The sequence below is a fragment of the Exiguobacterium sp. s125 genome, from assembly GCF_018618605.1.
GTDB lineage: Bacteria > Bacillota > Bacilli > Exiguobacteriales > Exiguobacteriaceae > Exiguobacterium_A > Exiguobacterium_A oxidotolerans.
Window position 1 is genome coordinate 55382 of record NZ_JACSMI010000007.1, and the last position, 57107, is coordinate 112488.

The window sequence follows — 57107 nt, forward strand, 5'->3', positions numbered from 1 at the left end:
TCGATTTTACTAGTTCGTGGGTGACTTTCTCACCGGATGCAGGTACGAATCCGAGGCGCCGATAAAAACCATCTGCGGCATCAGAGAAGAGTACGAGCCGGTCGTAACTTAAGAAAGCTTCCCGAATCATTTTCTCGAGTAAGCTCGTTCCGACTCCTTTGGACCGTGCTTCAGGTAAAACGTAGACGTGGCGAATCCGGCCGGTCGAAGCTTCGTGCGGTTGTTTCGTATAACCACCACAGGCGATGGGTTGCCCCATCGGCGAAAGAACGATGAATAGCGCCTCACCGGTCTCTTGAAAGGTTTCATCGCGACGATTTCGTAACATGTACTCAATAAATTGAAATCCTTCCTGCGAGCTTTTCGCAAGTAAAGGCAACCAATTATAGCTGTCAAAATCGTTTACTCGTTCAACTGTCATCTCCATCGTCAATTCCTCCTTCTTCTCCCTCCATTATTCCTTTTTTAGTGAGGACAGAAACACAAAAATGAAGCAAATTAATCTTTTTTCGAATAGAGACTGGATTTTTAAAAGCCATTTTGCGTATAATGAGAAGTAATGGATTGAACGCAAATGAAAGGAAGTGGCCGTCACAATGAGCCTCAGCCGTTTGAGTAAAGAAAAAATTACTGAACTTTCACTGATTGAATTCGTCAATGAAATGCTTCAAGAAGCTGGCGAACAGCCAATCACTTTCGATGACATCACGAAAGAAATTGAAAAGTATCATTCGTTTACAGGTGAAGAAGACAAGTTCGAGAAACTTGCTCAACTCTATACAGACATGAATATCGACGGAAACTTCGTTAACGTCGGAGCAAACCGTTGGTCACTCCGTGCTTGGTATCCGTTTGATAAATCAGACGAGGATCTCGTCATCGAAGCACGTCAACGTGGTGAACTCGACGAGTTCGAAGAAGAGTTCAACTATGACGCAGAAGAAGATGAATTCGAGACGATCGAAGATGACCTCGATACATTCGCGAAGACAGCGGACTATGATTCAGCTGACGACACGGAAGACGATTCTTTCAAGAAAGTTGCAGCAATCGACGATCTTGAAGATGATTTAGAAGAAGACGATCTCGAAGACTTCGAGGACGACGAAGAAGAAGTATAAACAACCGTACAGCTGCGATTTCGAGTAAGAAATCGTAGTTTTTTCATTGACGGCTGACTAAGGACGAAAGATTTTTATTTGTTAAAAATCTGCTTGACGAAGTTTTCGGAATGACGTAAGTTAGTCATGGGCTTCTTTAAGCAACGTGCTTAATTTCAGCAAAAGTGTCTCCTGCAAATGGGGGCACTTTTGCTTTTTTTATTTTATTAGACCTCTGCTAGATTTTTGGACTTGAGAAGGGAGCATTTTATTCATGACAAAGTATATTTTCGTAACCGGTGGGGTAGTATCTTCGCTTGGAAAAGGAATCACGGCTGCTTCACTCGCACGGTTGCTCAAAAACCGTGGTCTGAACGTCACGATTCAAAAATTTGACCCATACATCAACATCGATCCAGGTACGATGAGCCCATATCAACACGGTGAAGTATTCGTAACGGATGATGGCGCTGAGACCGATCTTGATTTAGGTCACTACGAGCGTTTCATCGACATCAACTTGAGCCAAAACGCAAACGTGACATCCGGTCGCATCTATTCGACAGTTCTCAAAAAAGAGCGTCGCGGTGATTACAACGGTGGAACGGTTCAGGTCATTCCGCACATCACGAATGAAATCAAGGATCGTGTCTTCCGTGCCGGTAAAGAGACAGGCGCAGATGTCGTCATCACGGAGATTGGTGGAACAGTAGGGGATATCGAGTCGCTTCCGTTCATCGAGGCCATTCGCCAAGTCAAGAACGATATCGGAAAAGAAAACGTCATGTATGTTCACTGTACGCTCGTCCCGTATCTTGCAGCAGCAGGTGAATTGAAAACGAAACCGACACAACACAGTGTCAAAGAACTCCGCAGCTACGGAATTCAGCCGGATATTATCGTGCTTCGTTCAGAGCATGCGGTCCCGCAAGAAATGAAAGATAAAATCGCACTCTTCTGTGATACACGTCCGGAAGCCGTCATCGAAGCACAAGATGCATCGACATTATACGAAGTACCGCTCAACTTGCAACGTCAAGGCATGGATCAACTCGTTTGCGATTACTTCAAGTTCGATACACCGTCAGCTGACATGACAGCGTGGAAGCAACTCGTCCATACGGTGACGCATCTTGAGAAGAAAACGAAGATTGCACTCGTCGGAAAATACGTTGAGCTCCGTGACGCGTACATCTCAGTTGCTGAATCGCTCAAACACGCCGGTTTCGCCTTCAATAGTGACATCGACATCGACTGGATCAATGCAGAAGACGTGACGCGTGAAAACGTCGCCGAATTACTTGGTTCAGCAGATGGAATTCTCGTTCCAGGCGGATTCGGAGAACGCGGCATCGAAGGAAAAATCGAAGCGACGCGTTTCGCACGTGAAAACAACGTTCCGTTCTTCGGTATTTGTCTCGGCATGCAGCTTGCAACAGTCGAATTCGCACGTAACGTCTTGAACCTCGAAGGGGCACACTCGGCTGAAATCGACCCGTCGACACCATATCCGATCATCGACTTGCTCCCTGAACAAAAGGACATCGAAGATCTCGGTGGAACGCTTCGTCTCGGTCTGTACCCGTGTAAGCTTGAAGAAGGTTCAAAAGCACGTGCGGCGTATTCGAGCGAGCTTGTCTACGAACGTCACCGTCACCGTTACGAGTTCGGGAACGAGTTCCGTGAGCAGTTCGAAGCGAACGGCATGATTTTCTCGGGTACGAGTCCGGACGGCCGTCTCGTTGAAATCATCGAGATTCCAGAACATAAATGGTTCGTCGCGTGTCAGTTCCACCCGGAATTGATTTCACGTCCAGAACGTCCGCAAGCACTCTTCCATGACTTCATCCGAGCGTCACTTGGAGAATAAGAAGTAGGACGAGCAAATCAACCCCCTGTCTCCAAGCGGAAACAGGGGGTTTTGGCGTGTAGACAAACTCTTATGAAGCGTCAAGAGTCTGCATGAGCTTGCTGTCATGACAAGCTTTCCTGTCTCGACTCGTCTTCAAAACGTCTGCATCACTTGTCTTTCCCTACGATATTGCCTAAAAAGCGTTTTTTTTCGTTTTTGCCGCTGCTAGCGCGAAATCGCATCTTTCCCTGTAGGAGTCACAGGCTACGAATCTATGATTGTGAAGGGGACATATCTCTAAAATTTCAATGATTCCGTAGTTTAAGGACGCTTTTTAAATTTATCTGCTATAATGATAGCGAATTCATTCCTACAAATTTAAGTGGAAGGTGTAGATAGCGATGACCGCCAAGTATAAGCAAGTTGCAGAACAAATCGAGACGGATATCGTAAATCACGTCTATCAACATACAAACAAGTTGCTCACAGAAGACGAATACGCGACAAAATATGGAATCAGCCGTAATACTGTCCGAAAAGCGATTGAGATTCTTGTGAATAAAGGATATGTCTATCAAGTACAAGGGAGTGGGGTGTTCGTTCGGGATCATTACAACAGCGATTATGTGAATCTCGAAAAACTCCAAGGATTGACTAGTGACTTTAGTGGACGGAAAGTCGAGACGCGTGTCCTTGCGTTTGAGCAGACGACAGCAAACGAAGAAGTTGCAGAACGAATGAAGTGTCCGGTCGGAACCCCCGTTTATTACGTCAAGCGTCTTCGTCTGGTCGACGATCATCCTTTTTCAGTCGAGGATTCCTATTTTCGTAAAAGTTTAGTCATTTACCTTGATGAAAACATCATTCAGAAATCAATTTATAACTATTTACGTAATGATCAAAAACTCGCGATTGGCTTTGCTGATCGCGTCATCTATGCTGATTTTTTGAAATTAGATGACGCAGTATTACTCGAGCTGAAAGAAGATGATCCAGCCTTGCTCGTCGACAACACTGTGTATTTAACGAATGGTCAAATCTTTGACGTATCACGTGCTACACATCATTTTCGACATGTCAAAATGCTTAAAGTCTCCAATATTAAATCATGAACGTAGGCGAGAGAGTCATCTCGCTTACGTTTTTTTGTTCACATTTTATTCAATAAGAAAGGGTTTACATAAAATTTAACGCGTGCTATTATCAACTTGTAGAATTTGTACCTATGAATTTTAGTTATCCATACAAAAAGGAGAGATACAATGGTTTCTGAAACGATTGACATTACACCGGAAGATATATTTGGTCTCATCGCCCTCTCGGGAGACGCGAAAGCCAGTTACCACCAGGCAATGCTCCTCATGCAAGAAGGGAAAGTCGCGGAAGCGAATGAAGCGGTCAAGACAGGGGATGCAACATTAAAAGAAGCGCACGGCATCCAAACGAAATTCGTCACGCTTGAAGCGCAAGGGAAAACAGCTACAGTAGGTGTCTTGATGGTACATGCTCAAGATCATTTGATGAATACGATTCTTGTAAAAGAAATGCTCGGATACATGATGAATATGCAAAACGAAATCAACCAACTGAAGGGAATGGATCAAAAATGATGAAAATCGGACTTTTCTGTGCAGCAGGTATGTCAACAAGTATGTTAGTGGAAAAAATGAAAGCGGTTGCTACTGAACGTGGTCTTGAAACGGAAATCGCAGCGTACCCGGAATCGGAAATGGAAACGTATGTGGATACAATCGATGTTGCGCTCCTTGGACCACAAGTCAAATATTTACTTGCGAAAGGTAAACAAATCTGTGAACCAAAAGGTGTTCCGATTGATGTCATCAATACGGTTGACTACGGCATGATGAACGGAACAAAAGTACTGGACCATGCGATCAAACTCGCAAATAAATAAACGGGGTGACGACTTTGAAAATGCCTAAAAATTTCTTGTTTGGTGCTGCTTCTGCCTCTTATCAAGTCGAAGGTGCATGGAACGAGGACGGGAAGGGTGTCTCGAACTGGGATGTCTTCTCGAAAATTCCAGGAAAGACATTTGAAAATACAAACGGTGATGTCGCGATTGATCACTATCACCGTTACAAAGAAGATATCGGACTGATGGCTGAAATGGGACTCGAGTCATATCGTTTCTCCATCTCTTGGCCACGCATCTTCCCGAATGGCACGGGGGAAGTGAATGAAAAGGGATTAGAGTTTTACAACAACGTCATCGACGAGTGCTTAAAACACAACATTGTACCATTCGTGACGCTATACCACTGGGATCTTCCGCAAGTACTTGAAGAACGAGGCGGCTGGCGGAGTCAGGAGACGGTCGCTGCGTTCGTCCGTTTTGCCGAGACTTGTTTTGAGGCTTTTGGGGATCGCGTCCGCAACTGGATCACCTTTAACGAGACGGTCATCTTTTGTTCGCTCGGCTACTTGTCAGGTGCACACCCACCAGGAATCGAAGGAGATGCAAAGGCGTATTTCCAAACGACGCATAACGTCTTCGTCGCACATGCGCGCACGATCGAAAGCTTTAAGCAGGCGGGTTATGAAGGTGAGATTGGCATCACACATGTGTTTAATCCAGCGTTCAGCATCGATAATGAGGCGGATAATAAGTTTGCTGAGATGCATGCGAATGAATTTTCGACACACTGGTTCTATGATCCAATTTTAAAAGGAACATATCCGGAATATGTCGTCAAACAATTGGACCAACAAAATCTTCTTCCTGACTGGACGGAAGAGGAGCTCGACTTGCTCAAACGGACAGCTCCGATGAATGATTTCATTGGTCTTAATTATTATTGCCCGCAACGTGTCATGAAAAATGATACAGCACTCGTCATGGCAGGCGGACGTGAAAATTCGACAGGTCGCCCTGGGAATCCGTCGTTCGATGGTGTTTACAAGACGGTCTTGATGGATGATAAAGTGTATACGAAGTGGGGCTGGGAAATTGCACCGGATGCTTTCCTCGAAGGAATGCGGATGCTAAAAGCCCGTTATGGCGATATCAAAATCTACATCACAGAGAACGGACTTGGTGACGTCGATCCAATCGTCGGCGAAGAAATCAAAGATACACCACGAATCGAATACATTGAAGGTCATTTACGTGCGGTGAAGCATGCCGTTCAAGAAGGGATCAACGTCTCGGGTTACTATGCGTGGTCGGTCATTGATCTTCTGAGCTGGCTGAACGGCTATAAAAAACAGTACGGCTTCATCTATGTCGATCATGTAAATGGTCTTGCTCGTAAAAAGAAACAGTCGTTCCATTGGTATCAAGAAATCATCGCCACGCGCGCTGCAGACCTATAAGGAGGTTTCCGAATGAGCCGTCTAGAAACCGCATTCGAAAAAGTCACACCAGCTTTTGCTCGTTTTGCGAATGCAAAACCTGTTCTCGCTATTAAAGATGGATTTATTTTGACAATGCCGATGACTATCATCGGATCACTTTTCCTACTGATTTTGGCACTTCCGATTCCGGGGTGGGCAAATTTCATGTCAGGGTTATTTGGGGCAGATTGGACGTTACCGCTGACGCAGGTCGTTGGAGCGACATTCGACATCCTCGCTTTGATTGGTGTATTCGGGATTGCCTATTCCTACGTCAAAAATGAAAAGATTGAGGGGGTGCCGGCTGGTATCCTTGCAATTATCTCGTTTTTAATCATTACTCAAGCTTCAGTCCTTTCGGAATCAGGAGAAGTCGTAAACGGGGTCGTGCCAAAAGTTTGGACAGGCGGACAAGGGGTCATGGCAGCGATTCTTGTTGGATTAGTTGTCGGGTTCGTTTATTCGCAGTTCATCAAGCGTGGAATCAGTATCAAAATGCCGGATGGCGTCCCACCAGGTGTGGCCAATTCGTTTTCAGCGCTCGTACCGGGATTAGCTGTCATCACACTGTCAGTTGTGACGTTTGCGGTATTCCAGGCGTTCGCTGATCGGACGTTCACGGAAGTCATTTATGACGTGCTTCAAGCACCGATTCAAAACTTAACAGATACGCTTGCCGGAGCAGTGCTCATCATGGTCTTGATGTCTGTTATGTGGTGGTGCGGCATTCATGGTGCGGCAATCATCATGGGGATTATGGGACCATTGTTGACAGCAAATGCATTGCAGAACCAAGCGCTCATCGACTCGGGGAAAGAACTTGTCGTCGGAGAGAATGCAAAGATCGTTACGATTCAGTTTCTTGATGTATTTACGAAACTTGGAGGTACTGGAATTACGATTGGTTTCATCATCGCCACGCTTATGGTTGCGCGTTCAGCTCACTTGAAGCAGCTCGGTAAATTGTCACTTGCACCGAGTCTGTTTAACATCAATGAGCCAGTCATCTTTGGGATGCCGATCGTCTTCAATCCGGTCATGTTTATCCCGTTCGTCATTGTTCCGGCGATTGCATCATTCATGGTCTATTTCACGATTTTGTGGGGATGGGTCGAACCGTTTAATGCCTTGCAAGTTCCGTGGACGACTCCGCCAATCATCTCAGGGTTCTTGATAGGAGGATGGCGGGCAGCACTCTTACAGATTGCGACGATCGCTATGTCCGTTGCGATTTACTTGCCTTTCGTTCGAATGCAGGATCAAATCTCATATGGAGAAGAAGTCAAAGCACAGGAAGATCAAGCTTCGGCATAAAACCGTGCTCATAGAAAAACCGATCGATTCCTCTTTTGAAACAATAGGGGAGTCGGTCGGTTTTAATTGTTTTGTATGGAACCATGTATTTTGTGCGCCACCCATCGAAAGAGGACGACATGAAAGAGTGATACTCGGTTAAATTTTTGCAAAGATCGTATCTAGGATTCAGCAGTCATTATTATAGAAGAAAAGCGTCAAGCCCACTCTTCCGTCATCTCTTGCAGTTGCGTCAAGATATGTGTCAGCAAAAAGGCTCCGAGGGCAAGACTTGGCAACCCGTGACGCGAGCCGTCTTCAGCCGGGAGCAACCCTTTATTGAATTTTAAGGCGAGTGGTGCGATGGAGCGCTCGAGCGTCTCTGTTACATCTCCAAGCGTGACAATTGCATACGGTGTATGCCACGAGTCATAGCGGGCGAGTGATGCTTGGAAGTCGGGGCGTTCCGTATCCGGTGTAAATATGAGAATCCGGTCGACGGCATGGAGTGTTTTATGATTTTTAATCTGTGAGACACGTTTCATTTGGTCCGGACCTTCGGACAACATCGGATAAAGACCTTCGAATTCGCCGTAAGCATCAACATAAACGGTACCCTCTCCGACGAGCGCTTGAGCCAGCAAACGGACGACATCGAACAATTCGTCCTCTTGTTTGACGAGACTTTGAAGCTTTCCGTTGAATTGAGTCGCTAAAATTTTCATCATGGGTGAACATCCTCTCTAAATTTCTATCACAGACAGTATATAGCAAGTTTTACTTTAATGTAGAATGGAAATAACTAGAGGGGGAGTGTGAAAGATGAAAGGGAGACTACTCATCGCGGAAGATGAGCCGGGCATACGGAATTTATTGGCACAGTTATTCAAGGCGCAAGGGTACATCACGGATTTAGCGGTCGATGGAATCGAGACGATTGAACGATTACGCGAAGCGGATTACGATCTGCTGCTGATGGACGTCAACATGCCTGGCAAAACAGGGATTGAAGTGTTGCGTCATCAAGACCAAATCGGACGTCCGATCCGGACGATTTTAATGACGGCGCTCAGTGAAAAAGAAGCGATGGAAGAAGCGAAACGACTCGGTGTCGTCGCCTTCTTCGGAAAGCCGTTTGATATCTTTGAACTGAAAAAAGAAGTGACTGTGCAGATTTCGAGCGATGTAAGCGGTTAATCCTTCACGTCGTCGTCACAAACCTGAAAACAGAGCGAAATGCTGTACGTTCAAGCGAATCAGTATGTTATAATCAGTCTGAAATTACACGATTCCGTGTAAGCAGCGATCAAAACAGAGGAGGATGTCATTATGCCATTAGTATCTATGACAGACATGTTAAACAAAGCGCTCGAAGGTAAGTATGCAGTAGGTCAATTCAACATCAACAACCTCGAGTGGACACAAGCGATTCTCGGTGCGGCTCAAGAAGAGCAGTCACCAGTTATCCTTGGTGTATCTGAAGGTGCAGCACGTCACATGGGCGGATTCTACACGGTTGTTAAAATGGTAGAAGGTCTCGTTCACGACATGAAAGTAACAGTTCCTGTTGCGATTCACCTCGACCACGGTTCAAGCATTGAAAAATGTAAAGAAGCGATCGACGCTGGATTTACATCTGTAATGATCGATGATTCACACAGCCCAATCGACACAAACATCGAAACAACTAAAGCAGTTGTTGAGTATGCACATGCTAAAGGTGTTTCTGTTGAAGCAGAAGTTGGAACTGTCGGTGGACAAGAAGACGACGTCATCGGTGACGTTATGTACGCGAAACTTGACGAGTGCGTTCGCATCGTTAAAGAAACAGGAATCGACACGCTCGCTCCAGCACTCGGTTCTGTACACGGTCCTTACAAAGGTGAACCAAACCTTGGTTTCGCTGAAATGGAAGAAATCCGTAACGCAACAGACCTTCCACTCGTTCTTCACGGTGGTACAGGAATCCCGACACACGATATCGAAAAAGCGATTTCGCTCGGTACTTCTAAAATCAACGTCAACACAGAGAACCAAATCTCATTCGCGAAAGTCGTTCGTGAAGTATTGGCTGAGAAACCAGAAGCATATGACCCACGCGTATTCATCGCACCAGGTCGCGAAGCAATCAAACAAACAGTCATCGGTAAGATGCGTGAGTTTGGTTCAAGCAACAAAGCATAATTTTTATCCTTTAAAATGCGGTAGACTCCGGTCTATCGCATTTTTTTTCATCTAGAAAGCAAACTGTTTTTGGAAAACGTTAGGACTTCGAGCGAAAAAAATTTATAATGGAACAGTAAGCGATTTCAAGGGAATACTTTAAGGGATGAAAGGGGAAGGATTAAAATGAGATTTTTTATCGACACAGCGAACGTAGAGGATATTAAAAAAGCACATAAAATGGGGATTTTAGATGGGGTTACAACAAATCCATCACTCGTCGCAAAAGAAGGCGTCGACTTCCATACACGTCTCCGTGAGATTTGTGAAATCGTCGGGGATGTATCCGTCAGTGCGGAAGTCATCGCACTCGATGCAGAAGGAATGATTCGTGAAGGGAAGGAACTCGCACAAATCGCACCGAACATTACGGTAAAGGTTCCGATGACACCTGCTGGTCTTGAAGCAGTTGCAGCATTGTCAAAAGAAAAAATTACGACGAACGTGACATTGATTTTCAATCCGAACCAGGCACTTCTCGCAGCACGTGCTGGAGCGACATACGTTTCGCCGTTCCTCGGGCGTCTCGATGACATCGGGCAAGATGGAATGGGACTCGTCGAAACGATTGCGCAAATCTTCGTTGTCCATGATATTCCGACACAAATCATTGCAGCATCGATTCGTAATCCGATTCATGTCACGAATGCAGCACTTGCAGGTGCAGATATCGCGACGATTCCGTTCAACGTCATTGAGTCGTTGACACACCACCCATTGACGACTCAAGGAATCGAGAAGTTTCTCGCGGACTGGGAAAAAGCCCAGCAATAATAGATGGTGAAGAAAGGTTGATGGATAGTGGACATTTTGCATATCGTAGGGCAACAACGCCTTGAAGGAACGGTCTTGATCAGCGGTTCGAAACAAAGTGCGATTCCATGCCTCGCGGCCGCACTCTTGACGGATCAGCAAGTCGTACTTGAGGGTGTGCCGGACATTGGCGACGTTACGACGATGATCCAAATCATGGAGACGCTTGGAGCCGTCGTGACACGTCAAGGCGATATGGTGACGATTGACCCGAGTCAAGTCGAACCAATGCCTTTGACGGGAGCGGAGACACGGAAATTACGTGGATCAATCTACCTCATGAGCATTCTTGCAGCGCGATTTAAACAGGGGGTCGTCGGTTTACCCGGTGGCTATGCCATCGGTCCTCGACCGATTGATTTACACATTAAAGCACTCGAGCGTCTCGGTGTTTCGATGCGAAACGAACAAGGTGTTTACTACATGCGTGTCGAAGAGTTGAAGGGTAACCGCATCTATCTTGATTTACCTTCCTTCGGTGCGACAATCAGTGCGTTACTCGTCGCCGTCATGGCTGAAGGAACGACAGTGATTGAAAATGCCGCCTATGATCCGGAAGTAATCGATGTCAGTACGATGCTTACGAACATGGGAGCGAGTGTCAAAGGTGCAGGGACCGATGAAATTCGCATCAAAGGGATTAAATCGCTTCAAGGCTGTCGTCATACACTGATTCCTGACCGGATGGAGGCGGGAACGTTTCTGACGATGGGCGCCGTCCTTGGACGCGTCACGGTCGACAACGTCATTCCGTTACATCTTGAAAGCATCATTCAAAAGCTCGAACGGTTCGGTGCGAAGGTTGAAGTCGCAGACGATGCAGTCACGGCTTCAATCGGGGAAATGAAACCGGTCGATATCAGGGTTTTCCATTACGGTGGGTTTCCGAGTGACATGCAACCAATCATCTCAGCGGCGCTTTTGCAAGCGAAGGGTGCGAGCATCGTTGTTGATAAGCTGTACCCCCAACGTTTCCGTCACGTCCAAGAAATGCGTCGCCTGAGTGCACGGATTACGCATGAAGATGCTGCTTCCATCATCATCCGCGGTGGTGAAACGTTGTTTGGGGCAGAACTCGAGGCGAAAGATCCGCGTGGCGCGGCAGCACTCGTTCTAAGTGGAATGCTCGCTTCAGGCGAAACGTTGTTGCATCATGCTGAACTCATCGATCAAAGTTATGAACGGTTCGATGAAAAGTTAAAAGGGCTCGGGGCCCTCGTATGGCGCGAAACGGTCTGACCGATTTTTAGCAAAAGAGAGGGGACATACACATGGAAAGAAGTCTATCAATGGAACTTGTACGCGTAACAGAGGCGGCGGCACTTGCCTCTGCCCGCTGGATGGGGAAAGGTTTGAAGAATGAGGCAGATGACGCGGCGACGAGCGCAATGCGTGATGTCTTCGATACGATCCCGATGAAGGGAACGGTCGTCATTGGCGAAGGTGAGATGGATGAAGCACCGATGCTCTACATTGGAGAAAAGCTTGGAAATGGATATGGCCCACGACTCGATGTTGCCGTCGACCCGCTTGAAGGAACGAACATCGTCGCAAAAGGAACATGGGGTGCGCTTGCCGTACTCGCTGTTGCAGATGCCGGCGATTTGCTCCATGCACCGGACATGTATATGGATAAAATTGCTGTCGGTCCGGAAGCGGCAGGTCACGTCAGCTTAGATGCGACGATTGAAGAAAACATCGCCGCTGTCGCGAAAGCTAAAAATAAAGACATCGAAGACGTCGTCGTCTCGATTCTTGATCGTGAACGTCATGAAGAAGTCATTCAACGGATTCGGGCAACGGGAGCACGGATTCGCTTGATTGGTGACGGCGATGTCGCAGCGGCAATCAATACCGCATTCCCGCATACAGGGATTGATTTACTGCTCGGTTCAGGCGGAGCGCCTGAAGGTGTGCTTGCAGCCGTTGCACTTAAGTGTCTAGGCGGTGAACTCCAAGGCCGTCTGCTTCCGGCAGACGAGGCGGAAGTCGCACGCTGTAAAAAGATGGGGATTGAAGATCCGTCAAGAATCCTCATGATGGACGATCTTGTTTCAGGAGATGACTGTATCTTTGCTGCAACGGGCGTAACGGACAGTGAGCTGATGAAAGGTGTTCAGTTCTCCGGACAAGGTGGACAAACGCACTCTGTCGTCATGCGCGCAAAATCAGGAACCGTTCGTTTCGTCGAAGGACATCACTCGTTCAAAAAGAAACCGAAGCTCGTCATCAAGTAATGCATGAAACTGAGCAAAACAAAGAAAGACCTTTCCGATTTTTTCGGAAAGGTCTTTTTCTTTTGTGAACCAACTATTCTTTCAACGGTGCTTGGACGGAAGCGCTCATCTTTGTGAGTGTTTGACGTGGTAAGAGCCGCGTCAGGAAAACATAGAAGGCATTGCTTGCACCAGGAATCACCAGCGTCTTGCCTTGCATGTATCCATCGAAGGATAGCTTAGCGACGGTTGGCGCATCCATGATGCCGGGGCGTTTAAACAAACGGGAAGCAGACAGGCCGGCCGTCGCTTCGAAATCGGTATGGGTCGCACCGGGACAAACCGCCGTGACTTGAATGCCGTAAGGCGCGAGTTCCTCTGCTAAAGCTTCGGAAAAACTTAAGACGTAGGCTTTTGTTGCATAATAGACGGCTAGGAACGGACCGGCTTGAAATGCTGCCGTCGAAGCGATCTGTACGATCCGACCTTGTATACCTTGGTCCCGCATCCGCTGTGCATAAGCTTTTGTCAGATGAGTCAGGGCCCGGATGTTGACATCAATCATGTTCAGTTCACGTGAAAGTTCGGTTTCGAGAAACTCACCAAATAATCCGAAACCGGCATTGTTGATTAAGAGATCGACCGAATCATCTTTTGTCGCCCGAAGGAGGGCTTCGATGTGGAGGGGCTGTCCGATGTCGTAAGGATAGACCTCAGCCGTTCCTCCTTCTTGTTCGACGAGATACTTCGTCTCGAACAGTTTTTCGGCATTGCGCCCGACGAGCAGCAGATGATCTCCTTGCATGCCATGTAACCGTGCGAGCTCGCGACCGATGCCTGCTGAGGCTCCTGTAATCAATACGTACATAGGATCACGCTCCTGTTTCGTGGATTGAATTGATAGAAAAAGGGTATTAACTAGACGATAGCGCAGAACAAACAAAAAAGCGATTGAGCCGATGCTCAACCGCTTGGTCGATCGTGTTTGGATTAAAGGTAAGAACCGGCTCCGACGAGACGTGAACCCCAGTATCCTGATTTGAAGCTTGAGTATTTAACGCCACCCGTTTCCGAGTTGACCATGCTTGTCTTGCTTGTCGCGATACCAACGTGTTGGATGCCGCTACCGTGTGAGAAGAAGACGAGATCTCCCGGTTGAACGCTTGAGACGCTGACTTTCTTAGATGAAGAGTATTGTGAAGAAGACGAGCGTGGAAGTGTTTTTCCAGCTGCTTTCTTATAAACGTAGCTTGTGAAACCAGAGCAATCAAAACCGCGTGTTGTTGTACCGCCCCAGACGTAAGGCGTACCTTTATGTTTTGCTGCTTCGCTTAAGATCTTTGTACGTGTTGAAGAAGAAGTCGTTGTTTTCTTAGCTGTTGAAGTTGATGTTTTTTTCTTGTATGTTTTTGTATACTTCGTGTACACGTAACGTGTTTTCCCACCGTAATAAATCTTCGTCCAGCTACCTGACTTTCCTTTATAACGGAATGTTTGACCTGCGTTAACTTTACCGACGATTGAAGATTTTGTAGAGGCACCTGAACGAACGCGTAATCCGTTATCCATGATTTTGACTTTAGTAATTGTAGCAGCTTCAACTTTACCTGTTCCCACTGACGCAAAACCTGAAACCACTAATGCGGCTGTCGCGACCGATGCTAGAAAACGTTTCATATGTGAATTCCTCCATTTTAATTAAAATTTATGTGACCGAGTTATATAATGAAATCATTGAGTGTTTGTTTAGGCAGTCATCCTTACGACTTTGTAAGTTTTTCTCTGCAGGAATATCTTAGCATGCGGTCGTGTGAAAACGTTTTTTCAGTTCCGCTACAAAATACCGCTTTTCTGTAATATAACTGCAATAATATCGTGGAATATTACAAAGAAGAAATTTCCATTCGCTAAATCACGACGAAAGTGGTAGATATGTGATACCTTTAATTCACAAAAGATTTTTTTGCTTTATCATTAAATACGTTACAGAACTTTGCTGTTGAATTTATAAAGAATAGGTGAATGCATATGCCAACTGAAAAAACCGATAAACCAGAACGTTCCTATACACTTGCCCAACTCGGTAATCTGACATTGAAGGATCTATATGAAATTGCGAAAGCAAAAAATGTTCCGCAATACCGGGAAGCGCGAAAGCGTGAGTTAATGTTCAAGATTTTAAAAGCACAAGCAGAATCAACCGGTCTCTACTTCCTCGAAGGGGTGCTTGAAGTCATCCCCGGCAATCCACAGATGCAAAACGATGGTGGTTTCGGCTTCCTTCGTCCCATCAACTACTCACAATCCTCTGAAGATATTTACATCGCCGCTTCACAAATTCGTCGTTTTAATCTTCGCAATGGAGATGTCGTCACGGGAAAAGTCCGGCCACCGAAGGAAAATGAACGTTTCCAAGGTTTATTGAGCGTTGAAGCAGTGAATGGAGAAGCGCCGGACACGGCACGAAACCGTTTATTCTTCCCTGCGCTGACACCGATCTACCCCGATCGTTTAATGCGTCTTGAAACAGAACCGCGTCATCTGTCGGTTCGTGTCATGGACATGATTGCGCCGGTCGGATTCGGGCAACGCGGATTGATTGTCGCACCACCGAAGGCGGGGAAGACGTCCTTGTTAAAAGAGATTGCGAATTCGATTCAAGTCAACCATCCGGATGTTGAGTTAATCATTCTTTTGATTGATGAACGACCGGAGGAAGTGACGGATATCGAACGTTCCGTACCGGGAGCAGACGTCGTCAGTTCGACGTTTGATGAGACACCGGATAACCACGTCCGGATTTCAGAACTCGTCCTTGAGCGGGCGATGCGTCTCGTCGAGCATAAAAAAGATGTCGTCATCTTGATGGACTCGATCACACGTCTGACGCGTGCCTATAACCTGACCGTCCCGCAAAGCGGACGGACCTTATCAGGGGGGATTGACCCGGCTGCCTTCCATAAACCGAAACGTTTCTTCGGAGCAGCACGGAACATCGAACATGGCGGCAGTTTGACGATTCTCGCGACAGCACTCGTTGAGACCGGTTCACGGATGGACGATGTCATCTATGAAGAATTTAAAGGGACCGGCAACATGGAGCTTCATCTTGACCGGAAACTATCAGAGCGTCGCATCTTCCCGGCGATCGATATCCGGAAATCCGGCACACGGAAAGAAGAGTTGCTCCTACCGAAAGATCAACTCGATGCGTTGTGGACGATTCGTCGGACGATGAATGAATCAAACGAGTTCGTCGACAGTTTCTTGCGCAAGATTAAGGATACGAAAAATAATGAAGAATTCTTCGTTGAACTGTTGAAGGAAAAGAAGAAGCCGATTCGCCGGGCAGCAGCTAAACCACGGACGATCAAAACAGATACACCGACTTGAAAATAGGTATTGCGAGACGATGAAAAATCGTTTAGTATAGGAAGGTAACTTACTCTGGCTCAGCAAATGAACCAGGGCGGAAGGAGAGAAATCAACCATGAAACAAGGAATTCACCCAAACTACAACAAAGTTGTATTTATGGATTCAACTACTGAGTACAAATTCTTAACTGGTTCTACTCGTTCTTCGAACGAAACAATCACTTGGGAAGATGGAAACGAGTACCCACTCATCCGCGTGGATGTGTCTTCGGACTCGCACCCATTCTACACTGGTCGTCAAAAGTTCAACGCTGCAGACGGTCGTGTCGATCGCTTCAACAAAAAATACGGCCGCAAGTAATTGCGACCTATCCATTAAAAAACAGCCTGTCTCCATCACTGGAGCAGGCTGTTTTTGTATAGACTGAACTGGGCGCGATAGGTCAGGTAAGTCTTCAACACGAACGATGAGCCGATTGCGCCGGCAATGCCGGTGATATACGGGAGCAAGTCAGGATTTGTCGCGAATTGTTCGAAGAGACGACTGAAGGAAAAATGTCGGCCGAGGAAAAAACCTGCGCCGAGAAAGACACTAATCCAAATCAAAGCCCCGGTATACGCATAGACGGCGAAAACCCGAAACGGCATCTTCGAAACACCGGCAAAAAAAGCGGACAGTTGGCGAAGGCCAGGTATGTAGTAACCGATAATCAAGACCGACTTGCCGTAACGAAGAAAGCCGGCTTCTGCCGTGACAATGTGTTTTTCAGAAATGCGAAACTTCGGTCCGATTCGATGAAGCAACGGCATTCCGAGTTTCAGACCAAGCAGGTAGCTGATCGTCATCCCGATACAGCTTCCGGCGTAAGCGGCGAGAATCGTTCCGATTAAGGGTAAATTGCCTTGATGCATCCAAAAACCGGACATGATCAGTAACGTTTCATCCGGAACAGGAAGCCCGATGATCCCCCCGGCTAGAAGGATCGCAAGTCCGAATGAACCATATTGATGAAGCACTTCATGTAATATGTGATGGATCGGGAACACCTTCCTTCATAAATTCTTCTTCTATAGTGTACAGGAAATGAGGACTGGTTAAAACGACAAGGTGGGGAATCATGGGAATGAACGGATGGATTTTTGATTTCGAGAAGTCAACTCTTTTCCTTATATTCGATTCGGGCTATACTCGTTAAAGTGACTAATTTTAGAGGACGGTGTCTGCAATGATGCATGTAATAAATCAGTATGGTTGGATTGAAGTGATTTGCGGAAGTATGTTCTCTGGTAAGTCGGAAGAATTGATTCGACGCGTTCGCCGGGCTCAGTACGGGAAGTTGCCGGTCCAAGTGTTTAAACCGGCAATCGACGACCGTTATCATGAAGAACATGTCGTCTCGCACGTCGGCAACTCTGTCATCGCGGTACCGATGGCGACGAGCCGTGACGTGTACGCGGCAGTCGCACAAGAGACACAAGTGGTCGCGATTGACGAAGTTCAGTTCTTTGATGATGAAATCGTCGATGTCATCGAGGCCCTCGCGCAGGACGGAAAACGTGTCATCTGTGCCGGACTCGATCAAGACTTCCGGGCGGAACCATTCGGTAAGATGCCGGAACTTCTCGCACGGGCAGAGTTCGTCACGAAACTGCAGGCGATCTGCCTGTCGTGCGGTGACCCGGCATCGCGGACGCAACGTTTAATCGACGGTCGACCTGCCAACTACAATGATCCAATCATTTTAGTCGGCGCGTCAGAGTCGTATGAGCCGCGTTGCCGCCACTGCCATGAAGTGCCGGGGAAATCGCAAGCCCTGCAACAATGGAAGAAACAGCAACAGAACTGATGAAGTAAACGAAGGACTGATTCATCAGTCAGGACCACATCAATCAAATGGCCGATACTCCCATCGTTTCAAGGGAGCATCGGCCATTTTTTTTGCGCATTCATATTGTTCTGGACGGCTTAGTCGATGCTTGAAACACGCATCGAAACAGTCTTCATCCCTTGCTTTTGCGCAGGAAAGACATCAACCGGTGTGGGTCAAACGACTATATTGGTGTACAAAGTGTGTTGCCTCGCGGACAATCGTTTCTTGATCATAATCGAGGGTCGCGACATGATAGGAGTCAAGCAGGCAATAGCTCCGTTTGTCCGTCGAACCGATGACTTGATAAAGGTAATCCGAACTTTCAGGCGGGACGACATGGTCTTCGGCAGAATATAAAATAAGTGTTGGAATCTCGATGGCTGGTAAGAGTGGACGTGTCTGGTCAATCAAGGTCAAAAGTTCCGATGCGCAGACGACAGGGACCTGGTCATAGATGATTTCAAACGCTTCACGTTTAATGTCTGGGGTACTTTCTTTTAAGTAGCGTGGACAGTCTTCAAAAGATAATGCTTCATAGGCAGGAATCGCTAACGCTGCATTGATCGTAATCAATCCGTCAGCAGGTAATCCTTCCGCGACGAGTGCAAGGGCAAGTGTCGCACCCATCGATTGTCCGGCGATGAAAATGGACGAACAATGATTGGTTAAGACGTCGAACCCTTGGCGGAGGCTTTGTTTCCAATCTTCAGCAGTCGACGCTTCGAAATCACGGATGCTCGTCCCGTGTCCGTCGAGACGCGGGGCATACACGGTAAACCCTTGGGCGGCAAACTGCTCTCCGACAGTACGGACGCTTTGAGGGGTTGCGTTAAAACCGTGAGACAGTAAAATACCGATTGGACCTCGTTCAACCAAAAAAGCTTCTGCGCCAAACAGGACGGGTGATGATGAATTCATAAAGGGTTCCTCCTTCTATTAAAAAACTCGTAGTGCTTTAGGCGCACTACGAGATTCTCGTAGGTATCATCCAAAGCATCGGCTTTGCTGGTCGGAGCACCTTGCATGTTGCAGGTTGCCGTGGGTTCGTAGAGCCAGATCTCTCGCCCACTCTTGATATATCGTATAGGAATTGTCGGAATAATCATTGTGAAGAGGATAGCATTGATTGAAATACGTTGTCAAGACGTCAAAAAGAAGTCGAAATTGATAAACTGGGTAATTTGGTTTAATTTTGAAAATATGGTTGACTTGAGAAAGGAATCCCCGTAGTGTAAGCATTAGATTCACGACATAAGAACGACTTGAAACATCACACATATGAACTTCATACCGTAGCACTTATCGAGAGAGGTGGAGGGACTGGCCCTACGAAACCTCGGCAACAGACTTCTTACGTCGTACTGTGCCAATTCCGTCAGACGTTTGTCTGAAAGATGAGCGGAGCGGATTCTGCCTTAGTGCAGATGGAAGGATCCTTTTCTTTTAAGAGAAGGGTCCTTTTTTTGATGTTTTCCTAAAAAAAGAGAATGAAATACAATTCATTTTGTATTTTAGAATGACCTGTGCTAGTCTTGAGCTGTATAACTCAATAACCAGTTCTTCGGGGTAGGGTGAAAATCCCAACCGGCGGTGATGCGATTGATAAATCGATGAGCCCGCGACCTGCAGTGTACGCACTGTGGCTGACTTGGTGAGACTCCAGGGCCGACGGTAAAGTCCGGATGGGAGAAGGACGAAACAATGCGCTTGCTGCCATTTTCTGAAAAAATGTTTTCAGGGAAAGGTCTGTTTCTGTATGTGTAAAAACAGAAACGCGAGACGCTTATTTCGTCAATCCTTCAATCACGACGCCCCTTTTACAGGAGGCGTCTTTTTTATTGAAAGGAGCGGAAAAAATGGAAACATTCATGAGTTATGCGATGCAACTAGCACACATGTTAAACGGTCAAACGAGCCCGAATCCGAGTGTCGGCTGCGTCATCGTCAAACAGGGGCGGATTGTTGGTTTTGGGGCCCACCGTTATGCGGGAGGACCCCATGCCGAAGTCGAAGCGCTCCTCATGGCAGGTGAAGCAGCACGCGGAGCCGATCTCTACGTGACACTCGAACCGTGCAATCATCACGGCAAAACACCGCCGTGTACGGAAGCAATCCTCGAAGCAGGAATCAATCGTGTTTTTATCGCGACAGAGGACCGCCACGCGCTCGTCGCAGGAAGCGGTATCACACGTCTCCGTCAGGCGGGGATTGACGTCGAAGTCGGTCTACTAAAAGACGAGGCAGTGGCACTGTATGAACCATTTTGGACGGCGATTGAACGAAAACGTCCGCATGTCACAGTGAAAGTCGCCCAAACGATGAACGGGACGATTGCGACGGGTGAACAACGCTTTATCACTTCGGAAGCGGCACGTGCTGACGGACGGCAGTTACGCGGGATACACGACGCGATTCTCGTCGGAAGCGACACGGTGATCATCGATGACCCGGCACTGACGTTGCGCAGTTCGACCGGCATCGAACCGGTCCGTGTCATTGTCGATCGCCGCGGGCGCCTGACTGAAACATTCCAAGTCTTAAACGATGGCTTGAATCCGACGTACTGGCTGACGGAACAGCCACGAACAAGCGAACGGGCGAACGTGACGGTTTTCGTCGGGACGTATGCGACACCGGACCAAATCCTCGAACTTTTATATGAACAAGGTATTCGCAGTCTGTTGATTGAAGGTGGTCCCACGATTCAATCCGCATTTTTAGAAGCGGATCTCGTGGATACGATCGAACTCTATCAGGCACCGTCCCTCTTCAGTGGGACCAAGTCTCTGACGACGGAACAGGACATCGAAGACCGTTTTGATTTAGTGAAAATGAACCAAATCGGACAAGACGTCCATCTCCAGTATGTACGAAAGGAGAGGATGACATGTTTACCGGATTGATTGAAGAACTCGGCACAATAAAACGGAAAGTCCCCCGTCCGAACGGGCTGGCGCTCGAAATTGAAGCGACAGCAGTGCTTGACGGAACAAAGATTGGCGACAGCATTGCCGTTGATGGGATTTGTTTGACGGTGACGGCGATGACGAAGAGCGGATTCACGGCCGATGCCGTCCATGAGACGATCCGAGCGACGTCGCTGCAGACGTTACGGGTCGGAGCAGCCGTTCAACTCGAACGCGCGATGCCGGCGAATGGACGGTTCGGCGGTCACTTCGTCAGCGGTCATATCGACGGAACGGCTCGGTTTCTCAGCCGGCGACCGGACGGTGAAGCGATGGAATACCGTTTTGAGGCAGGCGACTGGAGCAAGTACTGTATTCCGAAAGGATCGATTGCGATTAATGGGACGAGCCTGACGCTGCAACATGTCGGAAACGACGCGGTGACGATTTCATTGATTCCCCATTCACGCCAAGTCACGACGTTCGATCGCTTGCAGACGGGTGCCCTCGTCAATATCGAATGTGACTTGATGGCGAAACATCTCTATCACTTTACGCAGAAGGATGCGAAAACGGACTGGTCGGCATTTTTAGGAGGCGAAGTATGATGAACGGATTTGATTCGATTGAAGAAGCAGTGGATGACTTAAAACGCGGACGACCGATCATCGTCTGTGACGATGAAAACCGTGAGAACGAAGGGGATCTCGTGTTACTTGCGGAACATGCGACACCCGAGATGATTAACTTCATGATCACTTACGGCAAAGGACTCGTCTGTGTCCCGGTCAGTCCGGATATCGCAACACGACTCGAACTCCGGCCGATGACAGATGTCAACACGGATCCGCACGGAACGGCTTTTACGATCAGCATTGATCATGAAGATGCGAAAACCGGCATCAGTGCAGCGGAACGGGCAATGACGATTCAGCGGATGTTGACGGATGGTCCAAAGCAGTTCAAGCGTCCCGGACACATCTTTCCGTTGATCGCAAACGAAGGCGGCGTCCGCGTCCGGCGTGGTCATACGGAAGCAGGGATTGATTTGGCACGGCTCGCGGGAAGCGCCGAAGCGGCCGTCATCTGTGAAATCATTTTAGACGACGGGACGATGGCACGGGTTGATGATTTAGTGACGTATAAAGCAGAACATGATTTAAAAATGATTACGATCGATGCTCTCGTCCGCTATCTCGAGCGCTCTGTCCGCCGTGAAGCGGAAGTCTTGTTACCGACGACGCACGGGGCGTTTCGGATGCTTGGTTATACGACACCTGACGCCAAGGAACATGTCACGGTGCTATCAGGTGAAGCAGAAGACGGGATGCTCGTCCGCGTTCATTCCGAATGTCTGACGGGTGACGTCTTCGGATCAAAACGGTGTGACTGCGGTCCGCAACTCGACGCGGCGCTCGACCGGATTGAACAAGAAGGTGGTGCTGTCCTCTACTTGCGGCAAGAAGGGCGGGGGATTGGTCTGATGGCGAAGCTGAAAGCCTATGAGCTCCAAGAACAAGGACTCGATACGGTCGAGGCGAACCATGCGCTCGGATTCGCAGCCGACTTACGCGACTACGCCGTCGCAGCAGCGATGCTTCAGGACCTCGGTGTCACGAAAATCCGTTTGATGACGAATAACCCGGATAAACAGCAAGCGCTCGAAACATACGGCATCACTGTGCTTGAGCGGGTTCCGCATGAAGTACCGGCAAGTTTAGAAAACCACCAGTATCTCAAAACCAAACAGACGAAGCTCGGGCATCTGCTCGATCTCGAAGGAGGAAAATAAGATGGTATACGAAGGATTTTTAACGGGCGAAGGACTCCGGGTTGCGATCGTCGCAGCACGTTTCAATGAATTGATCACTTCTAAATTAGTCGGAGGAGCAAACGATGCCTTCCGTCGTCACGGTGTCGAAGCGGATAGCGTCGATACGGCGTGGGTGCCGGGCGCATTCGAGATTCCGCTCGTCGCGGAGAAACTGGCGAAAAGCGGTAAGTATGATGCCATCATCACACTCGGTGCCGTCATCCGCGGTGCGACGTCGCATTACGATTATGTCTGCAATGAAGTCGCGAAAGGTGTTGCCGGTGCGTCGCGTGAGACGGGTGTTCCGATCATCTTCGGTGTATTGACGACGGACTCGATTGAACAAGCGGTCGAACGGGCCGGCACGAAAGCAGGGAACAAAGGGTATGAGTCGGCGGTCTCTGCCATCGAGATGGCGAACTTGTTACGCAGCTTTCAGTAATGTTTCTCTATCGGATGTAAAACGGGGACAGACGTAAAAGTCAATCCGCCACCTGTTAAATCGTTCAAAAGGAATCACTCGTTTCACGCGACTCCTGCAGGAAAGCGCGTGAAATGAGCGATTCCTTTTTGAGGTCGCGCCCCTCTTACATGCGATAGAAATTTTTTTGGTTTTTATCAATAATTCATGGTCACGGATACACGGGATGGTATAACCACCGTATAATAATAAAAGTACGGAAAACTTAGAGGTTTGGAAGAAAGGGGGGCGAATGAACATGAAGCGGATTCATTACGTGTACGGCGTTCTTTTATTTAGTTTGAGCTATTATAGTTGGATCTGGTTTTATGCCGATCGACCGGAACTGGCATCGTGGGGGAATAACATTTTTTCTATCATAGGCTGTATAGCTGCAACATTATTCTTACTGCACACATATCGAACGAATGGTCGGGACCAAGGCCGGTTTTTTCTCTATCTTGCTTTCGGAACAGGAAGTTATCTGATCGCGGAACTGATTTGGATGTCTTATGAAAATATCCAACAGGTTGCCGTTCCTTTTCCCGGTCTGCCGGACCCTTTTTATATGTTGCAATCGTTCTTTTTCTTTATGGCATTTCTTCATTTGATTCGAAAATACGTGACGAAACACCAATTGATTCGATTCGTGTTTGATATTTTAATCGTCATGACTGTCGCTGTGACATACAGCTGGTTTTTCTTGGTTCGTCCTTCTTTAGCAGATGGGCAAGCGTCGACAGCGGAAAACTTCGTCGCGTTCGCGTATCCGATGAATGATGTCGTGTTGCTGTTTTGTGTCATCAGCATCTACTTCTTAATCGAAAAACGACAAACTGTCACACGACCGACCTGTTTTTCCTTTTTATTAATCGGAATATTAATTCAGATTATCGCCGATACCATTTTTTTATATATGACGACCATCCATGGGTATGAGAACACCGCAGCGATTGATCCGTTATTCATTTTAAGTTTATTGTTAGTCGCGATTTCCGGTCACGCGGGAGAAGTGACGATGGAACATATCCGAGTCGAGCAGGAAGAAAGGCAATCCTTGCATCTCGGGCGGTTATTTTTACCGTATTTCCTCGTACTTCTATTGTTCTCAACAATGCTGTTTTATGCGCAACGGGGAGATGCCTTAAATGGATTGATGATTGGTTGCGGGGTGACGATTCTCTTAATTTTAGTCCGGCAAATTTTAATGATTTTAAGTAACCATCAATTAATTCAAGAAATCCACCATAAGGCGGACGAGTTGGAAGAGAGTAAGGAACGTTATGAATCACTCTTTACGTATCATCCGGATGCCGTTTATTCTCTTGATTTGAAAGGACAAATTGAAAGTGCGAACCCATCATTCGAAAAACTGACGGAACATTGTGAGAGCGAGTTGATTGGTCGGTCGTACGATCAATTGCTTGGACAAGGCACTTCTGCCATGGCGGATCAAGATAAGATGAGCGCTGAACAATTCGAGACGGTGTTTCGAAAGGAAGGTGGCAACAATGTCCTGCTCAGCGTGACGACAATTCCGATTCGTGTCCGAAAACGACTTGTTGGTTTGTTCGGCATCGGTCGTGACATAACAGACATGCGGAAAAATGAATTGAAAATCCATCAGCTTGCGTACTATGACCATTTGACGAAAGCGGTCAATCGAAAGTACTTCGAAGAGATGTTACATCATTTAGTCGAGCAAGAACAAAGTCAAGAAACGATCATTCTTTGCTTCATCGACTTAAACGATTTTAAACTCGTGAATGACTCGTTTGGACATCACATCGGCGATCAATTGCTGATTCAAGTCGCAGAACGCTTACGCCGCGCGACAGAAATCGAAGACGTCGTCGCCCGACAAGGGGGCGATGAATTCACGGTCATTCTCCGTCATATCGTGTCGGAAGAAGGGGCGAGAACCCGGACCGGGCGCCTTCTTAACCAGTTGAGCGTACCGTACAATATTGAAGGACTTGAAGTCGTCTCGAGCCCGAGCATCGGAGTAGTTCGCCATCAAAGAACGGAACCGAAACATGTCGTGACGTTATTAAAACAAGCGGATTTAGCGATGTATCAGGCAAAGGCGAAAGGTGGAAAAAAGGTCGTCTTCTTTGATGATATTGCGGAAGCGGCGTCATACCGGCTACGACTTGAGTCGGAGCTCCCCCATGCGATTGAGACGAATCAACTCGTCCTGTACTATCAACCTCAAGTCGACACCATCACGTATCAGATGGTCGGTGTCGAGGGGTTGGTCCGTTGGAATCATCCGAAGCTCGGAATGATTTCACCGAACGATTTCATTCCCCTCGCGGAAGAAGCGGGGATGATCATTCGTCTTGGCGAATGGGTTTTACGTGAAGGCTTTTTGCAGGCGAAGCGCTGGGAACAGGCAGACATCGCCTTGAAGGTAGGCTTGAATGTATCGATGCAACAGTTCCATCACCCAACGTTCGTCCTGACGTTGATGCAACTTTTAGCAGAAACAGACGTCGACCCGAGACGAATCGATTTAGAAATCACGGAGGTATCGGCAGTCGAAGACATCGAGGATACGGTCAAGACGATGCATCGTTTGAAAGAGCTGGGGTTCACGATTTCGATTGATGATTTCGGGACAGGCTATTCCTCATTATCCCGTCTCGTCGATTTCCCGATTGATACGTTAAAGATTCCGCGTGAATTTGTTAAAAAAATCAATATCGAGACGAGTGGGTATGCGATGATTTCCTCCATCATTCATTTAGCAAAATCGCTGGATGTAGCAGTCATCGCGGAAGGGGTCGAGACGCTCGAACAAGTCAACGTCTTGAATCGCTTGAAGTGTACACGGATGCAAGGTTATTATTTCGGTCGTCCGATGCGGCCTGAAGCCATTGAGCTGTTGCTCTATCCGGATCAGCGCTAAGCGTAACCGAATCAGTTTGAAACTTTTTCCAAAATCGACTCGTAGACACAGGTAAACGAGGAGGGAACGCACATGAAGAAGGGAAGATGGTTTTTTTCGCTGGCAATGGTTTCTTCGGTCGGTCTTGCCGGATGCAGTCAAGACGACCTGTCGAATAGTGAACTGTTAAAAAAGGCGACGGCAGCACAGGAGGATATTCAGTCGTTTCATATGGAGAGCGACATCTTTTCAGAAGTCGGCGGTCTGCCTGTCAGTCAGCAAGTCGCAGCAGATGTCATTCAAAAACCTTATACGATGCATCAAACGATTAAGATGAAGAATGTCGAAGATGGCTCGGATGTACAAATGGAGAGCTATATGCTCGACGACAAGATGTATATCGCACAGGACGGGCAATGGTTTGTCCAAGACATCTCGGAGATGAATGACATCATGGAATCATCCGTCTCGACCGATCAAAACCTGAAACTGTTGAAGAAGTATAAAGACAATTGGACAGCCGAAAGAAAAGGTGAACTCTATCAAATTGATGTGGACTTGACGGGGGACGACTTGAAAAACTTCATGAAAGACGCGCTCGAACAATCGGGACAGATGGCGCAGATGAAAGAGATGATGGATCAAGTGGATTATAAAAAGATGGAATATACGATGACATATGACGCAAAGACGTATTATCCGAAGTCGCTCGATATGACGATGGAGTTTGAAATCACAGAAGGCACGACCTTTAAGATGACGAATGAATCCACGTTTTCGAAATTCAATGCCATCGAGTCGATTGAGCTGCCGGAAGAGGCAAAAGAGGCCCAATCGATTACTGATATGAACCAATGACGAACAGCCGATTTTCCCCGACGTTACACGCCGGAGGAGGTCGGCGTTTTTTTCATGTGTGGAACATCTCTGAAAGGGGAACTTAGGAAATAGGGTTGACAGTATTCTGTCAATTCTGAAAAAATGGGAAAGTCTACATACGAATTGCAGAGGGGGGAAAAGCATGGGAACGTCATTCACTGAGTGGGTAAGTTCGGTGTCAAATTTGGTTTGGGGAGCACCGTTACTGATCCTATTAGTCGGAACAGGCATTTACTTAACGATTCGTTTAGGATTCATTCAAATTACAAAACTTCCTTATGCGTTAAAGCTCGCGTTTACGAAACAAGAGGACTCGAAACAATCGGAAGGGGACATCAGTCATTTTCAGGCATTAATGACCGCACTGGCAGCAACGGTCGGTACGGGGAATATCGTCGGTGTCGCAACAGCCGTCGTCCTTGGGGGACCAGGTGCGATCGTCTGGATGTGGTTATCCGGATTATTCGGCATGGCGACCAAATATGCGGAGGCGATTCTCGCCGTCAAATACCGTGTCGTCGATGAAAAGGGGCAGATGGCCGGAGGGCCGATGTACTATCTTGAACGGGGGCTCAAGCAAAAGTGGCTCGGGATTTTATTTGCCGCTTTCGCTTCGATTGCCGCTTTCGGGATTGGTAACGGGGTTCAAACGAACTCGGTCGCGCTCGCGATGAAGTCAACGTTCGATGTACCGCTCTACGTGACCGGAATCGTCTTAATGGTCGCAACAGGTGGCGTCATTTTGGGTGGTGTCAAATCGATTGGGAAAGTCGTCAGCTTTTTCGTGCCATTCATGATTTTCTTTTATGTCGGAAGTGGTTTATTGATCCTGATCATGAACTACGACTTGATTCCAGCGGCATTTTCAACAATTTTCAGCAGCACGTTCTCGAATGAAGCGATTACGGGTGGTGCAATCGGGGCGGCGATTCGTTACGGTGTCGCCCGAGGCGTCTTCTCGAATGAGGCGGGTCTCGGTTCAGCGCCAATCGCGGCGGCGGCTGCGAAAACCGATTTCCCGGGACGACAAGCACTCGTCTCGATGACACAAGTCTTCCTTGATACGATTCTCGTCTGTTCGATGACAGGATTGACGCTCGTCATGGGTGGAAAAATCGGGACGGGATTAGAAGGAGTCGAATTGACGACTGCAAGTTTTGAAGTGTTCCTCGGTCCGACCGGAAAGTATATCGTCACGATTGGACTTGTCTTGTTTGCCTTTTCAACAGTCCTCGGCTGGTCGTATTACGGTGAAAAATCGATTTATTATCTCTTTGGTCAAAAATCAATCGTGCCGTACCGCGTCGTATTTGTTCTCGTCGCCGGACTGGGCGCGATGACGACGAACTTGAACATGGTTTGGGCCATCTCGGACGTCTTCAACGGTTTGATGGCAATACCGAACTTGATTGGTCTGCTTGGTCTGTCCGGCGTCGTCATTGCCGAGACGAGGTTGTTCCGCGAACAGCTGAAAAAAGAACAGGCAAATCGAAACGCCTCCTGAATCCAAAAGCGATCATTTCTTTTGGAGGTGAATCCGACGCAGGAGTCAGATCACAATCCATCAAACGGCCGACGCTTCCGACTTTTTACGGAAGCATCGGCCGTTTCTATGCAAATTCTTATCGTTCACAAGGGAAAGGGAGGCGGATTTCCGGGTCATGCACTGGAAATCCACCTCCCTTTATTCATTTCAAGTCGTTAAGTGGTCCGGTAGAACATGACCGACTCATATGGACGTAATGTGACGTTGCGCCCGTCTTGTGCGACATCAGGATAGTTCTGAATCAAGACGTCGGCGTCCGACATCGTCTCTGGTAACGTGAACGTCGTTTCTGAACTGTAGAAGTTCGAGAGGACGAGCAGCTGTTCGTCCTCTGTCGTTCGTTCGTACGCCCAAATCGACAAGTCGTCCGGTGTGAGAAGACGATACATTCCGTTCGTCAACACGTCATATTGTTTTCGTAATTGAATCAACTTTTTATAGTGGTGGAACACCGAATCAGGATTAGCGACGGCAGCTTTGACATTGATGTCAGTATAGTTCGGAGCGACGTCGATCCACGGCGTTGCTTCTGAAAAACCGGCGTGAAGCGTCGAGTCCCATTGCATCGGTGTTCGGGCATTGTCGCGTGATTTTTGGCGGATTGCCGCAAGAATCTGTTCAGATGCTTCGCCCTGAGCAATTTTTTCTTCATAGAGATTCAATGTTTCGACGTCACGATAATCTGTAAGATCCGTGAAATCCGGATTCGTCATCCCGATTTCTTCACCTTGATAAATATACGGTGTGCCTTGTAGACCGTGTAACGTCGTCGCGAGCATCTTCGCGCTTTCGACGCGGTAGACGGTATCATCACCGAAACGGCTGACGACACGGGGCTGGTCGTGGTTGCACCAAAAGATGGCATTCCACGCTTTTCCCTGCATCCCGACTTGCCAGTCCGACAGGATCCGTTTTAACTCAAGAAAATCGAATGGCGCGACTGTCCATTTTTGACCGTCCGGATAGTCGACTTTTAAATGGTGGAAGTTAAAGGTCATCTTCAACTCTTCCTCGCTGACATTTGAATACTGCCGGCAATGATTGAGTGTCGTCGAGGACATCTCACCGACCGTCATCAAGTCATGACCGTCAAACACACGTTGATTCATTTCCTGGAGGTACTCATGGACACGAGGTCCATCCGTATAAAAGGTTCTGCCGTCTCCAGTCGGGTCATTTGGGAACGATTGATCCTTCGAGATGAGATTGATGACATCCAGGCGGAATCCACGGACCCCTTTGTCGCGCCAAAACTGCATCATCTGATAGATGTCTTCGCGAAGACGCGGGTTTTCCCAGTTGAGATCGGCTTGGGTTTGATCGAACAAATGAAGATAATATTTGCCGGCGACTTCATCAAATGACCAGGCCGGACCACCGAACTTCGACTGCCAGTTGGTCGGTTCATCCCGCCAAATGAAATAATCATGATACGGACTGTCGGGATTCCGTCCTTGCTGGAACCAGTCGTGCTCCGTTGAACAGTGATTGACGACGATATCCATCATCACCGCTAAATCACGTTTTGTTGCTTCCGCAAGCAGGTCATCGAAGTCTTGCATCGTCCCGTAAGAAGGGTCAATCGCATAATAGTCGCTGACATCATACCCATTGTCATTTTGTGGTGAGGCATAGACGGGTGTCAGCCATAAATAATCGATGCCGAGTGACGCGAGATAGTCGAGTTTTTCCGTGACGCCACGGAGGGTGCCCGTCGCTTTTCCTTCCGGGCTGTAAAAACTTTTCGGATAGATTTGATAAACAGCGGATTTCCGCCAGTCGGTCGTTGTGAGCGTCATACAAGTCACACCTTTCTAAAAACAGTTACGCAGCATCTTTGAGTGCCGCTTTTCGTGCGCGTTTCGTCGAGACGTAATGGAACAGGAACGTACAGACAACCGGGATAACAATCGCAATCACCATACCGATGATGAACGACAAAATCGATCCGGGAACGATTGAGATGAAGGCAGGTAAACCACCGACACCGATTGCAGGAGCTAAGACACCGCTGACGGCGATGAAGGAAGAAGCGATGGCTGATCCGACGAGTGCTGCATAAAATGGATATTTAAAGCGTAAATTGACACCGAACATCGCCGGTTCCGTAATGCCGAAGTAGGCAGAAATCGCGGACGTCGACGCCATGTTTTTATCATTCGCGTTTTTCGCGAGGAAGAGCATGGCGAGCGTCGCTGATCCTTGAGCGATATTCGAGATGGCGATCATCGGCCAGATGAAGGTTGAACCGCTTTGTCCAATCAGTTGAAGATCGACGGCGATGAACATATGGTGCATCCCCGTGATGACGAGTGGTGCATAGAGGGCACCGAACAACAAGGCACCAAGCAATGGTACGGCTTCAAACGTATTGACGACACCAATCGTGATCCAGTCGCCGAGCTGACGCGTGACGGGACCGATGACAGCAAGGGCAAGGAAACCAGTTAAAGTAATCGTCGTTATCGGTACGACGAGGAGTTGGATTGCATTCGGAACACGTTCCTTGAGCCATTTTTCAATCGTACTTAAGACATAGGCTGCTGCGAGTACAGGCAGAATTTGACCTTGGTAACCGACCTTTTCGATTTCGAAGAGACCGAGTATGTTGAATGTCGGAATCTCGCCTTTTAACGCACTTTGTCCATAGTTCCAGGCATTTAAGAGGTCCGGGTGGACAAGCATCAGTCCCATAACGATCCCGAGGACTTCACTTCCGCCAAACCGTTTTGTCGCCGACCAGCCGACAAGTGCCGGTAAGAAGACAAAGGCGGTATTCGCCATCATGTTGATTAAATCCCATAACCCCTGGAGGTTCGGGTAGCGGTCAATCATCGTTTTTCCGCCGAACTCGATGCCGAAGAGATTGTTGATCCCCATCAAGAGACCAGCGACGATGATGGCAGGGATGATTGGCATGAAGACGTCGGAGAAGACTTTAATCAATTTCTGGAACGGATTCATCTTGGAAGCACCGGACGATTTGACGTCGGCGATGGTCGTTGCTTTTAATCCGGTCAATTGAATGAATTCGGCATAGACGCGGTCGACATCCCCCGCACCGATGACGATTTGATAGACGCCGGCATTCAGGAATGCCCCTTTGACGAGCGGGACTTCGAGTAAGGCATCTTGTTCGACGAGGCTTTGATCTTTCAGTGTCAGGCGGAGCCGCGTCACACAATGGGCGGCTTGCTCAATATTATCTTTCCCACCGATTCGTTCGATGAGTTGTTCAGCAATTTGACGGTAATTAGGTTTCATCTCTCATTCTCCTTTTGGATTGAACTGAAGACATCACTTGAAATGAAAACGTTTTCTTATCTGCGCAAATTCATCTTAACTTATCTATATAAGTTAAGTCAATAACTTATATAGATAAGTTTGAAAGAATTGAAGAAGAGGAGACTTCAATCCTTTCTGAATCAAGATAAAAACCGCCTCTCCGACAAAATCGGGAGGCGGTTTAAGACTGTAGACAACGTGCTACCGGGAAATCAAGCGTCTGTTTTCGTTGTGTTCCTCGGGCGAAACGCAAGCCGTTGCTCCTTGATCCTCACGGACAACGAGCAGGGTCTTGCCTGCCTCTGAACGTGCGTTAAAAACGCACTTTTCCCGTAGGAGTCAACGAAACGTGACGCTTTTCAGGTCATACCATGAGGAAAATCCAGGCATGCAAACGGTTTAGAGCGCAATCTGTCTCGAATCGTCTTTTGAGCGGCCATCTTGCGGTCTATCGACGCGCGATATCCGTAAATTGAAATTTATCGAGACGGTGGCGCGATTCCGTATGTTCGAAATGTTGCCCTTCATAATAATACGTGTCATTCGTGATGACGATGACATGTGTCGTCCCTTCTAAGTCGAGTTGTTCCCGATCTTCAGCTGTCGCAGGTTGCGCTTCGATTTTTCGTTTCGCATAGCTGATTTGCCGGTTCAACTTTTGTTCGATATACGTATAAATCGAGCCGGAAACGACCGCTGAAGTGAGTCCTGGGACGAGTTCTGTCACGAAGTGGTTGATATCAAAAATGACGCGTTCACCGTCGATGATTCGAATCCGTTTGATTCGTGTGATCGATGTTCCTTTTTTTACACTGAATAACTGAGCGAGCTCATCCGTCGCATCGATGACGTCGCAAGACAAAACGTCCGTTTCAACTTCGTGTTGCCCCATTTTTTGATGGGCTTCCGAGAAGCTGACGATGCCATTGAACTGAAACTCGATCGCATCTTGACTCAAGACGAAGACGCCTTTTCCTTGTTGTTTACGAACAAAGCCTTTTTCGAGCAACGCATCGATTGCCTTACGGACTGTCCCGCGACTCGAAGAGAATTCTGCCATCAATTCCGTTTCTGACGGTAATTTCGTTTCAGCAGGTAATGATCCATCCTGAATCCGGGCGGCGAGTTGTCGGGAAATTTGAAGATATTTTGGCATGGGTGTAGACCGTCCTTATTTAAAAGATTTGAAACAAGTGTAGCACGGATTCAGCGACTCCACCCAATCATCCGGCGGTAGGAACTGAAGGCAGGCCAGGCGAGAATCAAGACGGCGAGCCAATACAGGATTTGATTCTCGGACGAAATGACGCCGATGACGGCAGCGAGTATGAACGTCGTATAGACCGTAAAGAGAATGATGAAAAACGGATGCGACTTCGGGAAGACGGTAAAGCGACCGAGTCGCTCGTTTTCGCTACGCACATAAAGCTGACGGCTGATGACGAGAAGCAGGATCGTCAAAGCGGCGCTGTAAATCGCAGGACCGGTTAAATCATTCGATTGGAACAACAACGGGAACGGGGTTGTGACCGTCATCAAAAAATCCAGTGACGATGTGAAATCATCCTTAAGTCCGAAACCGAGTGTCGTGACAGCAGCGATGGCAAAAAACGTGAAGTAATTCAAAAAGAACAGGAACATCCCGATTAAGAGCTGACCGATGATATCACCCGCAATCGTTCCTGCGAACAAGAAAATGGCGAAGACGGTCATATCGAAGATGAAGAATTTAAAAAAGTCATATGTGAGATCACTCAAAGTGACGTAATCAAACGGATGGATGCCTCCGATGCCTTGTAAGATGAACCAGCTCGAGAAAAATCCGAGGATCGGAATGATGATCAATACGGCAGCCCCGATACTCAATTTAATGAAGAATAGATGTTTTTTATGAATCGGTAAGGCATGGAGGATTAAACTGCGTCCGCTGCCCCGTTCTTGACCAACCATCAAAATGGCGAAGACGGCAATCAAAAGCGCTCCGAAACCGGCGAAAATCGGGCTGACGAGTACGGTTTGCAAGAGATTTGGTTTTGCATCAAGACGATACGTATCGAAATTTTCGATGGCGGAGAAACTGCTGAAGCCGTAGCTGAAGATTGCGAGTAAAAAGAACGTCGCGAGCGGCCAAATGCCTTGTTTGATATGATAACGAATCAATTGTTTAATCATGACGATTTCCTCCGAACGTTCCTAAAAAATAGTCTTCCATCTGGACCGGTAAGGCGTCCTTTAATAAGGGATTCGTCTTCTCTAAGTAAAGCTTTCCTGCGTCCGATAAGACGAGCAAGGTGACGACGCGTCCCGTTTGTGTCAGGACATGAATGTCATGGTGCTTCAGCTCGGGGACGATCTCGTAGACGACTTGCCATTTTTGCATGCTCGCTTTTGCATCGTCGAGCGTCTTCGGTTCCTTGACGAGGTGCTGTTCGATCGTCATCACGCGGTCCGCGAGCGTATCGAGTTCCTCGAGTTGGTGTGAGGCAATCAAGACGGCTGTCTGACGCTCCGTCAGTAAAGAGACCAGTTGCTGTAAGTAGTTGCGCTTATTAATCCGGTCGAGTCCGTCTGTCGGTTCGTCGAGTAACAAAACAGGGGCGTTCGTCGCAAAGGCGAGTTGCAGCAAGAACAGTTGCGCTTGTCCTTTCGAGAGCGACGTCACTTTCCGACCACGATCGAGGTTCGACGAGCGACAGTAGTTTTCGATGTAGGTCCGTTCGAAGTTCGGATAAAAAGCCTGATAAAACTCAATCAGTGATCCGAGTGTCATCTGACGGTAGACGCCGATGGAGTCGGGAACGAGAAATAGATGTTTCCGTGCTGCCGGGACGTCGTGGATTGACTGGTTATTCCATTCGACTTTCCCGCGCGAGGGTTCGAGTGCCCCGACAAGTGTTTTCAGTAACGTCGTTTTTCCGGCGCCGTTTCGTCCAATCAATGCTGTGATCGTACCAGCAGGCAATGTGAACGAGGCGTTTTCATAAATCATCGTCGAATCGATTTGTTTTGTTAAGTGTGACACGGTCAACATGATGAATCCTCCCTGTGTTGTATGAGTAACTGATAAAGTTCTTCGTTCGAAATCGATAGTTCATTCGCGACAAGGCAAAGTGTCGTGATGCGCTCTTGAATGGCAGCTTGTTTGACTTGGTCAAGCGGCAAATCCGAGACGAAGGAGCCTTTTCCTCGCATCGTCACGATAAAGTCTCGGCTTTCGAGTTCCTGATAAGCACGGGAGACAGTGTTTGGATTGACGAGTAACGTGCTCGCAAGATCGCGGACCGACGGCATCTGTTCGCCCGACCGTAGGATTCCCCGCGCAATCGCGCGGATGATTTGCGTGACCAGTTGCTCGTAAATCGGGAGCGGACTTTTCGGATCAACGGTAAACATCCTTCCACCTCCTTAAGTGTATTAATTCAATTAGTACACTAATTATAGGAAAATGACCGTCTGACGTCAACTACCGGTCTGACGACGGAAGTGTCGGTCGCGAGGAGGTCTTGCTACTGACGTTCTAAATATTTGCTATACTGACGATAGAAGAACCGTCAGGAAGGATGACCGATTATGTTGGATCGATTAAGTGCGTTAGAGGACCGTTATGAAAAATTAAATGATCAGTTGGCTGACCCGGCGATCATTAATGATACGAATCAATTACGAGAGGTCTCAAAGGAGCAATCCCAGCTCGCGCCGACCGTCGAAACGTATCGCGTTTACCGCGATAAGATGGAAGCCTATCAGGAAGCACGTCAAATGTTGACGGATCCCGAGATGCGGGACCTCGCGAAAGAAGAAGTGGCGATCCTGGAGCCGGAAATCAAGGAACTCGAAACGAAATTAAAAGCGTTACTCTTACCGAAGGATCCGAACGACGACAAAAACGTCATCGTCGAGATTCGGGGTGCGGCAGGAGGCGACGAGGCAGCCTTATTTGCGTCTGATCTTTTCAAGATGTATTCGAAGTTTGCTGAGAAACAAGCCTGGAAAATCGAAATCATCGATGCGAGCTACACGGAACTCGGCGGCTATAAAGAAATCATCTTCATCGTCAAAGGGACAGGGGCGTACTCGAAACTGAAATATGAGAACGGCGCCCATCGCGTCCAACGTGTGCCTTCGACAGAGTCAGGCGGACGGATTCATACATCAACAGCGACCGTCGCCGTCTTGCCGGAAGCAGAAGATGTCGAAGTTGAAATTCACGATAAAGATGTCCGCGTCGATACGTTTACATCGAGCGGTCCCGGCGGTCAGTCCGTCAATACGACACAATCCGCTGTCCGCGTGACACACGTGCCGACAGGAATCGTCGCCAGCTGTCAGGATGAGAAATCGCAAATTAAAAATAAAGAAAAAGCAATGAAAGTGTTACGAGCACGCGTCTATGATAAAATTCAACGCGAACAGCAGGCCGAGTACGATGAAAAACGCAAATCAGCTGTCGGGACGGGCGACCGTTCCGAGCGGATCCGGACGTATAACTTCGCTCAAAACCGGGTGACGGATCACCGAATCGGCTTGACGATTCAAAAGCTCGACCGGATTCTCCAAGGCGAGATGGATGAAGTCATCGACACGCTCGTGATGGAGTACCAGGCACGGGCATCGGAGGCGGCGAACTGATGCGGATTGCGAAACGATTGAATCAAGCACAAACGATGTTAGTCGCGGCAGGACGCGAGGCGTCGAGTGCCGAATGGTTACTTATGCATGTGTTACAAGTCGACCGGACGGGATTGCTCGTGCGACTTTCGGACGAATTATCGCCGGACGATGACCTGTTATTCAGCGAATACTTACTGGCACACGTCAATGGTGTTCCCGTCCAACATTTGATCGGGTACCAACCCTTTTATGGACGCGATTTTCAGGTTACGCCAGCTGTCCTGATTCCCCGTCCGGAAACGGAAGAATTGATTGAGTTCGTCGTCCGTCGTTTAGGCGGGGAGACGTTCCACCCGGGTGAAATCGTCGATATCGGAACGGGAAGCGGAGCGATTGGGGTCACACTCGCGCTCGAGCTTAGACAGCCGGTCACGACGGTCGATATTTCAGAAGACGCACTTGCGGTCGCGAAAAAAAATCAAGCGGCACTTGGCGGCGACGTAACTTTTTTACAAGGGGATCTGCTTGAGCCGCTCGCCGATCAATCGGTCCGTGTCCTCGTCTCGAACCCGCCTTATATTGAAGAAGATGAGTTGCTCAGTGACGTCGTATTTGACCATGAGCCTCATCTCGCGCTGTTCGGCGGAAAAGACGGTCTCGTCTTTTATCGTCGCTTGATTGACGGCAGCACACGTATTTTAAAGGACGATTTTCGCTTGATTGTGTTTGAAATCGGACACAATCAAGGAAGTGAAGTGCAAATGATGTTAAAAGAGCGTTATCCTACTGCGGAAACGGGTATTTTAAAAGATATAAACGGTAAAGACCGTATCGTGTATGCGGAACGAAAGGATTGTACAGAGTGAAGACGGAAATGATCGATCAACAGACACTGGATGTAGCAGTAAACTTATTAAAAGCAGGGGAAGTCGTCGCGATGCCGACAGAGACCGTTTATGGTCTTGCGGGGGATGCGACGAGCGAGACGGCCGTTCGGCGAATCTTCGCCGCGAAGGGCCGACCGTCCGACAACCCATTGATTGTCCATGTCGCGTCAATCGAACAGGCAGAGCAGTTCGTCACTCATATTCCGGCTGTCGCGAAACGTTTGATGGATACGTTTTGGCCAGGTGCCTTGACGATCATTCTAGAATCGAACGGAACCGCTTCAAGCCTCGTCACCGCAGGACTTGATACGATTGGATTACGGATGCCGGACCATCCTCTTGCACTTCAATTGATTGAAGCGACAGGACTAGGGTTAGCGGCACCGAGTGCCAACCGTTCCGGAAAACCTTCTCCGACGTCATCGGCACATGTCGCCTATGACCTCTCGGGACGAATCGCAGCAATCGTCGATGGGGGAGAAACCGGTATCGGTGTTGAATCGACCGTCATCGACTGTACGATGACACCTCCGGTCATTTTACGACCGGGCGGCGTCACACGTGAGCAGCTGGAAGGCGAGATCGGCACCGTGGCACTCGATCCTGCTTTATCGATGAAAGATAAAACACCGAAGGCACCGGGAATGAAGTACACGCACTACGCACCGGAAGCAACACTGTCCGTCGTGGCGGGCGACCTCTCTTTCCTGCAGCAGCTCATCGATGAAGCACGCCAAACCGGACAAAAGACCGGCGTCATTCTCTTTGACGGAGAAGACGTCGAAGCAGATGTCCGCTGTTTCCTCGGCACGACCGCAGAAACAGCGGCACAGCGTCTTTACGATTGTTTACGGCGATTTGATCAGACGACGGTGGATCAGATTTTTGTACGGGACCTATCAGAAGAAGGGGTTGGGCTAGCAGTCCGAAATCGGCTCCATAAGGCAGCAGGTGGTCGGATCATTCGCCCGTAAAGAAGGAGGATACTGAGATGAGCACACGTCGCGTATTGTTTATCTGTACTGGAAATACATGCCGGAGCCCGATGGCGATGGCATTACTACGCTCAAAAGTCGCAGATCAAGAGTTTGATGTCCGGTCTGCGGGACTGCGTTCGATGCAAGGCTTCGATGCGTCAGAGAACGCACTCCAAGTATTGCGGGAACGGGGAATTGAACTCGAGCATTATACGCAAGTTTTCGATGATGTTCTCGGACGCTGGTCTGACATCATCTTGACGATGACGCGGAGTCATAAACAAGAAGTCGGGGAACGTTACCCGGAACTGAAGGACCGGACGTTCACCCTCTATGAATATGTGACAGGGCTTGAGCGGGACATCAACGATCCGTACGGTGGATCGATGAACGTTTATCGCCAAGTTCGAAATGAACTCGAACCCCTCGTCAACCGTCTTGTGTTAAAATTAACGCAGAACGGAAATGGAAGAAAAGCGCCGGACAACCGGAAACTTCCGAAAAAACAACCTAGACAAACGGGGGAATAGTTCAGATGAAAGTAGCAATCGGTGCAGATCATGGTGGCTTTAAACTCAAAGCAGAAATCAACGGTTTATTAAAGGAACTCGGGATCGACTATACGGACTTCGGTACGTATTCGTCTGACTCGATTGATTACCCGGACGTCGCGATTCCCGTCGCGGAGGCCGTCGCGAACGGTGAATTTGATCGTGGAATCCTGATTTGCGGAACAGGAATCGGAATCGGAATCGCAGCGAATAAAGTCAAAGGGATTCGTGCGGCACTCGTCCATGATACGTTCAGTGCAAAAGCGACACGTCAGCATAACAACTCGAACATCTTGACGATGGGCGAACGTGTCATCGGACCGGGTCTTGCGCTTGATATCGCAAAGATTTGGTTAGAGACGGAGTTCGAAGGTGGACGTCACGAAAACCGTGTCTGCAAAATCTCGGATTATGAGGTGAAGTAAATGGATCTCGAACAGATTAAACAGGATCTTGAAGCCTCGTTGACCGATTTGAATGAGCGCTTCCCTTTAAAAGGGAAGCTGCTCGTCATCGGTTGTTCGACGAGTGAAGTCATCGGTAAACAAATCGGAAAAGCGGGTTCGCCGGAAGTCGCGGAAGCATTATTCGAGGTGTTCGATACATTTCGTCGTTCGCATCAAATCGATCTTGCGTTCCAAGGTTGTGAACACATCAACCGCGCCTTGACGCTCGAACGCCAAACGGTTGAACGACTCGGACTGGAACCGGTCACGGTCGTCCCGGTACCGGAAGCAGGTGGTTCGATGGCGAGTATCGCCTATGAACGTTTTTCTGCCCCGGTCGTCGTCGAATCGATTCAAGCAGATGCTGGAATCGACATCGGAGACACGTTCATCGGCATGCACTTGAAGCCGGTCGCCATCCCGGTTCGCCTTCCACACCGGGAAATCGGTGAGGCACATGTTACGGCAGCAACGACGCGTCCGAAGTTAATTGGTGGAATGCGTGCTAAATACGAATGATTCATGCAAGGGGTTGCATACCTCTTGCTATTTTTCTGCACTTTTTGTGGGTGCCGCGGACTGATTATTCGTGTTAAGATAGGCGTATCGAAAATGAATGGGGGAATTCAGATGGAACAAACACCGCTTACGTATCTGAAACAGCAAGATGAGGAACTCTTTTCGGCAATGCGCAAGGAATTAGGACGTCAACGCGATAATATCGAGTTGATTGCGTCAGAAAACTTCGTCTCGCAAGCTGTCATGGAAGCACAAGGTAGCGTGCTGACGAACAAGTATGCAGAAGGTTACCCGGGACGCCGTTATTACGGTGGGTGCGAATTCGTTGATCTCGCAGAAGACTTGGCACGTGATCGTGCGAAAGCAATCTTCGGTGCCGAACATGCAAACGTTCAACCGCACTCGGGCGCACAAGCGAACATGGCCGTCTACTTCACGATTCTTGACCAGGGCGATACGGTCCTCGGGATGAACCTCTCACACGGTGGCCACTTAACGCATGGTAGTCCTGTGAATTTCTCCGGTGTTCAATACAACTTCGTCGAATACGGTGTCGATCAAGAGACAGAGATGATTGATTACGATGTCGTCGCGAAGCTTGCAGAAGAACACAAACCAAAATTGATCGTTGCGGGAGCATCGGCTTATCCGCGCGTCATCGACTTCAAACGTTTCCGTGAAATCGCAGACAGCGTCGGCGCATACTTAATGGTCGATATGGCGCACATTGCAGGGCTCGTTGCAGCGGGTCTTCACCCGAACCCGGTCGAGCATGCACACTTCGTCACGACGACGACGCACAAGACACTCCGTGGGCCACGTGGTGGGATGATTCTCTGTAAAGAAGAACATGCGAAAGCGATTGATAAATCGATCTTCCCTGGTATTCAAGGCGGTCCCCTCATGCACGTCATCGCAGCAAAAGCGGTCGCGTTCGGTGAGGCACTTGCTCCTGAATTCAAAGACTACATTGGTCAAGTCGTCACGAATGCAAAAGTACTCGGTGAAGAATTGACGGCACGTGGTCTGCGGATCGTTTCAGGCGGCACGGACAACCACTTGTTGCTCGTCGACTTACAGCCGCTCGGCATCACAGGTAAGCTCGCTGAGCATGCCCTTGATGAAGCGGGTATCACGGTCAACAAAAACACGATTCCATTCGATCCGGCCAGCCCATTCGTCACGAGCGGGATTCGCATCGGGACGGCAGCGATGACGTCACGTGGTTTTAAAGAAGAAGAAATGAAACAAATTGCGGCATTGATTGAACTCGTCCTCAAAAACCCGGAAGACGACGACACATTAAAAAATGCACACGAGCAAGTCCTTGCATTGACAGGTCGCTTCCCGCTTTACCCGGAACGCGGGTAATCGGAACGCATGCCGACCCGTCTGATGAACCACCTCTTTCTTTTCGATCGCTGAGAAGTCAGAGGTGGTTTTTTGATTGACGAGTAAACGATAGGATAGGAGGGACGAAAGATGGAGATTTTAGTCGTAGAAGACGACCAAAACATCCAACGCCTGATTGTCGAGACACTCGAAGCAGACGGGCATCGCGTCCGGGCGACGGCAGACGGACAAGAAGCGGCGTGCTGGATCGACGAGCTGACGTTCGAGGCGGCGATTCTCGACGTAATGATCCCCGGGCGGAGTGGACTTGAGTTATGTGAACAGCTCCGGCAACGGGACGAACTGCCGATTTTGCTGTTGACGGCGCTCGGGGAACTGACAGATAAACGCGCCGGCTTTACGGCGGGTGCCGACGACTACATCACGAAACCGTTTGACCCGGAAGAATTATTATTCCGCTTACACGCCGTCGCCCGGCGGTATCAAAAGGCGGCGCTTCCGATTCTCCGGTTTGGTGACGTAACGATTGATAAACGGAGTCAACAGGTGATGCTTGGCGAAACGGAATTGACGTTGCCTAGGCGTGAGTTCGACTTGTTACATCAGCTTGCGAGTTTTCCGGGACGTGTCTTCAGTCGGGAGGAATTGATTGAACGGGTCTGGGGACTCGACTTCATGGGTGATGATCGGACGATTGACGTCCATATCAAACGCTTGCGCAGTCGCTTGCGCCATACGGACGCGATTCACATCAGTACCGTCCGCGGTCTCGGTTACCGACTGGAGGCGAAGGGATGAAGTCACTTTATACGAAAATCGTCGGACTCGTCTGTCTGGTCCTGCTCGTGTCGGCCTTGATTTCCTTACTGATCAGCAACTTGTTTTACTACAATGTCTTGCAGTCTTCCTATAGTCAAAAGGTCGAAGAGGCGGTCGATCAATCGTTTGCCTACTATGAACGGCATGGCGACGGACAGACCGGTTCCTTCTACGACATGTTGAGCGCGACGGGTTTTCAGCTCTATGTCGTCCCGGAGACAGGCCCCGTTATCCGCCACGGGAATACATTCCGCGACGAAACACTGGCACCGGCGATCATCGAACGGGTCCGCGCCGGGGAAGTCTATCACGGAATGCGGGACTATCCGTTTCATCTCTTTTTACTCGGTCTGTTTGACAATGAAGTCGTCAATACAGTCGGTGCGTCGCTCGAAACGCCAAACGGGACCGACGCCGTCTTCATTCGACCCGATTTGAGCCGACAAATCCGTGAACTCCATTTGTTCGTCGGAGCCTTCCTCGGCTTACTCGTCGTCATCAGTTTTCTGTTGCTTGCCTTCTCAATCCGCTATCTCGTGCGTCCGATTAAACGCTTGACGGATGCGACAAAACAAGTCGCGTCCGGTGACTATGCCGTTCATGTGGCGACGACCTCGCGCGATGAGATTGGAGAGTTGTCACGGCGGTTCGGTGAGATGGCGGAAGCAGTCGCGAAGTCGGATGCTGAGCGCAAAACGTTCGTCGCCAACGTCTCGCACGAGTTTCAGTCGCCACTGACGACGATTAAAGGGTACGCCGGTCAACTGCAACCGCATGTCGCACCTGTCGGACAGGATAAACTGGCAACGATTGCGCGTGAAGCAGACCGGATGGCAGAGATGACCCGGCAACTGCTGGTCCTCGCCCGGCTCGATGAAGGAAGTCGGATGCGACTGGAGTCAATCCATCTTGGACAAGCGATTCGGACGACGCTCGCGACACTCGCCTACCAAATCGATGAACGTGGTGTCGCTGTCGCTGTTGATGTCGCGAGTGACATGACGATCGAGGCGGATGCCGCCGCACTCGAACATGTTTTTCAAAATGTCATCCGGAATGCCCTCCATGTTTCAAACGACGGGGACATGATTACGATTGAAGCCGAACAGACTGCGGAGCACATCACTGTCCGTATCACGGATGAAGGTCCCGGTATGTCAAACGACATGATTGCCCATGCCTTTGACCGCTTTTATCAAGCCGACACGGCACGCGGTTCGCGCGGGACGGGGCTTGGACTCGCCATCGTCGCCAAGACCGTCAAGCAGTTGCACGGGACGGTCGAGATTGATTCGGAAATCGGCGCGGGGACGACGTTCATCCTGACGTTTTTACGGGCGACGTAAGTTGTTCATGCTCCGTTCATATAGTATCCGTAAGATAAGACCTGTAACGCACATACAGGAGGGATATTAAATGAAAATGGGTTGGCGCGAACTAATCCGGATGAAAAAACGCTTCGGTCTGATGGGGCTCGTGACGACATTGATCATCGTCTTGATTTTAATGATCACCGGGCTCGCAGACGGACTGGCATACGATAATGGAGCCGTCATCCGGAATTTACCGGTTGAGCAGGTGGCACTCAGTCAAGAGGCGGAAGGGCAACTGACGCGATCATTTTTAGAGGAACAGGAGCAACCAAAAGGGACGGAGGCACTCGGCGTCCAAAATATGGTTCTCGAGAAACAGGACGGGACGAAGGACGATGTGACGGTGTTTGCGTTACCTGCTGAGACGGCGTACGGTCCAAAGCAACTGCAAGCGTTGAAACGAGGCGAAGTTCTCGTCGATACCGCTTATGCGAAACAGACCGGGACCGCAGTCGGCGACAAAGTAACCGATTTTCGGACGAAGATGACGTTTACGATCGTCGGTACCGTCACGGATGGACGTTACAGCCATGCGCCTGTGTTATGGACGACGCTTGCGTCGTGGGACGACTGGCAAGCGAAGATGCAGACGAACTATGTCTCGGCATTTGTCAGTCAGGATTCATTCAAAACGGACCTGACGACGTATACGAAAGCAGACATCGTCAAGCAGGTTCCCGGTTACGCAGCGGAACAAAATTCATTCCAGATGATGCGGCTGGCGCTTGTCGTAATCGGCGCCTTGATTTTGACGGCGTTTTTCTATATTTTGACGATGCAAAAAATGAAGCAACTGGGCATCTTGAAGGCGATCGGGATTCGGACACGGACGATTGGAAGCGCGCTCGTCTTGCAGGTGTTTGTCTTGACGCTCCTGTCGCTTGCTTTCAGCCTGTGCGTGACGCTCGGTGTCAGCCAAGTCTTACCGAGCGGCATTCCGTTTCGTTTTGAGTGGGATACGAGTCTCGGTTACGGGGCATTGTTGATCGGTACGGCATTAATTGGATCCGTGATTCCGCTCCGGGCCTTAAAAAAACTTGAGCCGGCAGACGCGATGGGAGGAATGGCAGGATGATTAAGATGACACATGTCGAACAGACTTACAGTGACGTCCCCGTGCTCCATGATGTTTCATTCGAAGCGAAAGCGGGTGAACTGATTGCCTTAGTCGGACCGAGCGGAAGTGGAAAAAGTACGTTGCTCCAACTGCTCGGATTGTTGCAAACACCGACAGCGGGAGACATTCAGTTTGGGGAACAGCACGTCAATCAGCAATCGGACGAAGCACGCCGAAAGATGCGCCTCGAAGAGATCGGATTCATCTTTCAGGAATCGCATCTCGTTCCGTTCCTGACGGCGGCGGAACAACTCGAACTCGTCGCAGAAGAAGCGGGGCGGAAAGTTGACGCCGCCGCGATGCTCGCCGCTTTTGGATTAAAAGACCGTGCACACCATTTGCCACACGCCTTATCGGGTGGAGAACGACAGCGTGTCGCGATCATTCGGGCACTCGTCAATCAGCCGCGACTCGTCCTCGCAGATGAACCGACGGCAAGCCTTGATTATACGAACGGACGCCAAGTGATGGAAGTGTTACAAAAGCAAGCCCATGAGGAACAAAAAACGGTCATCGTCATCACCCATGATGAGCGGATGCTTGAGTATTGTGACCGTGTCCTGCGGATCGAGGATGGTTACTTGAGCGAAGTGGAATAACGCGGACGTCGTCTCGAGACAAGAGGCGGCGTCCGTGTTTTGTCCACCATGCGTCAGAAGACTTATATTTTACGACCATGATTTTTGGTATACTTAACCTTAGTAAAATAAGGTAAGGGTGGAAACTGTCAGATGAAATTTTCAGCACTGGTCCAATCAGAACTCGAAACAATCAATACGACTCAAATTGCGGACTGGCTGACTAAAAAAAGTCAAACAGAACGTGAATATAAACGACTCAGTGAAGACTTTAAAGCAATCGTCATCATGCAAGAAGCAGGCTTTTATGAACAAGCGGACACGCGGTTCAGCCAGTGGAAGAACAAAGGGATTCCGGCGGAGCTCCAGCGGTACCGGTTAGCAATCGCCGGAAAAGCGGGCGGGAAGCGACTCGTCAAAAAGCGTTTTTCCATGCTCCCGGCAGCTGTCCAAAATCATCCGCAGCTCAAACCGTGGAAAAAGCAGCTGCAATCGAATCCGTGGATGCTCGGCGGATTGCTTGTTGCGGGTCTTGCCGTTCTCGGTCTCTTTCAACTTGATTTCTCACAACCGGAAGAAGTGCCGGTCGTGACCAATCAAGAGAACGTTGAACAAAAATTGGCCGCGCTTGAAAAAGAAGTCGAGCAATTAAAAGAAAAAAATGAACAGCTGACAGAACAAGCACCAGTAAAATCAAAAGACACAACGAAACCAAAAGAGACAGCGAAACCAAAAGCGACTACGGATGCAAAGAAGACGCTTTCTCCCGAAGAAACATTGAAACAGGCGATCGCTGCGACGCAAGAAAAAGATTATAAGTCAGCGAACCGCTTGTTGACGGGAACTGTGTTAACGGATGACGCAACGAAGGGCATGGCACGTTTTTATCAATTGATTGCTGGAGGCAAGTTAGGTGAAACGAAACAAACGGATTATGTCGCGTATCGAGAGGACTTCCCGGATTCCGGTTACATGAGTGATGTGTTATGGATGCAGGCCGTCTATGAACAAAAGAATAAGGTCGGCGATTATAAGGCGACGTTAGAAGAATTAGCGAAGCAACCAGATAATGAATGGTCCTATGCGGCGCAAGCGATTCTTGACGGGAAAAGTACGCTTGGGGAGGAGTGATTCCAAAAAAACAGTTCCCAAGCGGTCACTTTTTGGAGTACAATGCGAAAAGAGAATTGAGAGGAGATGCAAACAATGAGTAAAGTACATGTATTTGATCACCCATTGATTCAGCACAAAATGACAATCATGCGTAAAGTCGAAACGGGGACGAAACAATTCCGGGAGCTTGTCGACGAAGTGGCTTCATTGATGGCATATGAAATCACGCGTGACCTTCCACTCACAGAAGTCGCGATCGAGACACCGGTCACGAAAACGACGCAGAAGATGATTGAAGGCAAGAAGCTCGGAATCGTTCCGATCCTTCGCGCAGGACTAGGGATGGTCGACGGGATGCTTCGGATGATGCCGAACGTCAAAGTCGGTCACATCGGTCTTTACCGTGATCCAGAGACGCTTGAACCAACGGAATACTACCTCAAGTTGCCGACTGACGTCGCAGAACGTGATTTTGTCGTCGTCGACCCAATGCTTGCGACAGGCGGCTCGGCTGCTGACGCAATCTCCTCTTTAAAGAAACAAGGCGCGAAAAGCATTAAACTGGCTTGCCTGTGTGCAGCACCTGAAGGCGTTAAACGCGTTCAGGAAGAGCATCCGGATGTCGATATTTACCTCGCGGCACTCGATGAAAAACTGAACGATCATGGTTATATCGTCCCTGGACTCGGGGATGCCGGTGATCGTTTGTTCGGTACGAAGTAAGACAGAAGCAGTCTGCCACTCCCGGCAGGCTGCTTTTTTTGTTGTAAGATGCAGGACAGCTTTCAACTATGCTTAAATGGAAGAAGTAGAAAAAGGAGGAAGTAATGATGCCCATCAAAGTCATGCCCATCTTTGGAACACGACCGGAAGCCATCAAGATGGCACCGCTCGTCAATGCCTTAAAACAAAATCCAGCGTTCGATGTCCATGTGACGATCACGGCGCAACACCGGGAAATGCTTGATCAAGTGTTACGGATGTTCGAGATTGAACCGGATTCTGACCTCAATATCATGCAACCCCGTCAGACGCTTGTCGACATCACGACGCGTGGTCTCGAAGGACTTGATCTCGTCATGAAGGATGTCAAACCGGATCTCGTTCTCGTTCATGGCGACACGACGACGACGTTCGTCGGTAGTCTTGCTGCCTACTACAATCAAATCGCCGTCGGACACGTCGAAGCCGGACTCCGTACATATAATAAATACTCACCGTTTCCGGAAGAGGTCAATCGTCAATTGACGTCGACACTCGCAGATCTGCACTTTGCGCCGACCGATCAGGCGGCAGCGAACTTAGCATCTGAAAATCGTTATGCTGGTGTCTATGTGACGGGAAATACGGCAATCGATGCCCTGCAGACGACGGTCCAGCCGGATTATGTTCACCCTGTGCTCGAGGCAGTCGGCAAACGACGCCTGATCTTGATGACGGCACACCGGCGAGAAAACCTCGGAGAGAAGATGCATCAGATGTTTCGGGCGATCCGTCGACTCGTCGATACATATCCGGACGTGCACGTCGTCTATCCGGTCCATTTGAATCCGGTCGTCCAGGAAACAGCGGCTGAAATCTTTGGGGGACACGACCGCATCACGTTAATTCCGCCGCTCGATGTATTCGACTTTCATAACTTTGCCAGTCGTGCCCATTTAATCCTGACCGATTCCGGCGGCGTACAGGAAGAAGCACCCTCGCTCGGCGTACCTGTCCTTGTGTTACGCGATACGACGGAGCGTCCGGAAGGAGTCAAAGCCGGTACGTTGAAACTTGCCGGAACAGATGAAGAGACGATTTACCGGATGGCGAGCGAGTTGCTTGAAGACGAAGCGGCCTATGCAAAAATGGCGCATGCTTCAAATCCTTACGGGGACGGTCATGCGTCGGAGCGGATTGCAGCAGCGATTTTAGCGCACTTCAATCAAGGGGAAACTCCAGAACCCTTTCATGCGGATATCTAAAATAAAGTAATCCAGTCCAAAAAATGTTTATTTAGGGCGTTTCCGTATATCTTGTCGTTCCCACGGGAATCAAGACGAACGGATGCGTCCTTTTTAATGATTCCGTTTAAGGTTAACTTCCATAAGTTGTCTCAGACGTTCCCGTCGACCTCGCTTTCCTCGGGCGAGGGACAAGTCGCGACTCGGTACACGGTGTGTGCCAAGCCGGGTCTTGTTTCCCTCTGACGAAACCACGATGAACTGTGGTTTCTTTTCCCGTAGGAGTCGAGTCGACCGGGGGACGTCCTTTTCAATTACGCTCTACTAAACTTTGGTCAAGGCGTAGTGTTGTTAGTCACTTGTAAATTGAATCGCCTTGAGCAATTCCTCTCGACTCCTATGGGAAGAGGAAGCGGAACGCTTCCGACAGGGACAAGCGAGACCCGGTTACCCGAAGGGGGATCGCGGCTTGCGTCCCGCCCAAGGAAAGTGAGAGGAAATAGCGAAAGGTCTATTCAATAATCAATAATGGTCTATCCGATAATCACTAAACAAAAAGCAGTGAGTAAACATACATCAATATATCTTTAACTAAGAAACAAACGCCTCAATCTGCCTGATTGTGAAGAAAATGTAAAATCTAAATCACCGTGCTGACCTTAAAACCTATAATCCATTCATGACATTTCAAGCTGTGACAAGTAACACAACAGACAAATTGGAAATGCTTTAAATCCTTTGTTACAAACAGATGTCAGAGCGGTTTTCCTGTCCCGAATCGAAAGCGCTTCCAATCTTGAACAAAAAATACTTTTTCACAAAATCGACACAAATCAATTTTAGACGGCTTGTTTCTCATTCCAGAACGCGATATAACGTTACTGTTCAATGGTTTTGTTCATCAAGTGAACCATCTCTTTAAACGTTGATAGTACTACATATTTTCTTCACATCTTCGTGAAAAGAGGTGGATGGGGTACCTCTGTGAAAACCTTATCAATCGTTGATATACAATGGTTTCAGCGGTCTATTTTATTTGTGAATTCATTTGACTATGAAATGGTTCTCATTGTATTCTTGACTAGTATGAAAATCCGCAAATTGTGGGAAAGAAAAAGAACCTGCAATTGGGAAAAGGGGGTCGTCTCTAGTGCGCCAAAAAGGGCTCGCAACGAGTATGGTCATGGCCTCGCAAATTTCGACGGCACTTGCCGCACCAATCGTCATCGGCTTCCTTGTTGGGAACTATGGGGAACAGCAAGACTGGTGGCAAAAGATGGGAGCGACATTCTCAGTGTTCATCGGGATTTTCATCGGCATTCTTTGCATGATCGCAATGATCAGGCACTTGTTAGGAGACAAGACATGAACATAATCCTTCAAGATGCGTTGTATCGTGCGTACTTACGATGGTTTGGACTCTATTATGGAATCCTGGCTGTCTTGTTACTTGTCGGTTATCCGAGTGATCCAGTGATTTATGGGCTGGCATTAGGTGGGGCAGGTAGCTTCATGATCTTGACGCTGCAACGATTAAGCGTCGATCGAATGTATCGTGTAATCGAGCGTGGGCGCAAGCCGATGTCTCGAGGGACCGTATCACGCATGGCGGTCGCGGTACTTTGTGTGATGATCGGTTTGAAGTACGAAGCCGAATTGTCATTAACTGCGGTGGTAATAGGCCTTCTCGCCGGCCACGTCATACAATTTTGTGAGTTCTTGACTCACGAACTTAAGCGGGAAAAGAGGTGAATAGTCAAATGAACCACGAAATGCCACTTTACGAAATCCCACTCTGGGGCGACTTCGTTCTGTACGGTAGCTGGACGAACTTGATCACAGTGCTGATAGCAGCTGCTCTCGTCTTCCTGATTGCCGTGGCCGGTACGCGACGTCTCGCGATGAAGCCAACCGGTTTTCAAAACACGCTAGAGTGGTTCCTCGAATTCGTTCGCGGAATCATCAGCAGTACGATGGATTGGAAAACAGGGGGTCGCTTCCTTACTTTCGGAATGACACTGTTCCTATTCATCATCGTGTCCAACTTAATGGGTCTCCCATTTAACGTTGTGACGGGTCACTACATTTGGTTCAACTCACCAACTGCGGATCCGTACGTGACACTTGCACTTTCATCTATGGTAGTGGTCATGAGCCATTATTACGGTGTGAAAATGCGCGGCTTCGGTGCATATGCGAAAACGTTTATGACGCCGATGTTTATTATTACCATCATTGAAGAATTCGCAAACACGTTGACGCTCGGTCTTCGTCTTTACGGGAACATCTTCGCTGGTGAAATCATGATCGGAATCATTCTCTCGATCGGAATCATCTCTGGAACGAACGATTTCCAATTCCTCGGACCAGTCGGTGTCATCCTTTCAGCGATTCCAATGCTGATTTGGCAAGGATTCTCACTCTTCATCGGAGCGATCCAAGCGTATATCTTCCTTATCCTGACGATGGTTTACATCGGACATAAGGCAGCGCACGACCATTAATTCGAAGGTAAAGCATCTGCTTTTCCGATAATCGCACGACCAAATTTCGAACACAATCTAGGGAGGCAATTTATAATGGAACTTATTGCAACAGCGATCATCATCGGACTCGGCGCACTTGGCGCTGGTATCGGTAACGGTCTTATCGTAAACGGTACAGTATTAGGACAAGCACGTCAGCCAGAACTCAAAAACGAACTTCGTCAAACAATGTTCATCGGTATCGGTCTTGTTGAGGCACTTCCAATCATCGGTGTAGCGGTCGGTTTCCTTCTCCTCAACTCTTAATTCATAGTTTAAGAAACGAGCTACATAGGGCGTTATTCGTTCGACAGGAGTGAACCGTCACGGGAGCTTTTGCTCCCTTATGTAGATATAAGAAGTTGGACCAACCACGAGGGGAGTGTAATCGAATGAATCTTACGTATCTTGCGGCAGAAGCAGGCGGCGAAGAAAGCCACCTTTTACTTGCCAATATGATCGTCACGATCGTCGTTTTCCTCTTGCTCCTCATCCTCTTGAAGAAATTCGCTTGGGGCCCGCTCATCAACATGATGAAAGCGCGGGAAGAGCATGTGGCTAGCGAGATCAACTCGGCTGAAAAAAGCCGTAAAGACGCTGAAGTCTACGTAGAACAACAACAAGAAGAATTAAATAAGGCACGTACGGAAGCACGTGACTTATTAGAATCATCACGCCGTCAAGCTGAGGCAGAACAAGCACGTGCGATGGAGCAGGCACGTCTTGAGACAGAAATGAGTAAGGAAGAAGCACGCCGTGCAATCGACCGTGAACGCGCTGAAGCACAAGCTGCTTTGAAGAACGATGTTGCTCTTCAAGCAATCGCTGCAGCACGCCACGTCATGAAAACACAGCTTGCGACAGACGAAGCCGCTCAGCGCGCGCTCGTCGATCAATTCCTTGCTGACACTAAGGGCACGAACTAATGCGTGATCACGTAGCGGGACGCTACGCAAAAGCGCTCTTCGATCTTGCGCTTGAGCATCATGTGCTCGAGCAAGCAGAAGCTGATGTGCGGACGCTCGGCGAAGTGCTCCACGCAACACCAGAGCTCGCATCGGTTTTAAGTAACCCATCGATTTCTGCGGAAGAGCTGAAGTTAGTCTTACAGACGAGCTTCACGGGCTTCAACACGATTGTTTTGAATACCATCCTCGTCATGGTCGAAAACGACCGTGCGGCGGAAGTATTGTCTTTGCCGGAGCATTTCATTGCGTTATTGAATGAACACCGTAACGTTGCGACAGCCGTCGTGACGAGTGCATACAAATTGTCAGACGCGGAAATCACGAAAGTGAAAGAAACGTTCGGCCAAAAATCAGGTAAAACGCTTGAAGTAGAAAATGTTGTTGATACGAACGTAATCGGAGGACTTCGCGTCCAAATCGGTTACACGACATATGACGGCACGATCGAAACGAAACTAACGCGACTTGAGCGTGAGCTGTTAAAAGCGTAAGAAAATAGGGGTGAAACGCATGAGCATTAGAGCTGAAGAAATCAGCGCCCTGCTTAAAGCGCGTATCGCGCAGTACGGTTCTACGATGGAAGTGAACGAGACGGGTACGGTCATCCAAATTGGTGATGGTATCGCTCGTGCACACGGACTCGACAACGTCATGTCGGGAGAGCTCGTAGAATTCGCTAACGGCACAATGGGCTTGGCGCAAAACTTAGAAGAAGGCAACGTTGGTATCATCATTCTTGGTGACTACCTTGATATTAAAGAAGGCGATTCAGTTAGCCGTACAGGACGCATCATGGAAGTACCGACAGGGGATGCATTGCTCGGTCGCGTCGTTAACCCGCTCGGTATGCCAATCGATGGTCTTGGTCCAATCGAAACAGAACACTATAACCCAATCGAGCGTAAAGCTTCTGGCGTTATGGCACGTAAATCGGTTCACGAACCACTTCAGACAGGAATCAAGGCAATCGATGCCCTCGTTCCAATTGGTCGTGGACAACGTGAGTTGATCATCGGTGACCGTCAGACAGGTAAAACGTCGATCGCCATCGATACAATCATCAACCAAAAAGAAGAAAACATGATTTGTATTTACGTCGCAATCGGACAAAAAGAATCAACAGTCCGTGGTGTTGTTGAAACACTCCGTAAAAACGGTGCACTTGATTACACGATCGTCGTTTCTGCCGCTGCTTCACAGCCGGCACCACTTCTTTACCTCGCACCATTCGCTGGTGTAGCGATGGGTGAACACTTCATGGATCTCGGCAAGCACGTTCTTGTCATCTATGATGATCTTTCAAAACAAGCAGCTGCATACCGTGAGCTTTCGCTTCTCTTGAAGCGTCCACCAGGCCGCGAAGCTTACCCAGGGGATGTCTTCTACCTTCACTCACGCCTTCTTGAGCGTGCGGCGAAATTGAACGACGAGCTTGGCGCAGGTAGCTTAACAGCACTTCCGTTCATCGAGACACAAGCGTCGGATATCTCGGCTTACATCCCGACGAACGTTATCTCGATCACGGATGGTCAAATCTTCCTTCAATCGGATCTCTTCTTCTCAGGTGTCCGTCCAGCGATCAACCCGGGTCTCTCGGTATCGCGTGTTGGTGGATCGGCTCAAGTAAAAGCGATGAAGAAGGTAGCGGGTACGCTCCGTCTTGACCTCGCCTCTTACCGTGAGCTCGAAGCCTTTTCACAGTTCGGATCTGACCTTGATAAAGCGACACAATCGAAGCTTAACCGTGGTGAGCGGACAGTAGAGGTTCTGAAACAGGATCTTAACCAACCGTTGACTGTCGACAAGCAAGTCATCATCATCTATGCCTTGACTCGTGGTCACCTTGATGATGTTGCCGTTACGGATATTCGTCGTTTTGAAAAGGAACTCAACCTCTGGCTCGATCAAAACCGCAAACAGCTTTGCGATGAGATCCGTAAAACAGGTAACCTTCCGGCTGACGAAGAACTCGTTACAGCAATCTCAGAATTTAAGAAAACGTTCCAAGCGACAGTCTAAGGGTCAACTCTTAGGCTTCGCCTGAACGCTCTTGATACTAACAAGGTGGTGAATCGAAATGGCATCGTTGCGCGAGATACAAACGCGGATTAACTCGACGAAAAGTACGAAACAGATCACGAAAGCGATGAACATGGTTTCGGCGTCGAAACTAAACCGCGCTCAAGCACATAGCGCGAAGTTCCAGCCTTACATGCTGAAAATGCAGGAGGTTCTCGGAACCATTGCGAATGGCACGACAGGTGCGAGCCATCCGATGCTCGAGAAACGTCCCGTCAAAAAGACTGGATTTATCGTCATCACATCGGATCGCGGCTTAGCTGGTGCATATAACGCCAACGTGCTGCGTGAAGTCTACCGGGAAATCAAAGAAAAGCACACTACGGACAGTTACGTTCTGTATGTGGTCGGTAAAGTCGGTGTTCAGTTCTTCCGTTCACGCGGAATCACGGTCACAGACGCGATCACAGGACTCAACGATTCTCCTTCGTATGTTGATGTAGCTGAAATCGTGAAGCGTACAGTGAGTGCGTTCACGAACGGTGAAATCGACGAACTCAAGCTGAGCTACAACCATTTCTTGTCTGTCATCAGCCAAGAAGTGAAAGTCGAAACCCTTCTCCCACTCGGAGAAATCGAAGCTTCGTCTTCGACGACTTATGAGTATGAGCCAAGTGAGGAGCAAATCCTTTCTGAACTCCTTCCGCGTTATGCGGAAAGCTTGATCTTCGGTGCGCTTCTTGACGCGAAAGTAGCAGAACATGCGTCACGTATGACAGCAATGCAAAGTGCGACAGATAACGCAGATGACTTGATCGGTCGATTGACTCTCGTCTACAACCGGGCTCGACAAGCTGCAATCACGCAAGAAATCACAGAGATCGTCAGTGGAGCAGCTGCGCAGCAGTAAGCCCCAAGGACGTAATGATAGGTAGGAGGAAACACGATGAACGAACTCGGTTTAAAAGGCCGCGTCGTCGCGGTCATGGGACCTGTCATCGACGTTAAGTTCGAAGGACACTTACCGAACATCTACAACGCGCTTCGTATTCAATATACGCCGCAAACTGTAGAAGAAGTGGCTATCGACTTAACGCTTGAGGTCGCATTACACCTTGGTGACGATGTCGTCCGTACCATTGCGATGGATTCGACGGATGGTGTACGCCGTGGAGTGGAAGTCCTAGATACAGGCGCTCCAATCTCGGTACCCGTCGGTGAAGCGACACTCGGTCGCGTATTCAACGTACTCGGTAACCCAATTGATGAAAAAGAACTTGATGCAAGCGTGGAACGTCTTCCGATTCACAAAAAAGCACCAACGTTCGACAACCTTTCAACAAAAGTTGAAATTCTTGAAACAGGAATTAAAGTCGTTGACTTACTTGCGCCTTACATCAAAGGTGGTAAGATCGGTCTCTTCGGTGGTGCCGGTGTAGGTAAGACCGTCCTCATCCAGGAATTGATCAACAATATCGCCCAAGAGCACAGCGGTATCTCGGTATTCGCAGGTGTTGGTGAGCGGACACGTGAAGGTAATGACTTGTACCATGAGATGACGGATTCAGGCGTTATCAAACAAACAGCGATGGTCTTCGGTCAGATGAACGAACCACCTGGTGCACGTCTTCGTGTTGCCTTGACTGGTTTGACAATGGCTGAGTACTTCCGTGATGAGCAAGGACAGGACGTTCTTCTCTTCGTTGATAACATCTTCCGTTATACGCAAGCTGGTTCAGAAGTATCGGCCCTTCTCGGTCGTATGCCATCTGCCGTTGGTTACCAACCAACACTTGCAACAGAGATGGGTATGCTCCAAGAGCGTATCACGTCAACAAACAAAGGTTCGGTTACATCAATCCAAGCGGTTTATGTACCAGCCGATGACTATACTGACCCGGCTCCTGCGACGACGTTTGCTCACTTAGATGCAACGACGAACCTTGAGCGCCGTCTCTCTGAGATGGGTATTTATCCTGCCGTGGATCCACTTGCTTCTACATCACGTGCCCTTTCACCTGAAATCGTCGGTGAAGAGCATTACGCTGTAGCACGTCAAGTTCAGGAAACACTTCAGCGTTATAAAGAACTTCAAGATATCATCGCAATCCTCGGTATGGACGAGTTGTCGGAAGATGACAAGTTAAGTGTTCACCGTGCGCGTCGTATCCAGTTCTTCTTGTCGCAGAACTTCCACGTAGCTGAGCAGTTCACAGGACAAAAAGGATCGTACGTCCCAGTTAAGGACACGATCCGCGGCTTCAAAGAAATCCTCGATGGCAAACACGATGATTTGACGGAAGAAGCATTCCGTCTCGTCGGTCCGATCGAAGATGCGATTGAAAAAGCGAAGGCGCTTGTCTAAGTGACAAAGCATAAGGGGGACTTGAGATGAACACACTTCATGTCAATATCGTCACCCCGGATGGCGAAGTGTATGATGGCGATGTCCGTATGGTCGTTGCGAAAACGATAACGGGTGAAATCGGGGTCCTCCCGCACCACGTACCGCTCGTAACACCACTCGACATCAGCATCTTGAAGTTGCGCCACGAAGATGGCGGACGCACGTTGATCGCTATCAGCGGTGGCTTTATGGAAGTGCGCCAGGATACTGTAACGGTTCTTGCAGAAACAGCGGAGCAGGCAGATAAGGTCGATTATGACCGTGCTGCGGCTGCGAAGGTTCGTGCAGAACGACGTCTCCAGGACACGAAATTATCAGATCTTGAGTTCAAACGCGCAGAGCTTTCATTGAAACGGGCAATTAACCGTCTCGATTTAAAAGACTACGGTCGCGATTGATTCAAGTAAAAGACCCGGTTTCCCTCGTGGAAATCGGGTCTTTTTTTGTAGAAAACGTCAATTTAAAAGCGTTTTCTTTAGGATTAAGGCGATTCAGGTTTAAGATGGCGAAAAATAGTAAAAGTACCATATAGACCTCTTATTCACAAACTTTTCATCCTTACTTCTATAGAAATTGTGACAATCATCTTTAATAAATATATTTTATGCGCTAAAATAAATGCATATTGTGCTTTTTTGTTTGCGAAATCATTCATTTTGTGAAATCATGGTAAGGTTGAAGAAAACACGAAGAAGAGGTGCAAGCGCGTGACGTCAATTGGTTTAAGTGCTTTAGTGAGTATGCTCGTTTATGTAATGGCAATTGTTCTTGCCTGGTGGTCACTCTTACCAGTCAAGTGGGAAAAAATCCTCCAACATCCTAAAGGTCCACACGCCATTGCGTTACGGACGTTGCTTGCGATTGCACTCGGTTCCCTCGTCGGTCGCTTTTTGCTGGAGTATTCGGGATTCGCCCAACGTCTTCAATTTTTAGTAGGCTGAACTTGTAACTTCCTTGTAAACCCTAATTTGGTCATCTGAATTAGTATGGAAAAGGATAGTATTCTTATAATGAAGAAA

Annotated in this window: 59 protein-coding genes and 3 riboswitches (1 of these 62 cut by a window edge); of the genes, 47 read left to right on the forward strand and 12 right to left on the reverse strand. The window is 48.6% G+C overall.

What is annotated here, in order from left to right:
- Positions 1–427 carry the 5' portion of a GNAT family N-acetyltransferase gene (locus KNQ05_RS13835; protein WP_088838005.1) on the reverse strand. The gene continues 20 nt to the left of window position 1, outside the view, so 427 of the gene's 447 nt are visible here — the first part of the coding sequence; its start codon is at positions 425–427; its stop codon lies off the left edge, out of view.
- Between the two features lie 169 nt (positions 428–596).
- Between KNQ05_RS13835 and rpoE the strand changes: the two genes are divergently transcribed.
- The 7 genes from rpoE to KNQ05_RS13870 all read left to right on the forward strand — a co-directional run bounded on the left by rpoE (position 597) and on the right by KNQ05_RS13870 (position 7623).
- On the forward strand, positions 597–1121 hold the full coding sequence (rpoE, locus tag KNQ05_RS13840) for a DNA-directed RNA polymerase subunit delta (protein ID WP_029331815.1): 525 nt from the start codon (positions 597–599) through the stop codon (positions 1119–1121).
- 253 nt (positions 1122–1374) lie between these two features.
- Positions 1375–2970: a CTP synthase gene (locus KNQ05_RS13845; protein WP_029331814.1), complete on the forward strand. Its 1596-nt coding sequence runs from the start codon at positions 1375–1377 to the stop codon at positions 2968–2970.
- Between the two features lie 383 nt (positions 2971–3353).
- Positions 3354–4064: a GntR family transcriptional regulator gene (locus KNQ05_RS13850; protein WP_088838004.1), complete on the forward strand. Its 711-nt coding sequence runs from the start codon at positions 3354–3356 to the stop codon at positions 4062–4064.
- A gap of 150 nt (positions 4065–4214) precedes the next feature.
- Positions 4215–4562, forward strand: a complete 348-nt coding sequence (locus KNQ05_RS13855; protein ID WP_029331812.1) for a PTS lactose/cellobiose transporter subunit IIA — start codon at positions 4215–4217, stop codon at positions 4560–4562.
- A complete protein-coding gene (locus KNQ05_RS13860) occupies positions 4559–4867 on the forward strand; it encodes a PTS sugar transporter subunit IIB (RefSeq protein ID WP_029331810.1) in 309 nt (102 codons plus the stop codon). Before KNQ05_RS13855 ends, KNQ05_RS13860 begins: the two co-directional genes overlap by 4 nt.
- Positions 4868–4881: 14 nt before the next feature.
- Entirely contained in the window at positions 4882–6288 is a 1407-nt protein-coding gene (locus KNQ05_RS13865; protein ID WP_214767805.1) for a glycoside hydrolase family 1 protein, read from the forward strand.
- A gap of 12 nt (positions 6289–6300) precedes the next feature.
- A complete protein-coding gene (locus KNQ05_RS13870; RefSeq protein ID WP_088838002.1) occupies positions 6301–7623 on the forward strand; it encodes a PTS sugar transporter subunit IIC in 1323 nt (440 codons plus the stop codon).
- Between the two features lie 197 nt (positions 7624–7820).
- On the opposite strand, the gene KNQ05_RS13875 is transcribed toward KNQ05_RS13870, so the two are convergent.
- Positions 7821–8330 (reverse strand): DUF2529 family protein, encoded by a 510-nt coding sequence (locus KNQ05_RS13875; RefSeq protein ID WP_088838001.1) that lies wholly within the window; start codon positions 8328–8330, stop codon positions 7821–7823.
- A 94-nt stretch (positions 8331–8424) separates the two neighbouring features.
- On the opposite strand from KNQ05_RS13875, the gene KNQ05_RS13880 reads away from it, so the two are divergent.
- The 5 genes from KNQ05_RS13880 (at position 8425) to glpX (ending at position 12875) form a co-directional block, all read left to right on the forward strand.
- Positions 8425–8799, forward strand: a complete 375-nt coding sequence (locus tag KNQ05_RS13880) for a response regulator (RefSeq protein WP_088838000.1) — start codon at positions 8425–8427, stop codon at positions 8797–8799.
- A gap of 132 nt (positions 8800–8931) precedes the next feature.
- Entirely contained in the window at positions 8932–9786 is an 855-nt protein-coding gene (gene fba / locus KNQ05_RS13885; RefSeq protein WP_088837999.1) for a class II fructose-1,6-bisphosphate aldolase, read from the forward strand.
- Between the two features lie 165 nt (positions 9787–9951).
- Positions 9952–10599: a fructose-6-phosphate aldolase gene (gene fsa, locus KNQ05_RS13890; RefSeq protein WP_029331801.1), complete on the forward strand. Its 648-nt coding sequence runs from the start codon at positions 9952–9954 to the stop codon at positions 10597–10599.
- A 27-nt stretch (positions 10600–10626) separates the two neighbouring features.
- On the forward strand, positions 10627–11877 hold the full coding sequence (gene murA / locus KNQ05_RS13895) for a UDP-N-acetylglucosamine 1-carboxyvinyltransferase (protein WP_214767799.1): 1251 nt from the start codon (positions 10627–10629) through the stop codon (positions 11875–11877).
- A gap of 32 nt (positions 11878–11909) precedes the next feature.
- Entirely contained in the window at positions 11910–12875 is a 966-nt protein-coding gene (glpX, locus tag KNQ05_RS13900) for a class II fructose-bisphosphatase (RefSeq protein WP_088837997.1), read from the forward strand.
- Positions 12876–12948: 73 nt separating this feature from the next.
- Here the strand turns inward: glpX and KNQ05_RS13905 are convergent, their stop codons facing one another.
- The gene (locus KNQ05_RS13905) at positions 12949–13722 is read right to left on the reverse strand and encodes an SDR family NAD(P)-dependent oxidoreductase (RefSeq protein ID WP_214805790.1); all 774 of its coding nucleotides are present in this window, start codon (positions 13720–13722) and stop codon (positions 12949–12951) included.
- A 122-nt stretch (positions 13723–13844) separates the two neighbouring features.
- Complete coding sequence (locus KNQ05_RS13910) at positions 13845–14531, reverse strand: C40 family peptidase (RefSeq protein ID WP_088837995.1); 687 nt, start codon at positions 14529–14531, stop codon at positions 13845–13847.
- 351 nt (positions 14532–14882) lie between these two features.
- On the opposite strand from KNQ05_RS13910, the gene rho reads away from it, so the two are divergent.
- The gene (gene rho / locus KNQ05_RS13915; RefSeq protein WP_029331794.1) at positions 14883–16247 is read left to right on the forward strand and encodes a transcription termination factor Rho; all 1365 of its coding nucleotides are present in this window, start codon (positions 14883–14885) and stop codon (positions 16245–16247) included.
- Between the two features lie 97 nt (positions 16248–16344).
- Entirely contained in the window at positions 16345–16590 is a 246-nt protein-coding gene (locus tag KNQ05_RS13920; RefSeq protein WP_012371588.1) for a type B 50S ribosomal protein L31, read from the forward strand.
- Positions 16591–16625: 35 nt separating this feature from the next.
- Here the strand turns inward: KNQ05_RS13920 and KNQ05_RS13925 are convergent, their stop codons facing one another.
- The gene (locus tag KNQ05_RS13925) at positions 16626–17276 is read right to left on the reverse strand and encodes a DedA family protein (protein ID WP_214767790.1); all 651 of its coding nucleotides are present in this window, start codon (positions 17274–17276) and stop codon (positions 16626–16628) included.
- Between the two features lie 182 nt (positions 17277–17458).
- On the opposite strand from KNQ05_RS13925, the gene KNQ05_RS13930 reads away from it, so the two are divergent.
- Positions 17459–18076, forward strand: coding sequence for a thymidine kinase (locus tag KNQ05_RS13930; RefSeq protein WP_034801409.1), 618 nt, complete (start codon positions 17459–17461; stop codon positions 18074–18076).
- 183 nt (positions 18077–18259) lie between these two features.
- On the opposite strand, the gene KNQ05_RS13935 is transcribed toward KNQ05_RS13930, so the two are convergent.
- On the reverse strand, positions 18260–19018 hold the full coding sequence (locus KNQ05_RS13935; protein WP_214805792.1) for an alpha/beta hydrolase: 759 nt from the start codon (positions 19016–19018) through the stop codon (positions 18260–18262).
- A 60-nt stretch (positions 19019–19078) separates the two neighbouring features.
- Positions 19079–19181, reverse strand: a riboswitch (SAM riboswitch).
- A 215-nt stretch (positions 19182–19396) separates the two neighbouring features.
- Positions 19397–19501, forward strand: a riboswitch (SAM riboswitch).
- A 152-nt stretch (positions 19502–19653) separates the two neighbouring features.
- A riboswitch (FMN riboswitch) is annotated at positions 19654–19798 on the forward strand.
- 158 nt (positions 19799–19956) lie between these two features.
- Here KNQ05_RS13935 and ribD point away from each other — a divergent pair.
- The 7 genes from ribD to KNQ05_RS13970 all read left to right on the forward strand — a co-directional run bounded on the left by ribD (position 19957) and on the right by KNQ05_RS13970 (position 28552).
- Entirely contained in the window at positions 19957–21003 is a 1047-nt protein-coding gene (gene ribD / locus KNQ05_RS13940) for a bifunctional diaminohydroxyphosphoribosylaminopyrimidine deaminase/5-amino-6-(5-phosphoribosylamino)uracil reductase RibD (protein ID WP_088838527.1), read from the forward strand.
- Positions 20988–21614, forward strand: a complete 627-nt coding sequence (gene ribE / locus KNQ05_RS13945) for a riboflavin synthase (RefSeq protein ID WP_214770965.1) — start codon at positions 20988–20990, stop codon at positions 21612–21614. Before ribD ends, ribE begins: the two co-directional genes overlap by 16 nt.
- A complete protein-coding gene (gene ribB / locus KNQ05_RS13950; RefSeq protein ID WP_214770968.1) occupies positions 21614–22798 on the forward strand; it encodes a 3,4-dihydroxy-2-butanone-4-phosphate synthase in 1185 nt (394 codons plus the stop codon). Before ribE ends, ribB begins: the two co-directional genes overlap by 1 nt.
- A gap of 1 nt (position 22799) precedes the next feature.
- The gene (gene ribH / locus KNQ05_RS13955; RefSeq protein ID WP_088837990.1) at positions 22800–23261 is read left to right on the forward strand and encodes a 6,7-dimethyl-8-ribityllumazine synthase; all 462 of its coding nucleotides are present in this window, start codon (positions 22800–22802) and stop codon (positions 23259–23261) included.
- A 277-nt stretch (positions 23262–23538) separates the two neighbouring features.
- Positions 23539–26190 (forward strand): putative bifunctional diguanylate cyclase/phosphodiesterase, encoded by a 2652-nt coding sequence (locus tag KNQ05_RS13960; RefSeq protein ID WP_251132526.1) that lies wholly within the window; start codon positions 23539–23541, stop codon positions 26188–26190.
- A gap of 72 nt (positions 26191–26262) precedes the next feature.
- A complete protein-coding gene (locus KNQ05_RS13965) occupies positions 26263–27027 on the forward strand; it encodes a DUF6612 family protein (RefSeq protein WP_214805807.1) in 765 nt (254 codons plus the stop codon).
- Between the two features lie 163 nt (positions 27028–27190).
- Positions 27191–28552 (forward strand): alanine/glycine:cation symporter family protein, encoded by a 1362-nt coding sequence (locus tag KNQ05_RS13970; protein WP_088837987.1) that lies wholly within the window; start codon positions 27191–27193, stop codon positions 28550–28552.
- 197 nt (positions 28553–28749) lie between these two features.
- Here KNQ05_RS13970 and treC read toward each other — a convergent pair whose 3' ends face one another.
- The 6 genes from treC to KNQ05_RS14000 all read right to left on the reverse strand — a co-directional run bounded on the left by treC (position 28750) and on the right by KNQ05_RS14000 (position 35272).
- Positions 28750–30393, reverse strand: a complete 1644-nt coding sequence (treC, locus tag KNQ05_RS13975) for an alpha,alpha-phosphotrehalase (protein ID WP_214805810.1) — start codon at positions 30391–30393, stop codon at positions 28750–28752.
- Between the two features lie 25 nt (positions 30394–30418).
- The gene (treP, locus tag KNQ05_RS13980) at positions 30419–31858 is read right to left on the reverse strand and encodes a PTS system trehalose-specific EIIBC component (protein WP_088837985.1); all 1440 of its coding nucleotides are present in this window, start codon (positions 31856–31858) and stop codon (positions 30419–30421) included.
- 469 nt (positions 31859–32327) lie between these two features.
- Positions 32328–33035 carry a trehalose operon repressor gene (treR, locus tag KNQ05_RS13985; protein WP_214805812.1) on the reverse strand — a complete coding sequence of 236 codons (708 nt, stop codon included), beginning with the start codon at positions 33033–33035 and terminating at the stop codon, positions 32328–32330.
- A 50-nt stretch (positions 33036–33085) separates the two neighbouring features.
- Positions 33086–34051 carry a hypothetical protein gene (locus KNQ05_RS13990; RefSeq protein WP_088837983.1) on the reverse strand — a complete coding sequence of 322 codons (966 nt, stop codon included), beginning with the start codon at positions 34049–34051 and terminating at the stop codon, positions 33086–33088.
- Positions 34044–34910, reverse strand: coding sequence for an ATP-binding cassette domain-containing protein (locus KNQ05_RS13995; protein WP_214767772.1), 867 nt, complete (start codon positions 34908–34910; stop codon positions 34044–34046). Before KNQ05_RS13995 ends, KNQ05_RS13990 begins: the two co-directional genes overlap by 8 nt.
- The gene (locus tag KNQ05_RS14000) at positions 34904–35272 is read right to left on the reverse strand and encodes a GntR family transcriptional regulator (protein ID WP_214805814.1); all 369 of its coding nucleotides are present in this window, start codon (positions 35270–35272) and stop codon (positions 34904–34906) included. The genes KNQ05_RS13995 and KNQ05_RS14000 overlap by 7 nt, the downstream gene beginning before the upstream one ends.
- Positions 35273–35449: 177 nt before the next feature.
- Here KNQ05_RS14000 and prfA point away from each other — a divergent pair, with 177 nt between their 5' ends.
- The 25 genes from prfA to KNQ05_RS14125 all read left to right on the forward strand — a co-directional run bounded on the left by prfA (position 35450) and on the right by KNQ05_RS14125 (position 57029).
- Positions 35450–36508, forward strand: coding sequence for a peptide chain release factor 1 (gene prfA, locus KNQ05_RS14005; protein WP_029331769.1), 1059 nt, complete (start codon positions 35450–35452; stop codon positions 36506–36508).
- A complete protein-coding gene (prmC, locus tag KNQ05_RS14010; protein ID WP_088837980.1) occupies positions 36508–37356 on the forward strand; it encodes a peptide chain release factor N(5)-glutamine methyltransferase in 849 nt (282 codons plus the stop codon). Before prfA ends, prmC begins: the two co-directional genes overlap by 1 nt.
- Positions 37353–38351, forward strand: coding sequence for an L-threonylcarbamoyladenylate synthase (locus KNQ05_RS14015; RefSeq protein ID WP_088837979.1), 999 nt, complete (start codon positions 37353–37355; stop codon positions 38349–38351). The genes prmC and KNQ05_RS14015 overlap by 4 nt, the downstream gene beginning before the upstream one ends.
- A 17-nt stretch (positions 38352–38368) precedes the next feature.
- Positions 38369–38884, forward strand: a complete 516-nt coding sequence (locus tag KNQ05_RS14020) for a low molecular weight protein arginine phosphatase (protein ID WP_029331765.1) — start codon at positions 38369–38371, stop codon at positions 38882–38884.
- Between the two features lie 5 nt (positions 38885–38889).
- Positions 38890–39330 (forward strand): ribose 5-phosphate isomerase B, encoded by a 441-nt coding sequence (gene rpiB / locus KNQ05_RS14025; RefSeq protein ID WP_029331763.1) that lies wholly within the window; start codon positions 38890–38892, stop codon positions 39328–39330.
- Positions 39331–39870, forward strand: coding sequence for a TIGR01440 family protein (locus tag KNQ05_RS14030; RefSeq protein ID WP_214767769.1), 540 nt, complete (start codon positions 39331–39333; stop codon positions 39868–39870).
- 111 nt (positions 39871–39981) lie between these two features.
- Complete coding sequence (glyA, locus tag KNQ05_RS14035; protein WP_088837978.1) at positions 39982–41241, forward strand: serine hydroxymethyltransferase; 1260 nt, start codon at positions 39982–39984, stop codon at positions 41239–41241.
- Positions 41242–41352: 111 nt separating this feature from the next.
- Positions 41353–42021: a response regulator transcription factor gene (locus KNQ05_RS14040; RefSeq protein WP_214805816.1), complete on the forward strand. Its 669-nt coding sequence runs from the start codon at positions 41353–41355 to the stop codon at positions 42019–42021.
- Positions 42018–43388, forward strand: coding sequence for a sensor histidine kinase (locus tag KNQ05_RS14045; RefSeq protein ID WP_214805818.1), 1371 nt, complete (start codon positions 42018–42020; stop codon positions 43386–43388). The genes KNQ05_RS14040 and KNQ05_RS14045 overlap by 4 nt, the downstream gene beginning before the upstream one ends.
- Positions 43389–43458: 70 nt before the next feature.
- Entirely contained in the window at positions 43459–44490 is a 1032-nt protein-coding gene (locus KNQ05_RS14050) for an ABC transporter permease (RefSeq protein WP_214770995.1), read from the forward strand.
- A complete protein-coding gene (locus KNQ05_RS14055) occupies positions 44487–45131 on the forward strand; it encodes an ABC transporter ATP-binding protein (RefSeq protein ID WP_214767759.1) in 645 nt (214 codons plus the stop codon). The genes KNQ05_RS14050 and KNQ05_RS14055 overlap by 4 nt, the downstream gene beginning before the upstream one ends.
- 132 nt (positions 45132–45263) lie before the next feature.
- Complete coding sequence (locus KNQ05_RS14060) at positions 45264–46241, forward strand: hypothetical protein (protein WP_088837973.1); 978 nt, start codon at positions 45264–45266, stop codon at positions 46239–46241.
- Positions 46242–46316: 75 nt separating this feature from the next.
- Positions 46317–46946: a uracil phosphoribosyltransferase gene (gene upp / locus KNQ05_RS14065; protein WP_029331752.1), complete on the forward strand. Its 630-nt coding sequence runs from the start codon at positions 46317–46319 to the stop codon at positions 46944–46946.
- Between the two features lie 104 nt (positions 46947–47050).
- A complete protein-coding gene (gene wecB, locus KNQ05_RS14070) occupies positions 47051–48190 on the forward strand; it encodes a non-hydrolyzing UDP-N-acetylglucosamine 2-epimerase (RefSeq protein ID WP_204251406.1) in 1140 nt (379 codons plus the stop codon).
- A 1129-nt stretch (positions 48191–49319) separates the two neighbouring features.
- Positions 49320–49538, forward strand: coding sequence for an AtpZ/AtpI family protein (locus KNQ05_RS14075; RefSeq protein ID WP_014971404.1), 219 nt, complete (start codon positions 49320–49322; stop codon positions 49536–49538).
- Positions 49535–49921: an ATP synthase subunit I gene (locus tag KNQ05_RS14080; RefSeq protein ID WP_088837971.1), complete on the forward strand. Its 387-nt coding sequence runs from the start codon at positions 49535–49537 to the stop codon at positions 49919–49921. Before KNQ05_RS14075 ends, KNQ05_RS14080 begins: the two co-directional genes overlap by 4 nt.
- An 8-nt stretch (positions 49922–49929) precedes the next feature.
- Positions 49930–50673, forward strand: a complete 744-nt coding sequence (gene atpB / locus KNQ05_RS14085) for a F0F1 ATP synthase subunit A (RefSeq protein WP_088837970.1) — start codon at positions 49930–49932, stop codon at positions 50671–50673.
- Positions 50674–50748: 75 nt separating this feature from the next.
- On the forward strand, positions 50749–50961 hold the full coding sequence (gene atpE, locus KNQ05_RS14090) for a F0F1 ATP synthase subunit C (protein ID WP_012371545.1): 213 nt from the start codon (positions 50749–50751) through the stop codon (positions 50959–50961).
- A gap of 125 nt (positions 50962–51086) precedes the next feature.
- The gene (gene atpF / locus KNQ05_RS14095) at positions 51087–51620 is read left to right on the forward strand and encodes a F0F1 ATP synthase subunit B (protein WP_088837969.1); all 534 of its coding nucleotides are present in this window, start codon (positions 51087–51089) and stop codon (positions 51618–51620) included.
- Positions 51620–52153, forward strand: a complete 534-nt coding sequence (locus KNQ05_RS14100) for a F0F1 ATP synthase subunit delta (protein WP_088837968.1) — start codon at positions 51620–51622, stop codon at positions 52151–52153. The genes atpF and KNQ05_RS14100 overlap by 1 nt, the downstream gene beginning before the upstream one ends.
- A 19-nt stretch (positions 52154–52172) precedes the next feature.
- The gene (gene atpA, locus KNQ05_RS14105; protein WP_029331744.1) at positions 52173–53681 is read left to right on the forward strand and encodes a F0F1 ATP synthase subunit alpha; all 1509 of its coding nucleotides are present in this window, start codon (positions 52173–52175) and stop codon (positions 53679–53681) included.
- A 58-nt stretch (positions 53682–53739) separates the two neighbouring features.
- The gene (gene atpG, locus KNQ05_RS14110; RefSeq protein ID WP_088837967.1) at positions 53740–54591 is read left to right on the forward strand and encodes an ATP synthase F1 subunit gamma; all 852 of its coding nucleotides are present in this window, start codon (positions 53740–53742) and stop codon (positions 54589–54591) included.
- 36 nt (positions 54592–54627) lie between these two features.
- The gene (atpD, locus tag KNQ05_RS14115) at positions 54628–56046 is read left to right on the forward strand and encodes a F0F1 ATP synthase subunit beta (RefSeq protein WP_088837966.1); all 1419 of its coding nucleotides are present in this window, start codon (positions 54628–54630) and stop codon (positions 56044–56046) included.
- 26 nt (positions 56047–56072) lie between these two features.
- Positions 56073–56486, forward strand: coding sequence for a F0F1 ATP synthase subunit epsilon (locus KNQ05_RS14120; protein WP_088837965.1), 414 nt, complete (start codon positions 56073–56075; stop codon positions 56484–56486).
- Positions 56487–56795: 309 nt separating this feature from the next.
- Positions 56796–57029, forward strand: a complete 234-nt coding sequence (locus tag KNQ05_RS14125; protein WP_029331740.1) for a DUF1146 domain-containing protein — start codon at positions 56796–56798, stop codon at positions 57027–57029.
- Positions 57030–57107: the final 78 nt, after the last annotated feature.

What these genes read in the sequence shown, in the direction of transcription:
- wecB (WP_204251406.1), top strand. Translation starts at nt 47,051, where the DNA reads ATGATGCCCATCAAAGTCATGCCCATCTTTGGAACACGACCGGAAGCC.
- KNQ05_RS13965 (WP_214805807.1), top strand. Translation starts at nt 26,263, where the DNA reads ATGAAGAAGGGAAGATGGTTTTTTTCGCTGGCAATGGTTTCTTCGGTC.
- KNQ05_RS14000 (WP_214805814.1), bottom strand. Translation starts at nt 35,272, where the DNA reads ATGTTTACCGTTGATCCGAAAAGTCCGCTCCCGATTTACGAGCAACTG.
- prmC (WP_088837980.1), top strand. Translation starts at nt 36,508, where the DNA reads ATGCGGATTGCGAAACGATTGAATCAAGCACAAACGATGTTAGTCGCG.
- rpiB (WP_029331763.1), top strand. Translation starts at nt 38,890, where the DNA reads ATGAAAGTAGCAATCGGTGCAGATCATGGTGGCTTTAAACTCAAAGCA.
- KNQ05_RS14060 (WP_088837973.1), top strand. Translation starts at nt 45,264, where the DNA reads ATGAAATTTTCAGCACTGGTCCAATCAGAACTCGAAACAATCAATACG.
- glyA (WP_088837978.1), top strand. Translation starts at nt 39,982, where the DNA reads ATGGAACAAACACCGCTTACGTATCTGAAACAGCAAGATGAGGAACTC.
- KNQ05_RS13845 (WP_029331814.1), top strand. Translation starts at nt 1,375, where the DNA reads ATGACAAAGTATATTTTCGTAACCGGTGGGGTAGTATCTTCGCTTGGA.
- KNQ05_RS13970 (WP_088837987.1), top strand. Translation starts at nt 27,191, where the DNA reads ATGGGAACGTCATTCACTGAGTGGGTAAGTTCGGTGTCAAATTTGGTT.
- glpX (WP_088837997.1), top strand. Translation starts at nt 11,910, where the DNA reads ATGGAAAGAAGTCTATCAATGGAACTTGTACGCGTAACAGAGGCGGCG.
- atpG (WP_088837967.1), top strand. Translation starts at nt 53,740, where the DNA reads ATGGCATCGTTGCGCGAGATACAAACGCGGATTAACTCGACGAAAAGT.
- ribE (WP_214770965.1), top strand. Translation starts at nt 20,988, where the DNA reads ATGTTTACCGGATTGATTGAAGAACTCGGCACAATAAAACGGAAAGTC.
- treP (WP_088837985.1), bottom strand. Translation starts at nt 31,858, where the DNA reads ATGAAACCTAATTACCGTCAAATTGCTGAACAACTCATCGAACGAATC.
- KNQ05_RS14080 (WP_088837971.1), top strand. Translation starts at nt 49,535, where the DNA reads ATGAACATAATCCTTCAAGATGCGTTGTATCGTGCGTACTTACGATGG.
- treC (WP_214805810.1), bottom strand. Translation starts at nt 30,393, where the DNA reads ATGACGCTCACAACGACCGACTGGCGGAAATCCGCTGTTTATCAAATC.
- ribB (WP_214770968.1), top strand. Translation starts at nt 21,614, where the DNA reads ATGAACGGATTTGATTCGATTGAAGAAGCAGTGGATGACTTAAAACGC.
- KNQ05_RS13855 (WP_029331812.1), top strand. Translation starts at nt 4,215, where the DNA reads ATGGTTTCTGAAACGATTGACATTACACCGGAAGATATATTTGGTCTC.
- prfA (WP_029331769.1), top strand. Translation starts at nt 35,450, where the DNA reads ATGTTGGATCGATTAAGTGCGTTAGAGGACCGTTATGAAAAATTAAAT.
- rpoE (WP_029331815.1), top strand. Translation starts at nt 597, where the DNA reads ATGAGCCTCAGCCGTTTGAGTAAAGAAAAAATTACTGAACTTTCACTG.
- KNQ05_RS14045 (WP_214805818.1), top strand. Translation starts at nt 42,018, where the DNA reads ATGAAGTCACTTTATACGAAAATCGTCGGACTCGTCTGTCTGGTCCTG.
- KNQ05_RS13880 (WP_088838000.1), top strand. Translation starts at nt 8,425, where the DNA reads ATGAAAGGGAGACTACTCATCGCGGAAGATGAGCCGGGCATACGGAAT.
- KNQ05_RS14055 (WP_214767759.1), top strand. Translation starts at nt 44,487, where the DNA reads ATGATTAAGATGACACATGTCGAACAGACTTACAGTGACGTCCCCGTG.
- atpE (WP_012371545.1), top strand. Translation starts at nt 50,749, where the DNA reads ATGGAACTTATTGCAACAGCGATCATCATCGGACTCGGCGCACTTGGC.
- rho (WP_029331794.1), top strand. Translation starts at nt 14,883, where the DNA reads ATGCCAACTGAAAAAACCGATAAACCAGAACGTTCCTATACACTTGCC.
- atpF (WP_088837969.1), top strand. Translation starts at nt 51,087, where the DNA reads ATGAATCTTACGTATCTTGCGGCAGAAGCAGGCGGCGAAGAAAGCCAC.
- KNQ05_RS13920 (WP_012371588.1), top strand. Translation starts at nt 16,345, where the DNA reads ATGAAACAAGGAATTCACCCAAACTACAACAAAGTTGTATTTATGGAT.
- KNQ05_RS14050 (WP_214770995.1), top strand. Translation starts at nt 43,459, where the DNA reads ATGAAAATGGGTTGGCGCGAACTAATCCGGATGAAAAAACGCTTCGGT.
- atpB (WP_088837970.1), top strand. Translation starts at nt 49,930, where the DNA reads ATGAACCACGAAATGCCACTTTACGAAATCCCACTCTGGGGCGACTTC.
- KNQ05_RS14100 (WP_088837968.1), top strand. Translation starts at nt 51,620, where the DNA reads ATGCGTGATCACGTAGCGGGACGCTACGCAAAAGCGCTCTTCGATCTT.
- KNQ05_RS13910 (WP_088837995.1), bottom strand. Translation starts at nt 14,531, where the DNA reads ATGAAACGTTTTCTAGCATCGGTCGCGACAGCCGCATTAGTGGTTTCA.
- KNQ05_RS14030 (WP_214767769.1), top strand. Translation starts at nt 39,331, where the DNA reads ATGGATCTCGAACAGATTAAACAGGATCTTGAAGCCTCGTTGACCGAT.
- KNQ05_RS13850 (WP_088838004.1), top strand. Translation starts at nt 3,354, where the DNA reads ATGACCGCCAAGTATAAGCAAGTTGCAGAACAAATCGAGACGGATATC.
- ribD (WP_088838527.1), top strand. Translation starts at nt 19,957, where the DNA reads ATGGAAACATTCATGAGTTATGCGATGCAACTAGCACACATGTTAAAC.
- fsa (WP_029331801.1), top strand. Translation starts at nt 9,952, where the DNA reads ATGAGATTTTTTATCGACACAGCGAACGTAGAGGATATTAAAAAAGCA.
- KNQ05_RS13990 (WP_088837983.1), bottom strand. Translation starts at nt 34,051, where the DNA reads ATGATTAAACAATTGATTCGTTATCATATCAAACAAGGCATTTGGCCG.
- KNQ05_RS13875 (WP_088838001.1), bottom strand. Translation starts at nt 8,330, where the DNA reads ATGATGAAAATTTTAGCGACTCAATTCAACGGAAAGCTTCAAAGTCTC.
- atpA (WP_029331744.1), top strand. Translation starts at nt 52,173, where the DNA reads ATGAGCATTAGAGCTGAAGAAATCAGCGCCCTGCTTAAAGCGCGTATC.
- KNQ05_RS13960 (WP_251132526.1), top strand. Translation starts at nt 23,539, where the DNA reads ATGAAGCGGATTCATTACGTGTACGGCGTTCTTTTATTTAGTTTGAGC.
- ribH (WP_088837990.1), top strand. Translation starts at nt 22,800, where the DNA reads ATGGTATACGAAGGATTTTTAACGGGCGAAGGACTCCGGGTTGCGATC.
- KNQ05_RS13995 (WP_214767772.1), bottom strand. Translation starts at nt 34,910, where the DNA reads ATGTTGACCGTGTCACACTTAACAAAACAAATCGATTCGACGATGATT.
- KNQ05_RS14040 (WP_214805816.1), top strand. Translation starts at nt 41,353, where the DNA reads ATGGAGATTTTAGTCGTAGAAGACGACCAAAACATCCAACGCCTGATT.
- fba (WP_088837999.1), top strand. Translation starts at nt 8,932, where the DNA reads ATGCCATTAGTATCTATGACAGACATGTTAAACAAAGCGCTCGAAGGT.
- atpD (WP_088837966.1), top strand. Translation starts at nt 54,628, where the DNA reads ATGAACGAACTCGGTTTAAAAGGCCGCGTCGTCGCGGTCATGGGACCT.
- KNQ05_RS13870 (WP_088838002.1), top strand. Translation starts at nt 6,301, where the DNA reads ATGAGCCGTCTAGAAACCGCATTCGAAAAAGTCACACCAGCTTTTGCT.
- upp (WP_029331752.1), top strand. Translation starts at nt 46,317, where the DNA reads ATGAGTAAAGTACATGTATTTGATCACCCATTGATTCAGCACAAAATG.
- KNQ05_RS13930 (WP_034801409.1), top strand. Translation starts at nt 17,459, where the DNA reads ATGCATGTAATAAATCAGTATGGTTGGATTGAAGTGATTTGCGGAAGT.
- KNQ05_RS14120 (WP_088837965.1), top strand. Translation starts at nt 56,073, where the DNA reads ATGAACACACTTCATGTCAATATCGTCACCCCGGATGGCGAAGTGTAT.
- KNQ05_RS13935 (WP_214805792.1), bottom strand. Translation starts at nt 19,018, where the DNA reads ATGAATTCATCATCACCCGTCCTGTTTGGCGCAGAAGCTTTTTTGGTT.
- treR (WP_214805812.1), bottom strand. Translation starts at nt 33,035, where the DNA reads ATGCCAAAATATCTTCAAATTTCCCGACAACTCGCCGCCCGGATTCAG.
- KNQ05_RS13860 (WP_029331810.1), top strand. Translation starts at nt 4,559, where the DNA reads ATGATGAAAATCGGACTTTTCTGTGCAGCAGGTATGTCAACAAGTATG.
- KNQ05_RS13905 (WP_214805790.1), bottom strand. Translation starts at nt 13,722, where the DNA reads ATGTACGTATTGATTACAGGAGCCTCAGCAGGCATCGGTCGCGAGCTC.
- KNQ05_RS14020 (WP_029331765.1), top strand. Translation starts at nt 38,369, where the DNA reads ATGAGCACACGTCGCGTATTGTTTATCTGTACTGGAAATACATGCCGG.